General features: G+C 38.1%; 55 protein-coding genes and 1 other annotated feature (1 of these 56 only partly in view). Of the genes, 10 read left to right on the forward strand and 45 right to left on the reverse strand.

Translation table 11 applies throughout. The features are described 5' to 3' along the window. From rlmB to ABS917_RS08930, 7 genes are all read right to left on the reverse strand, one after another. Nucleotides 1–128: the beginning of a 23S rRNA (guanosine(2251)-2'-O)-methyltransferase RlmB gene (rlmB, locus tag ABS917_RS08900; protein ID WP_350478644.1), read on the reverse strand. 736 nt of this gene lie to the left of the window's left edge; 128 of the gene's 864 nt are visible here — the first part of the coding sequence; its start codon is at nucleotides 126–128; the stop codon falls past the left edge of the window. A 2-nt stretch (nucleotides 129–130) separates the two neighbouring features. After that, nucleotides 131–544, reverse strand: coding sequence for a Mini-ribonuclease 3 (locus ABS917_RS08905; RefSeq protein ID WP_014822403.1), 414 nt, complete (start codon nucleotides 542–544; stop codon nucleotides 131–133). Beyond that, on the reverse strand, nucleotides 545–1,948 hold the full coding sequence (gene cysS / locus ABS917_RS08910; protein ID WP_350478645.1) for a cysteine--tRNA ligase: 1,404 nt from the start codon (nucleotides 1,946–1,948) through the stop codon (nucleotides 545–547). It abuts the gene before it with no gap. An 86-nt stretch (nucleotides 1,949–2,034) separates the two neighbouring features. Beyond that, nucleotides 2,035–2,256: a binding site (T-box leader), on the reverse strand. Nucleotides 2,257–2,356: 100 nt separating this feature from the next. Continuing rightward, entirely contained in the window at nucleotides 2,357–3,817 is a 1,461-nt protein-coding gene (gene gltX / locus ABS917_RS08915) for a glutamate--tRNA ligase (RefSeq protein WP_350478646.1), read from the reverse strand. Between the two features lie 205 nt (nucleotides 3,818–4,022). Beyond that, a complete protein-coding gene (ispF, locus tag ABS917_RS08920) occupies nucleotides 4,023–4,499 on the reverse strand; it encodes a 2-C-methyl-D-erythritol 2,4-cyclodiphosphate synthase (RefSeq protein WP_350478647.1) in 477 nt (158 codons plus the stop codon). A 121-nt stretch (nucleotides 4,500–4,620) separates the two neighbouring features. Then, nucleotides 4,621–5,301: a 2-C-methyl-D-erythritol 4-phosphate cytidylyltransferase gene (gene ispD, locus ABS917_RS08925; RefSeq protein WP_350478648.1), complete on the reverse strand. Its 681-nt coding sequence runs from the start codon at nucleotides 5,299–5,301 to the stop codon at nucleotides 4,621–4,623. Nucleotides 5,302–5,314: 13 nt separating this feature from the next. Further along, nucleotides 5,315–6,388, reverse strand: a complete 1,074-nt coding sequence (locus ABS917_RS08930) for a PIN/TRAM domain-containing protein (protein WP_350478649.1) — start codon at nucleotides 6,386–6,388, stop codon at nucleotides 5,315–5,317. A gap of 285 nt (nucleotides 6,389–6,673) precedes the next feature. Here ABS917_RS08930 and ABS917_RS08935 point away from each other — a divergent pair, with 285 nt between their 5' ends. Continuing rightward, nucleotides 6,674–7,321 carry an acetate uptake transporter gene (locus tag ABS917_RS08935; protein ID WP_350478650.1) on the forward strand — a complete coding sequence of 216 codons (648 nt, stop codon included), beginning with the start codon at nucleotides 6,674–6,676 and terminating at the stop codon, nucleotides 7,319–7,321. A 69-nt stretch (nucleotides 7,322–7,390) separates the two neighbouring features. Here the strand turns inward: ABS917_RS08935 and radA are convergent, their stop codons facing one another. The 9 genes from radA to ABS917_RS08980 all read right to left on the reverse strand — a co-directional run bounded on the left by radA (nucleotide 7,391) and on the right by ABS917_RS08980 (nucleotide 16,286). Next, a complete protein-coding gene (radA, locus tag ABS917_RS08940; protein ID WP_350478651.1) occupies nucleotides 7,391–8,764 on the reverse strand; it encodes a DNA repair protein RadA in 1,374 nt (457 codons plus the stop codon). A gap of 108 nt (nucleotides 8,765–8,872) precedes the next feature. Beyond that, nucleotides 8,873–9,154, reverse strand: coding sequence for an S-layer homology domain-containing protein (locus ABS917_RS08945; RefSeq protein WP_350478733.1), 282 nt, complete (start codon nucleotides 9,152–9,154; stop codon nucleotides 8,873–8,875). Continuing rightward, nucleotides 9,111–10,745 carry a leucine-rich repeat domain-containing protein gene (locus tag ABS917_RS08950; RefSeq protein WP_350478652.1) on the reverse strand — a complete coding sequence of 545 codons (1,635 nt, stop codon included), beginning with the start codon at nucleotides 10,743–10,745 and terminating at the stop codon, nucleotides 9,111–9,113. The genes ABS917_RS08945 and ABS917_RS08950 overlap by 44 nt, the downstream gene beginning before the upstream one ends. Before the next feature lie 126 nt (nucleotides 10,746–10,871). Continuing rightward, the gene (locus ABS917_RS08955) at nucleotides 10,872–13,316 is read right to left on the reverse strand and encodes an ATP-dependent Clp protease ATP-binding subunit (RefSeq protein ID WP_079523514.1); all 2,445 of its coding nucleotides are present in this window, start codon (nucleotides 13,314–13,316) and stop codon (nucleotides 10,872–10,874) included. Beyond that, the gene (gene mcsB / locus ABS917_RS08960) at nucleotides 13,313–14,410 is read right to left on the reverse strand and encodes a protein-arginine kinase McsB (RefSeq protein WP_350478653.1); all 1,098 of its coding nucleotides are present in this window, start codon (nucleotides 14,408–14,410) and stop codon (nucleotides 13,313–13,315) included. Before mcsB ends, ABS917_RS08955 begins: the two co-directional genes overlap by 4 nt. Continuing rightward, on the reverse strand, nucleotides 14,407–14,949 hold the full coding sequence (locus ABS917_RS08965) for a UvrB/UvrC motif-containing protein (RefSeq protein ID WP_350478654.1): 543 nt from the start codon (nucleotides 14,947–14,949) through the stop codon (nucleotides 14,407–14,409). The genes mcsB and ABS917_RS08965 overlap by 4 nt, the downstream gene beginning before the upstream one ends. A 12-nt stretch (nucleotides 14,950–14,961) precedes the next feature. Further along, nucleotides 14,962–15,426: a CtsR family transcriptional regulator gene (locus ABS917_RS08970; RefSeq protein ID WP_251690919.1), complete on the reverse strand. Its 465-nt coding sequence runs from the start codon at nucleotides 15,424–15,426 to the stop codon at nucleotides 14,962–14,964. Nucleotides 15,427–15,628: 202 nt separating this feature from the next. Further along, nucleotides 15,629–15,934 carry a DUF4870 domain-containing protein gene (locus ABS917_RS08975; RefSeq protein ID WP_079523518.1) on the reverse strand — a complete coding sequence of 102 codons (306 nt, stop codon included), beginning with the start codon at nucleotides 15,932–15,934 and terminating at the stop codon, nucleotides 15,629–15,631. Nucleotides 15,935–16,055: 121 nt separating this feature from the next. Continuing rightward, nucleotides 16,056–16,286 carry an acyltransferase gene (locus tag ABS917_RS08980; RefSeq protein WP_251690922.1) on the reverse strand — a complete coding sequence of 77 codons (231 nt, stop codon included), beginning with the start codon at nucleotides 16,284–16,286 and terminating at the stop codon, nucleotides 16,056–16,058. A 143-nt stretch (nucleotides 16,287–16,429) separates the two neighbouring features. Between ABS917_RS08980 and ABS917_RS08985 the strand changes: the two genes are divergently transcribed. Continuing rightward, nucleotides 16,430–17,743 (forward strand): protoglobin domain-containing protein, encoded by a 1,314-nt coding sequence (locus ABS917_RS08985; protein WP_350478655.1) that lies wholly within the window; start codon nucleotides 16,430–16,432, stop codon nucleotides 17,741–17,743. A 56-nt stretch (nucleotides 17,744–17,799) separates the two neighbouring features. Here the strand turns inward: ABS917_RS08985 and ABS917_RS08990 are convergent, their stop codons facing one another. The 5 genes from ABS917_RS08990 to adh form a co-directional block, all read right to left on the reverse strand. Then, nucleotides 17,800–18,288: an acyl-CoA thioesterase gene (locus ABS917_RS08990; protein ID WP_008407032.1), complete on the reverse strand. Its 489-nt coding sequence runs from the start codon at nucleotides 18,286–18,288 to the stop codon at nucleotides 17,800–17,802. 64 nt (nucleotides 18,289–18,352) lie between these two features. Then, nucleotides 18,353–19,783, reverse strand: a complete 1,431-nt coding sequence (locus ABS917_RS08995; protein ID WP_350478657.1) for an aldehyde dehydrogenase family protein — start codon at nucleotides 19,781–19,783, stop codon at nucleotides 18,353–18,355. 31 nt (nucleotides 19,784–19,814) lie between these two features. Next, the gene (locus ABS917_RS09000; protein ID WP_350478658.1) at nucleotides 19,815–20,789 is read right to left on the reverse strand and encodes a DUF4003 family protein; all 975 of its coding nucleotides are present in this window, start codon (nucleotides 20,787–20,789) and stop codon (nucleotides 19,815–19,817) included. Nucleotides 20,790–20,905: 116 nt separating this feature from the next. Next, nucleotides 20,906–21,262: a DUF779 domain-containing protein gene (locus ABS917_RS09005; protein WP_350478659.1), complete on the reverse strand. Its 357-nt coding sequence runs from the start codon at nucleotides 21,260–21,262 to the stop codon at nucleotides 20,906–20,908. A 17-nt stretch (nucleotides 21,263–21,279) separates the two neighbouring features. Further along, entirely contained in the window at nucleotides 21,280–22,806 is a 1,527-nt protein-coding gene (gene adh / locus ABS917_RS09010; RefSeq protein WP_350478660.1) for an aldehyde dehydrogenase, read from the reverse strand. A 354-nt stretch (nucleotides 22,807–23,160) separates the two neighbouring features. On the opposite strand from adh, the gene rluF reads away from it, so the two are divergent. Both rluF and ABS917_RS09020 read left to right on the forward strand, forming a co-directional pair. Next, a complete protein-coding gene (rluF, locus tag ABS917_RS09015; protein ID WP_079523525.1) occupies nucleotides 23,161–23,865 on the forward strand; it encodes a 23S rRNA pseudouridine(2604) synthase RluF in 705 nt (234 codons plus the stop codon). A 50-nt stretch (nucleotides 23,866–23,915) separates the two neighbouring features. Continuing rightward, the gene (locus tag ABS917_RS09020) at nucleotides 23,916–24,641 is read left to right on the forward strand and encodes a DUF6904 family protein (protein ID WP_350478661.1); all 726 of its coding nucleotides are present in this window, start codon (nucleotides 23,916–23,918) and stop codon (nucleotides 24,639–24,641) included. Nucleotides 24,642–24,709: 68 nt separating this feature from the next. On the opposite strand, the gene ABS917_RS09025 is transcribed toward ABS917_RS09020, so the two are convergent. The 8 genes from ABS917_RS09025 to mqo form a co-directional block, all read right to left on the reverse strand. Beyond that, nucleotides 24,710–25,417 carry an ABC transporter ATP-binding protein gene (locus ABS917_RS09025; RefSeq protein WP_350478662.1) on the reverse strand — a complete coding sequence of 236 codons (708 nt, stop codon included), beginning with the start codon at nucleotides 25,415–25,417 and terminating at the stop codon, nucleotides 24,710–24,712. A gap of 1 nt (nucleotide 25,418) precedes the next feature. Continuing rightward, nucleotides 25,419–26,195 (reverse strand): ABC transporter ATP-binding protein, encoded by a 777-nt coding sequence (locus ABS917_RS09030; protein WP_350478663.1) that lies wholly within the window; start codon nucleotides 26,193–26,195, stop codon nucleotides 25,419–25,421. Beyond that, on the reverse strand, nucleotides 26,192–27,130 hold the full coding sequence (locus ABS917_RS09035; protein ID WP_350478664.1) for a branched-chain amino acid ABC transporter permease: 939 nt from the start codon (nucleotides 27,128–27,130) through the stop codon (nucleotides 26,192–26,194). Before ABS917_RS09035 ends, ABS917_RS09030 begins: the two co-directional genes overlap by 4 nt. 9 nt (nucleotides 27,131–27,139) lie before the next feature. Beyond that, nucleotides 27,140–28,015: a branched-chain amino acid ABC transporter permease gene (locus ABS917_RS09040; protein WP_350478665.1), complete on the reverse strand. Its 876-nt coding sequence runs from the start codon at nucleotides 28,013–28,015 to the stop codon at nucleotides 27,140–27,142. A gap of 77 nt (nucleotides 28,016–28,092) precedes the next feature. Next, complete coding sequence (locus tag ABS917_RS09045; RefSeq protein WP_350478666.1) at nucleotides 28,093–29,304, reverse strand: ABC transporter substrate-binding protein; 1,212 nt, start codon at nucleotides 29,302–29,304, stop codon at nucleotides 28,093–28,095. 244 nt (nucleotides 29,305–29,548) lie between these two features. Further along, nucleotides 29,549–30,154, reverse strand: a complete 606-nt coding sequence (locus ABS917_RS09050; protein WP_350478667.1) for a methyltransferase domain-containing protein — start codon at nucleotides 30,152–30,154, stop codon at nucleotides 29,549–29,551. A gap of 45 nt (nucleotides 30,155–30,199) precedes the next feature. After that, nucleotides 30,200–30,679: a methylated-DNA--[protein]-cysteine S-methyltransferase gene (locus ABS917_RS09055; protein WP_350478668.1), complete on the reverse strand. Its 480-nt coding sequence runs from the start codon at nucleotides 30,677–30,679 to the stop codon at nucleotides 30,200–30,202. A 102-nt stretch (nucleotides 30,680–30,781) separates the two neighbouring features. Next, nucleotides 30,782–32,266: a malate dehydrogenase (quinone) gene (mqo, locus tag ABS917_RS09060; protein ID WP_350478669.1), complete on the reverse strand. Its 1,485-nt coding sequence runs from the start codon at nucleotides 32,264–32,266 to the stop codon at nucleotides 30,782–30,784. 523 nt (nucleotides 32,267–32,789) lie between these two features. Here mqo and ABS917_RS09065 point away from each other — a divergent pair. Then, on the forward strand, nucleotides 32,790–33,638 hold the full coding sequence (locus tag ABS917_RS09065; RefSeq protein ID WP_350478670.1) for a DegV family protein: 849 nt from the start codon (nucleotides 32,790–32,792) through the stop codon (nucleotides 33,636–33,638). Between the two features lie 40 nt (nucleotides 33,639–33,678). On the opposite strand, the gene ABS917_RS09070 is transcribed toward ABS917_RS09065, so the two are convergent. Then, nucleotides 33,679–33,936, reverse strand: coding sequence for a hypothetical protein (locus tag ABS917_RS09070; RefSeq protein ID WP_350478671.1), 258 nt, complete (start codon nucleotides 33,934–33,936; stop codon nucleotides 33,679–33,681). Between the two features lie 100 nt (nucleotides 33,937–34,036). Between ABS917_RS09070 and ABS917_RS09075 the strand changes: the two genes are divergently transcribed. After that, nucleotides 34,037–34,789 carry a DUF2268 domain-containing putative Zn-dependent protease gene (locus tag ABS917_RS09075; protein WP_350478672.1) on the forward strand — a complete coding sequence of 251 codons (753 nt, stop codon included), beginning with the start codon at nucleotides 34,037–34,039 and terminating at the stop codon, nucleotides 34,787–34,789. Between the two features lie 25 nt (nucleotides 34,790–34,814). Here the strand turns inward: ABS917_RS09075 and ABS917_RS09080 are convergent, their stop codons facing one another. The 8 genes from ABS917_RS09080 to ABS917_RS09115 form a co-directional block, all read right to left on the reverse strand. Continuing rightward, nucleotides 34,815–35,456, reverse strand: a complete 642-nt coding sequence (locus ABS917_RS09080; protein ID WP_350478673.1) for a peptidylprolyl isomerase — start codon at nucleotides 35,454–35,456, stop codon at nucleotides 34,815–34,817. A gap of 166 nt (nucleotides 35,457–35,622) precedes the next feature. Next, on the reverse strand, nucleotides 35,623–36,762 hold the full coding sequence (locus ABS917_RS09085) for a zinc-dependent alcohol dehydrogenase (RefSeq protein ID WP_008407061.1): 1,140 nt from the start codon (nucleotides 36,760–36,762) through the stop codon (nucleotides 35,623–35,625). A gap of 162 nt (nucleotides 36,763–36,924) precedes the next feature. Continuing rightward, the gene (locus ABS917_RS09090; RefSeq protein WP_483316055.1) at nucleotides 36,925–37,467 is read right to left on the reverse strand and encodes an isoprenylcysteine carboxyl methyltransferase family protein; all 543 of its coding nucleotides are present in this window, start codon (nucleotides 37,465–37,467) and stop codon (nucleotides 36,925–36,927) included. A gap of 1 nt (nucleotide 37,468) precedes the next feature. Next, a complete protein-coding gene (locus ABS917_RS09095; RefSeq protein ID WP_483316056.1) occupies nucleotides 37,469–38,551 on the reverse strand; it encodes a type III polyketide synthase in 1,083 nt (360 codons plus the stop codon). 173 nt (nucleotides 38,552–38,724) lie between these two features. Continuing rightward, nucleotides 38,725–39,063 carry a CotD family spore coat protein gene (locus ABS917_RS09100; protein WP_483316054.1) on the reverse strand — a complete coding sequence of 113 codons (339 nt, stop codon included), beginning with the start codon at nucleotides 39,061–39,063 and terminating at the stop codon, nucleotides 38,725–38,727. Between the two features lie 163 nt (nucleotides 39,064–39,226). Beyond that, nucleotides 39,227–39,970, reverse strand: coding sequence for an HAD-IIB family hydrolase (locus tag ABS917_RS09105; protein WP_350478676.1), 744 nt, complete (start codon nucleotides 39,968–39,970; stop codon nucleotides 39,227–39,229). Next, complete coding sequence (locus ABS917_RS09110) at nucleotides 39,936–41,144, reverse strand: glycosyltransferase (protein ID WP_350478677.1); 1,209 nt, start codon at nucleotides 41,142–41,144, stop codon at nucleotides 39,936–39,938. Before ABS917_RS09110 ends, ABS917_RS09105 begins: the two co-directional genes overlap by 35 nt. A gap of 399 nt (nucleotides 41,145–41,543) precedes the next feature. Continuing rightward, nucleotides 41,544–41,966 carry an organic hydroperoxide resistance protein gene (locus ABS917_RS09115; protein WP_350478678.1) on the reverse strand — a complete coding sequence of 141 codons (423 nt, stop codon included), beginning with the start codon at nucleotides 41,964–41,966 and terminating at the stop codon, nucleotides 41,544–41,546. Between the two features lie 355 nt (nucleotides 41,967–42,321). Between ABS917_RS09115 and ABS917_RS09120 the strand changes: the two genes are divergently transcribed. Next, nucleotides 42,322–42,903 (forward strand): hypothetical protein, encoded by a 582-nt coding sequence (locus tag ABS917_RS09120; RefSeq protein ID WP_350478679.1) that lies wholly within the window; start codon nucleotides 42,322–42,324, stop codon nucleotides 42,901–42,903. Between the two features lie 148 nt (nucleotides 42,904–43,051). Here ABS917_RS09120 and ABS917_RS09125 read toward each other — a convergent pair whose 3' ends face one another. Beyond that, nucleotides 43,052–43,276, reverse strand: coding sequence for a hypothetical protein (locus tag ABS917_RS09125; protein ID WP_350478680.1), 225 nt, complete (start codon nucleotides 43,274–43,276; stop codon nucleotides 43,052–43,054). 348 nt (nucleotides 43,277–43,624) lie between these two features. Here ABS917_RS09125 and ABS917_RS09130 point away from each other — a divergent pair, with 348 nt between their 5' ends. Next, nucleotides 43,625–47,413 (forward strand): S8 family serine peptidase, encoded by a 3,789-nt coding sequence (locus tag ABS917_RS09130; protein WP_350478681.1) that lies wholly within the window; start codon nucleotides 43,625–43,627, stop codon nucleotides 47,411–47,413. Nucleotides 47,414–47,528: 115 nt separating this feature from the next. On the opposite strand, the gene ABS917_RS09135 is transcribed toward ABS917_RS09130, so the two are convergent. Both ABS917_RS09135 and ABS917_RS09140 read right to left on the reverse strand, forming a co-directional pair. Then, complete coding sequence (locus tag ABS917_RS09135; protein ID WP_350478682.1) at nucleotides 47,529–48,797, reverse strand: OFA family MFS transporter; 1,269 nt, start codon at nucleotides 48,795–48,797, stop codon at nucleotides 47,529–47,531. A 329-nt stretch (nucleotides 48,798–49,126) separates the two neighbouring features. Next, nucleotides 49,127–49,870, reverse strand: a complete 744-nt coding sequence (locus ABS917_RS09140; protein ID WP_350478683.1) for a DUF4230 domain-containing protein — start codon at nucleotides 49,868–49,870, stop codon at nucleotides 49,127–49,129. Between the two features lie 229 nt (nucleotides 49,871–50,099). Between ABS917_RS09140 and ABS917_RS09145 the strand changes: the two genes are divergently transcribed. After that, nucleotides 50,100–50,753, forward strand: a complete 654-nt coding sequence (locus ABS917_RS09145; RefSeq protein WP_350478684.1) for a TVP38/TMEM64 family protein — start codon at nucleotides 50,100–50,102, stop codon at nucleotides 50,751–50,753. Nucleotides 50,754–50,800: 47 nt separating this feature from the next. On the opposite strand, the gene ABS917_RS09150 is transcribed toward ABS917_RS09145, so the two are convergent. Then, complete coding sequence (locus ABS917_RS09150) at nucleotides 50,801–51,391, reverse strand: TetR/AcrR family transcriptional regulator (RefSeq protein ID WP_350478685.1); 591 nt, start codon at nucleotides 51,389–51,391, stop codon at nucleotides 50,801–50,803. A gap of 130 nt (nucleotides 51,392–51,521) precedes the next feature. On the opposite strand from ABS917_RS09150, the gene ABS917_RS09155 reads away from it, so the two are divergent. Further along, nucleotides 51,522–52,670 carry a YhgE/Pip domain-containing protein gene (locus ABS917_RS09155; RefSeq protein ID WP_350478686.1) on the forward strand — a complete coding sequence of 383 codons (1,149 nt, stop codon included), beginning with the start codon at nucleotides 51,522–51,524 and terminating at the stop codon, nucleotides 52,668–52,670. Nucleotides 52,671–52,764: 94 nt separating this feature from the next. On the opposite strand, the gene ABS917_RS09160 is transcribed toward ABS917_RS09155, so the two are convergent. From ABS917_RS09160 to ABS917_RS09170, 3 genes are all read right to left on the reverse strand, one after another. Further along, nucleotides 52,765–54,432, reverse strand: a complete 1,668-nt coding sequence (locus tag ABS917_RS09160) for a sodium:solute symporter family protein (protein ID WP_350478687.1) — start codon at nucleotides 54,430–54,432, stop codon at nucleotides 52,765–52,767. A gap of 16 nt (nucleotides 54,433–54,448) precedes the next feature. Further along, nucleotides 54,449–54,751 carry a DUF4212 domain-containing protein gene (locus ABS917_RS09165; RefSeq protein WP_350478688.1) on the reverse strand — a complete coding sequence of 101 codons (303 nt, stop codon included), beginning with the start codon at nucleotides 54,749–54,751 and terminating at the stop codon, nucleotides 54,449–54,451. Nucleotides 54,752–55,405: 654 nt separating this feature from the next. Continuing rightward, nucleotides 55,406–57,008, reverse strand: a 1,603-nt coding sequence (locus tag ABS917_RS09170) for an ATP-binding protein (protein ID WP_350478689.1), incomplete at its 5' end; no start/stop codon positions are given.

Below are 57,008 nucleotides of genomic sequence, written 5' to 3' on the forward strand. Positions count from 1 at the left end.
GATAATTCTTCCTGGGCAGATTGCGGTTTTTCTTGTTGCTTTTTCTCATGAGTTTTAAAAGTATCTGCTTTTTTATCGCGTCCTTTAAAATCTCTTGCTTTACGATTTTGCTGTCTTTTCTCTGCCATAGTTACACTCCTTTTGCCTGTTCAACAATTTCGATTGCGTAATCGATTATTTCATTTGCGCGATGATGTTCTTTACTAAGGAATAGGAAGCCTAAAACTGCTTCAAATCCAGAGCTATTACGATATGTGCGGACATCTGTATTTTTCGGAACAGATCCTGATTTGGCATTGCGTCCTCTACGGAAAACAGCTTGCTCTTCTTCTGTCAAATAATTCTCTTCAATCATTCGATGCACAATATTGGACTGGGACTTGGCCGAAACGTATTTCGTCGCTTCTTTATGCAATGTGTTGGGCTTTGCACGGCCCGACAATATTAAATGTTCCCGAATTCTTTGTTCAAGCACGGCGTCGCCCATATAAGCGAGCGCCAGTGCATTTAGCTGTATGACATCATGTGGTGTTAAATTTTGCATTTACTGTCCTCGTTTCCAGCGTGTACCTTGACGAGTATCCTCAAGAACAATATCCATGCCCAGCAGTTGGTCACGGATTTCATCTGAACGAGCGAAATCGCGATTTTTACGGGCTTGGTTACGTTCTTCGATTAATGCCTCGATTTCTTCATCGAGTAAGCCTGCTTCTACTTTTATATTAATCCCTAGTACATTTCCAATTGTATCAAACATCGTTAAAATTGCCTGTAATACTTCTTTATCTGTATTCGCTTCGTTTAAATACACATTGGCAATATGGGAAAGTTCAAATAATGCTGAAACCGCATTTGCTGTATTAAAGTCATCATTCATCGCATTTTCGAATTCAATTTTAATCTGACCGACTTTTTCAAGCCATTGCTCGCTGTTATCCCCTAAACTTGCCGAAGATGTAAGACGGTGCTCGACATTCGTATAGGATGTACGAATACGGTCCAAACCGCTTTTCGCTGCTTCCACTAAATCCTGAGCAAAGTTGATCGGGTTACGGTAATGAACAGACAGCATAAAGAAACGCAACACTTGCGGGTCGATTTGCTTGCGGATATCATTCACTAATATAAAGTTACCCAGTGATTTCGACATTTTCTCATTATCAATATTAATATAGCCGTTATGCATCCAATAACGCGCAAATGTTTTATCATTATGCGCTTCGGATTGGGCAATTTCGTTTTCGTGGTGAGGGAATGTTAAATCCTGTCCTCCTGCGTGAATATCGATTGTATCGCCTAAGTGCTCACGCGCCATTACAGAACATTCAATATGCCACCCCGGACGTCCTTCTCCCCATGGTGATGCCCACTTAATTTCTCCTGCTTTTGCAGCTTTCCATAATGCGAAATCCAACGGGTCTTCTTTTTTCTCGCCAGCTTCAATACGTGCTCCCACTTTTAAATCATCAATCGATTGGTGACTTAACTTTCCGTAGCCATTAAATTTACGTGTACGGTAATAAACATCACCTTGGGATTCATATGCATAGCCTTTGTCGATCAGCACTTTAATAAACGCGATAATATCATCCATATGCTCTGTTACACGAGGATGAGCATCCGCCTTTTGGCATCCCAGTGCCGTAATATCTTCAAAATAAGCGGCAATAAAACGATTTGTTAATACAGAAGTTTCTTCGCCTAACTCATTCGCGGCTTTAATAATTTTGTCATCCACATCGGTAAAATTTGAAACGAATTTCACTTCATAACCTGCATATTGTAAATAGCGGCGTACTGTATCATAGACGATTACCGGGCGGGAATTTCCAATATGGATGTAATTGTATACAGTTGGTCCGCATACGTACATTTTTACTTTACCTTCCTCCAGGGGAATAAATGGTTCTTTTTGTCTTGTCAACGAATTGAAAATTTGAATCGTCATATTGCCTCTCCTTTTTCATTGTACTCTTTAAATATCTATTGGGTTAATTTGTCAAATAAAAAACGCCTCCATCACCTCAAGAAGGTGACAGAGACGCTAGATGCGCGGTTCCACTCTGATTGAAAAAGTATCAGTACTTTTTCCGCTTGAAGTCCTGTAACGTGGACAAATCGATTTAACCTACTTCAAGTTCAGTTAAATACTCAAAGGTGCATTTCAGCATTGCCTTAACCTGGATCACTTTCAGCCGGTGGTGATCCTCTCTAATAAGGGGTGCGCAGCGTACTTCTCCTTCTCAACGTGCTCTCACTTATGGAATTTACATTCATTTTACATATATTTTCTGAAAAATCAATCATTTTATTCATTCAAAGAATTCGGTAGTTAGTTCCAAATATTAAAAATGGATTACTCTGCAAACTTTTCAACACGAGCAATTGTTTTTTCCTTGCCGATCAAAGCAATGGCATTCGGCAATTCCGGACCATGTGTTTGACCAGTTGTCACAACACGGATTGGCATAAACAGATTCTTACCTTTTACGCCCGTTTCTTTTTGTACAGCTTTAATAGCTGCTTTAATTGAAGCGGCATCAAAAGATTCTAAAGCTTCTAATTGAGTTTTAAATGAAGCCATAACAGCCGGCACAGTTTCACCAGCTAACACTTCGTTTGCTTCTTCATCATATGCAATTTCTTCTGTGAAAAATAGGCTCGATAATTCTACGATTTCTGCACCGAAGCTCATTTGCTCATGGTAAAGAGCGATTAAATCAGACGCCCATACTTGTTGCTCTTCCGATAGCTCTTCTGGAAGTAAGCCTGCTTTTTGCAAGTGTGGCAATGCTAAAGCAACTACCTCTTCATGAGACATTTTTTTAATATATTGGTTGTTCATCCATGTTAGCTTTGTTTTATCGAACATTGATGGTGATTTTGACAAGCGCTTTTCATCAAACAGCTTTACAAATTCGTCATGTGAGAAGATTTCTTCCTCTCCCTCAGGTGACCAGCCAAGTAATGCAAAGAAGTTAAACATCGCTTCCGGTAAGTAGCCTAGGTCCTTGTATTGTGTAACGAACTGGATGATCGACTCATCACGTTTTGATAATTTTTTGCGCTCTTCATTTACGATTAATGTCATATGACCATATTGCGGATATTCCCATCCGAATGCGTCAAAGATCATCATTTGTTTTGGTGTGTTCGATAAATGCTCTTCTCCACGGAATACATGTGTAATTTCCATGAAGTGATCATCCAGCACTACAGCATAATTGTAGGTTGGGATACCGTTTGCTTTTACAAGTACCCAGTCGCCGATATCTTTTGATTCGAAAGATACTTCACCGCGAACTAAGTCAGTGAACTGATACGTAACATTTTCAGGAACACGCATACGAATTGTGTGCGGGATACCAGCAGCTTCTTTTTCAGCAACTTCCTCGGCTGTTAAATGACGGCATTTTCCGTCATATGCAGGTGCAGCAACACCTTGTGCTTTTTGTTTTTCGCGTGATGCTTCAAGCTCTTCTGAAGTACAGAAACATTTATAAGCTTGTCCGTTTTCCAGCATTTTTTCTGCATGCTCTTTATAAATATCAAGACGCTCCATTTGACGGTAAGGTGCATATGGGCCGCCGATATCAATCGATTCATCCGGCGTAATGCCTAACCAGCGTAAGTTATCAAGTTGAGACGCTTCCCCGCCCTCTACATTACGCTCAATATCTGTATCTTCAATACGTACTACAAAAGTACCGTTATGATGTTTTGCATATAAATAATTGAATAAAGCTGTACGTGCGCCACCGATATGTAAAAATCCTGTTGGCGATGGTGCATAACGAACGCGAACTGTTTTCGTCATAAATATTGCCTCCTAATTTTAGCGTCAAAACGCTCGACCTTTTTAGCATATAAAAATTTACTTTTATATGTATATGAATGGACATCTATTGTCCAATATCGGCACAATAGATGTCTTTTAAACTTTAACCATTCTACCACTGTAAGTTATTAAATTAAAGTAGCGTGTGCCGATTTTTGACACACGCCCTCAATTTTATCCCACTTTATGCTTTAACTAATAGAATCGTTGCCATTGCTGCAATTCCTTCTTCACGGCCAACAAAACCTAACTTCTCTGTTGTTGTCGCTTTTACATTTACTTGTGAAGGCTCCGCATTCATTAATTGTGCGATACGGTTTTGCATTTGTGAGATATATGGTGCCATTTTCGGACGCTGTGCCATTATCGTACAATCCACATTGCCTAATTTATATCCGCGCTCTTCAACCATCTTCCAAATGTATTCAAGTAACTTAGCTGAATCTGCATCTTTCCACTCCGGATCTGTATCAGGGAAGTGACGGCCTATATCCCCTTCACCAATTGCACCTAATGCCGCGTCTGTTACTGTATGTAAAAGTACATCGGCATCTGAATGACCTACTAAGCCGCGCTCATGTGGAATTGTAATACCACCTAAAATTAATGGACGTCCTTCTGCAAATTCGTGAACGTCAAATCCTTGTCCAATTCGAAACATATCGTTGCTAGCCTACAAAGTAAACTAGCCTTCACCTTCTTTCTGCTAATCTCATTATCATTAGTATAATCAACTTATCCGGAAAAAGCCTCGCAAATCTATTTCCTTTTCAAGGTATCTTCTATTTTCGTTGTTTTATAATAGCTTCCCCAAAAATCAGATCTTCCTGCGTTGTCATTTTTACATTTTCATAACTGCATTCCACGATATGAATATCATGACCTAAACGTTCCACAAGCATCGCTTCATCCGTTCCTAAAAAACCGACCTTTTCCGCTACGTCTTCAGCTTCTGCCAGTAAATCGTAACGGAATGCTTGCGGTGTTTGAACCATCCATAACGACTCGCGGTCAACAGTTTCTTTTATTAGGCCGTTATGAACGACCTTCATCGTATCCTTTGCACGAACCCCTGCAATCGCTGCCCCTTTTTCATAAGCGACTTTTGCAAGTTCGGCTATCTTTGGAATCGTAATAAAAGGTCTTGCAGCATCATGAACAAGGACAACATCCACTGCATTCATTTCTTTTATGCATGAATGCACTGAGTATTGGCGTTCTTCACCACCTGTAGGCATACCTTTTACTTTTGTAATATTATATTCTTCCATGAGCGACTGGATAAATGGACGTTCCTCATCTTTTACGGCAAGCCAAATACCCGTACAGTTTTCATCTTGTTCAAAAACAAGAAGTGTATGAACTAGAATTGGTTTATCCGCCAAGTTTAAAAATAATTTATTTTGACCGGCGCCCATGCGCTTTCCACTTCCTGCTGCCGGTAAAACAACTTCATAACGCAAAATGCTTCACTTCCTAATCCTCTTTTGGCTTGGCAAAAATCATTCGCCCAGCGGATGTTTGAAGTACGCTCGTCACCGTAACTGTAATCGCCTGGCCAATATAGCTTCGGCCGCCTTCTACTACAATCATTGTTCCGTCATCTAAATAGGCAACACCTTGATTGTGTTCTTTCCCGTCTTTAATGACAACGACTTGCATATCTTCACCCGGAATAACGACCGGTTTCACCGCGTTTGCCAAATCATTAATATTCAATACTTGCACACGGTGCAGTTCACAAACTTTATTTAAGTTGAAATCATTCGTCAATATTTGAGCACTCATGTTTTTTGCTAAGCGAACCAGCTTCAAGTCCACTTCAGACACATCTTCAAAATCCACTTCCGTAATAAGTACCTTCGAAGCACGTTCGTCCTGAAGACGTTTTAAAATATCGAGACCTCTGCGACCACGCGTACGCTTCAATGTATCGGATGAATCCGCAATATGCTGGAGTTCTGTTAATACAAACTGAGGCACGACTAAAACCCCTTCCACAAAGCCTGTTGCTGAAATATCGGCAATACGCCCATCAATGATGACACTCGTATCAAGTAATTTGTACTGTTCCTGACCTTCCTTGACAGAACCGTCACTTTGACGCTTTTTCGTGGATTTCCCGGAAAATATCTGCAATAGCTCATCCCGTTTACTAAAACCTAACCGGAAGCCGAGATAGCCCAGAACAATAGATAAAATAGCAGGAACAACAGCAGTAATTACGGGAATGTTCATTTGATTGATTGCGACACCGACCAATGTTGCTACACATAGTCCTACGATTAAACCGAGTGTACCAAACAGTAAATCCGCTGCAGGCAATTTGAATAGTACTTCCTCTAACCAAGTAATTAATTTTACAAAGTAATCAGACAACGCAAACGATAAAACGAATAATAAAGCAGCACCTATCGCAACACTGAAGTATGGATTATTAAGCCAAGGATTGGATGATAAGTTCATGAATGCATATAAGGGCGGTAAGAAAATGAGGCCTAATGCTCCACCGATAAATAAAAATGCTACTTGAATTATTTTCTTCAACATTTGTTTCACCTCCAGTTAATAATTATACATCTAAAATTTCATTCATGCGAAGCCCAGGTACCAAAAGCAAGGGCAAATAATCAATAAACTGCAATCATATTCCAATATTAGGATTTTACCCATTTTTTAAGATTATTCCCTATTTTTTTTAGTTGAATTTACGCGATATTAATTCAAAAATGACGTACTTCATTCTAAATTCCCACTACCAGTAGTTTAATCAAATTAATGCATATATTATTTTAATATAATAGTAAATTTCAACTTAGAAGAGGAGAATACATTTTGAATACTGCAAAAGAAGTAAAAATTTCTGCTGCTGACCCGTCTGCTATCGGTTTGTTCGGTTTGGCAATCGTAACATTTGTTGCTTCCACCCAAAAGTTAGGCTGGACAGAAGGCTTAGGTTTGGTTATTCCTTGGGCAATATTTTTAGGAGGTATTGCACAATTTTATGCATCTGTATTAGATTCAAGGCATAATAATACATTTGGTACGACGGCATTCGGCGCTTATGGTTTGTTCTGGATGGGTGTCGGTATGAGCTGGTTCGTTCAAGCCGGTGTATTTGGTGCAACATTACAGGCATCTGCTGATACAACTCAGCTCGGTGTTGTGTATTTAGGTTATTTAATCTTTACCCTATTTATGACGATTGGTGCAGCTGAAACAAATAAAGTTCTATTCGCAATCTTCGTAATGATCGACTTCTTATTTATCGGCCTGACATTAAGCTCATTTGGAATTATGGAGCACGGCATGCATTTACTTGCAGCCTACTCTGAGTTAATCATTGCACTTTTATCACTTTACGGTGCGGGTGCTAATGTATTGAACAAGCATTTCGGCTTTAATTTCCTGCCGATTGGAAAGCCTTTTGGTATTTTCACAAGAGAAGCATTTTTAAAGAAGGAAAAAACGGTAAAGGCATAATTTAAAGAGGCATGGAAATTTTCAACTTCCCATGCCTCTTTCTTGTGCGAATTATTATGAATCCGTTCACTATAAATTTTGAAAAGATTCCCGCAGTGCATCACTGATTGTTTCGACACCGACGACTTGAATGTCCGGCGGGAACTCCCAGCCACCAATATTAGAAGCTGGAATAAAAGCGCGTTTAAATCCTAGCTTTGCCGCTTCCTGAACACGTTGTTCAATTCTCGAAACGCGGCGTACTTCTCCAGTTAACCCGACTTCCCCGATAAAGCAGTCTGTCGGACGTACTGTCTGATCTTTAAAGCTGGAAACAATACTTGTTAATACAGCTAAATCAATCGCTGGCTCATCCAGCTTCACGCCACCCGCAACTTTAATATACGCATCCTGTGCCTGAAGCATCATGCCCATGCGTTTTTCCAATACCGCCATTAAAAGCTGGACACGGTTTTGATCCACCCCTGTTGCCATTCGTTTCGGATAATTGAAACTCGTTGGGGTAACAAGAGATTGGATTTCTACCAAAATCGGGCGTGTCCCTTCCATAGATGCAACAATCGTTGAACCGGGGGCACCTTGCGAACGCTCCTGTAAAAATAACTCAGACGGGTTCAATACTTCCTTTAATCCTCCATGGAGCATTTCAAAAATCGCAATTTCATTTGTAGAACCAAAACGGTTTTTCTGACTGCGTAAAATCCGGTGATTATGATGGCGTTCCCCTTCAAAGTAAAGCACCGTGTCTACCATATGTTCTAAAATACGCGGTCCGGCAATCTGACCTTCTTTTGTAACGTGACCAACAAGGAAAATAGCAATATTTTTTGTTTTTGCAATACGCATCAGTTCCGCTGTACATTCACGTACTTGCGACACACTGCCTGGTGCGCTTGTTACTTCCGGATGGTGTACCGTTTGAATCGAATCGACAATGACAAATTTCGGTTGTACTTCATCAATAGTTTGATTTAAAAATTCCAGATTCGTTTCCGAGTAAATATAAAGCTCCGGCGTATGTACACCTAAACGTTCGGCACGAAGCTTCGTCTGACGAACAGATTCTTCACCGGAAATATATAAAACACGTTTTCCCTGATTGGAAAGAAGCGCCGATACTTGAAGTAATAAAGTCGATTTCCCGATACCCGGATCACCGCCTATCAATACAAGTGAACCTGGTACAATACCGCCTCCAAGTACACGGTTGAACTCATTCATTTCTGTAGCGATACGTGTTTCTTCCTGTACCTCCACATGAATAATAGGTGTTGCCTTTGTAGCTGTTGTAGAATGCTGGAACGCACCACGCGGTCCTTTTGTGATGACTTCGACTTCTTCATTCATCGTATTCCATTGACCACAGCCAGGACAGCGCCCCATCCATTTTGCCGCTTCATAGCCACAGCTGCTGCACATAAATTTAGATTTCTTTTTTGCCATTTTGCTAGCTCCTTCGAATGTTTGTTCCTATAATTGTACACGAAACAAATTCGAATACCCACTAATCTGCCGCAAACTTCTTTTTCGGTTAGCGTTTCGCACGAAAAATTATTGGTGTAAAGCCCGTTTCAGCATTGCTACAAATTGTGCACGAGTGACAGGAGCGTTAGGCTTGTAATTGCCTCGATCCCCACCAACGATGTTACAATCAGCCAACGCACTAATATAACCCGCTGCCCAATAATCTGATTTAACATCCTGGAATGTAGCAGAACCCTTTGCTTCTATTCCCATAGTTAAACTTAAAATTTTTGCAAATTGACCACGTGTTAAAGTACCTTCCGGATTAAAATAGCCATCTGATCCGTGAATTACATTCGCACGCTGCAGTTTGTACTTCTGGTTGTTCTGGTGTTGGTTCGGTCGGTTTTTCTCCGTTTTTAGTGAAGTAAATTTTAAACGGCTGTTTATTGACATTTCCCCAGTTTGTAAAGGGCTTTCTCAATTCATAATCAGCATATGCAATCAATTCCGATTGTTCCGGATGCGATTGCCGGCCTAAAAATACATTCTCTCCTCTTACATCAATCATATTCAGTTCGTTAAACGAAAAGGCATTTTCCTCAATATGTGCATTATTCGCAAACAGTGTAATACCGCCTATCTTGTTACCGTAAAAAGCACGAGCTCCAACTTTTGTCACTGTATCTTCCAGAACTAAATTTTCAAGAAGGTTTAATGAAAAAGCGTTATCTTCAATTGTTTGCAAGCGTTTCGGTAAGGATAATTCACTAATACGATTTTCCGAAAAGGCATAGCTTGGAATCACTTTAATATCACCTTTAATATGCACGGTATTCAGTCGATTTTTATTAAAGGTATACTCCCCCAGCTCTTTAACCGTTGAAGGAATCGTCAATTCATACAGCTGATTGTTAGCAAACGCATATGGTTCAATTGCTGTTACTGATTTTGGAATCATTAATGCCTTTATTTCATTTTCAAAAAAAGCTTTTTCCGAAATTTTTGTTAAGCTTTCCGGGATGGATACAGTAGAGATTCTATTTAACATAAATGCCCCTTCACCAATTGTCTTCAATGAATCCGGTAAAGTTAATGTTCCTTTTATACTGTTATAAAAAAATGCATATTTCCCGATGCTTTGAAGAGACGAAGGTAACTTTAATTCGATACCGTTCTCCCTGCCGGTAAAAGTATAAAACGCATAGTCATCAATTTTTCTTATGGAGTCCGGTAATATGACTGTACGGACTGGAGAAACCATACCCGTCGTATTGAACCGGTTCTCCTCTGTAAATGCCGCAAAGCCTATTTCAGTTACAGGTAAACCATCAATTTTAGCAGGAACGGTTAACGTTGTCTTCGATGTTTGACGTTTGTAGTCTGTAATACGTACTTCAAATTTTCCGTTATTTTTGAATACTTCATAATAAAAATCTCCTGATGTTTTTGCTATTTGATCTGAAAACTGAGGCGGAAATACAACTTTTTTAAATTGACCGATACGAAGCTCAATTTTTTCAACGGATTTGGGAATAGTCAATGTTGTATTTGCTAATTGTTCATTTTCACTAAATGCATGATGTCCAATTTCCTTTAATCCTTCAGGTAAAATCACTTGTTGTAAATCCTGCCAGTAAAACGCCCGCTGACCAATTCGCTTTAAACTTTTCGGTAACTTGACCTGCTTTATATAAGTTGGTTTTATGTCTGTATCTGCATAATCTGTACGCTGAATATAAAATGCCTCATCCGCAATTTCTGTTACAGGCAGCCCTTCGATTGTCTCTGGAATATTCAATATTTCAGGACAGTCGCTTTTACATCCTAAAATATGTATTTCCTTATTTGCAACAACTTCATACCTCAACTGATCTGTAATAATAGCCTCAATGCTTATTGGTACAACGAAACTGGTAATCAACGCAACCGCTAAGAATAATCCTACTATTTTTTTCATTTCAACCACCCTTCCTTATTTAGAAAAATTTGAATTCCTGTACTGACGGATTTTTTTAAATAAAGTTTCATTTTCCAAAAGAATTAAAAAAAGACGAAGCAGGAAATATCCTACCTCGTCTGTTTTTTAATTCGTTGCTACTTTTTCTTGTGTACGTACGACAAACTCATCATCTGCATAGTCAAGTACGACTGTTTGTGTCTTATCCAATGTACCTTTTAAAAGCTCTTCGGATAAGCGGTCTTCCACATGTTTTTGTAATGCACGGCGTAATGGACGCGCACCATATTGTGGATCATAGCCTTCTTCAGAAATCTTTTCAAGTGCTGCATCTGTAAGCTGCAGTTCGATATCCTGTTCTTTCAGACGATTCGTTAAAGAGTTCGCCATTAATGATACGATTTCTTTTAAGTGATCCTTTTCTAATGAATGGAACACAATCATTTCATCAATACGGTTTAAGAACTCTGGACGGAATGCCTTTTTCAGTTCTTCCAGCATTGTGTTCTTCATGTCTTTGTCTTTCGATGCATTTACACCGGCACCGAATCCTACATGTTTGCGGTATTTCAGAGCATCTGCCCCAACATTCGATGTCATAATGACTACTGTATTGCGGAAATCAACAACACGGCCTTTTGAGTCGGTTAAGCGGCCGTCTTCCAACACTTGTAATAGGATGTTGAATACATCCGGATGCGCTTTTTCGATTTCATCCAACAGTACAACCGAATATGGCTTGCGGCGGACTTTTTCTGTTAATTGACCACCATCGTCAAATCCTACATAGCCTGGAGGTGAACCGACTAAACGAGAAGTCGAATGTTTCTCCATGTACTCTGACATATCTACACGGATCATTGCATCTTCATCACCGAACATTACTTCAGCAAGTGCTCGTGCCAGTTCCGTTTTACCTACACCTGTAGGACCAAGGAAGATAAATGAACCGATTGGACGTTTCGGGTCTTTTAAGCCTGCACGTGCACGGCGGATTGCACGGGAAATTGCCTCTACTGCTTCACCTTGACCAACTACGCGTTTGTGTAATTCTTCTTCAAGGTTTAATAACTTCGCAGATTCTGCCTGGGCGATTTTAGAAACAGGAATTCCCGTCCACATCGCTACCACTTGCGCGATGTCGTCTACATATACTGTAGACTCTTCTTTGCCTTGTTTTTCTTTCCACTCTTTTTTCAGTTGTTCAAGCTCTTGTTTCAGCTTCTGCTCTGTATCGCGCAAAGCAGCTGCTTTTTCAAATTCCTGTCCTGAAACAGCGGCATTCTTTTCAGACTTGATGCCTTCCAATTTATCTTCCAACTCTTTTAAATTAGGTGGAACAGTATAAGAGCGTAAGCGCACTTTCGAACCAGCTTCATCAATCAAGTCAATTGCCTTATCCGGTAAGAAACGATCTGAAATGTAGCGATCAGATAATTTTGCAGCTGCTTCTACCGCTTCATCCGAAATTTTCACACGGTGATGTGCTTCATAGCGGTCACGTAAACCATTAATAATTTGGATTGTTTCTTCAACAGATGGCTCATCAACTTGAATCGGTTGGAAACGACGCTCTAATGCCGCGTCTTTTTCGATATATTTGCGGTACTCATCCAATGTTGTGGCACCGATACATTGCAGTTCGCCACGTGCCAATGATGGTTTCAAAATATTCGAGGCATCAATTGCACCTTCCGCGCCACCTGCACCGATCAATGTATGAAGCTCATCGATGAATAAAATAATATTGCCAGCCTGGCGAATTTCATCCATCACTTTTTTCAGACGGTCTTCAAATTCCCCACGATATTTCGTACCTGCAACAACTGTACCCATATCAAGCGTCATAACACGTTTATCGCGCAGTGTTTCCGGTACTTCATTATTGATAATTTGCTGTGCCAAGCCTTCTGCAATAGCCGTTTTACCGACACCTGGTTCCCCGATTAGTACAGGGTTGTTTTTTGTACGGCGTGACAGTACTTCTACAACACGTGTAATTTCTTTTGAGCGGCCGATAACCGGGTCAAGTGAACCTTCACGCGCTACCGCTGTTAAATCACGGGCTAAACTATCAAGTGTTGGTGTATTTACTGTTTGCGTCATGCTGGAGTTACCGCTATTGTTTGAATCATTATTGCCTAATAACAGTAAAACTTGCTGGCGTGCTTTATTGATGCTTACACCTGTATTCGCCAATACGCGGGCAGCAACGCCTTCACCTTCACGAATTAAAGCTAATAAAATATGCTCTGTTCCGACATATGCATGCCCTAATTTACGTGATTCATCCAATGAAAGTTCGATTACCTTTTTAGCACGTGGTGTGTAATGTACGATTGGGCCTACATCTTCAGTACCTTTTCCAACGAGTTCCTCGATGCCAGTTTCAATCATTTGAGGGCTAATATTAATTGCTTCTAAAGCTTTAGCGGCAATTCCGCCACCTTCACGAATTAAGCCAAGTAAAATATGTTCAGTTCCGATTTCTTTATGCTTAAGACGAATTGCCTCTTCTTGAGCAAGTTGTAATACCTTCTGAGCACGTTGTGTGAATCGATTAAACATCATAGAAAATCCTCTCCTTTTTCCCCATTGTTTGTAGCTTCATCTTGCTCGTTTAACTTTTCTTGCAACAGCTTCGCACGATACATGTCGCGCTCTGCCGGTTGTAACGTAGTACCAATATATTGCTGAATGAGTCCAGGTTGCATAATAAGCATGCACTCATTTAGTTTACGCTGTGAAATTGCTTCTAATAATCCTAAACTTACCCCAAGACGCACATTTGATAAACAGCTAGCAGCTTCTTCACTTGTTAAAATTTTTGCGTACTTCAATGTACCAAGTGAACGGCTTAAGCGATCTTCCAACATCGAAGGGGCACGCATTAGCAAATTTTTGCGGGCAAGTTCTTCTTTTTTGATCACTTGCTCTACAACATCCTGAAGCTCCTGCAAAATCATTTCTTCTGATTTACCTAATGTGATCTGGTTTGATATTTGATAAATATTCCCTAAATTTTCACTGCCTTCCCCATATATACCCCGCACAACCATTCCTAATCGTGTCATCATCTGAATTAATGGATTCATCTGTTTCATCATTGTAAGTGCTGGTAAATGGAGCATGACAGAAGCTCGAAGTCCTGTTCCGACATTTGTTGGGCAACTTGTCAAATAACCATAGCGGTCTTCATATGCATAAGCGATTGACTTACTTAAGTAGCGGTCAATATTACGAGCCTTATCAAATGCTTCTTTTAAATTCATCCCTTGCATAAGACTCTGTATGCGAATATGATCCTCTTCATTTACTAATATGCTAATGGATTCATCTTTTGTTAAAAAAAATGATCCAATTTTTTTTCTTCTTGCCAAATTTGGGCTGATTAAATGCTTCTCCACTAAAATTTGGCGTTGTAAAACCGGCATATCTTTTATTTGGAAATAGGAAAACTGATATGGGTTGTTATCCGAAGATAATAATGACTTCATCATTTTTTCTTCGATTATTTGTGCTTCCTGTTCTGTAAAACTTATCGGAAATCGAGTATTGGCAATATTACGAGCAAGCCGAATGCGCGTGCTTATGACGATATCGGAATCGCTTTCGTGTTGCATCCAGCTGGGACTGGCATTCGTTAAAAAATGCTCGATGTTCATGCGTTCCCCTCACCTTCCTGTTTTATTTTACTTTCCAATTCCCTTACTTCATCACGTATGGAAGCTGCATCTTCAAAACGCTCTTCCTCAATGGCTTGCTGCAGTGATGAACGGAGCTCTTGAATCTGTTGTTCTACTTTTTCTTTTGAAGGTCCTTCTTCCACATACCCAACATGCTGAGTACCTGCCTGAAGGCGTTCAAGTAGCTGTGGTAATTGCTCACTAAATGTTTCGTAACATTGACCGCATCCAAATTTGCCTTGCTTTAAAAACTGTCGGTACGTAAACCCACAGGAAGGACAGGATTTTGGGCTGTTTGTATTAGTTGTCGTACTTTCTTTCTTTGCATTCACAGGTACAAAATTGAACCAATTTGAAATAAGCTGCTGAAGAGATGCAGGCTCTTCATTTACGTCAAATTGAAATGGATGAAATTGAGTGGCACATACTTCACAGTAGTGACGCTCGACTTTTTGACCATTGTGAACTTGAGTAACGGTAACATTTGCATGACGCTGTTTACAATGCTCACATATCATAATAATCCACCTCTACTTTTCAAAAGAAATCGTTTGTAGCATTGCATGCATAATACGTGCTCTTAGCTGATCACGCAGCGGTAAAGCTACCTGTAATGTGACCCGATCTAAAGCGGCTTTCATAATGCTTGCTTCTCGCTCTGTAATAATGTCCTCATCCAATAACCTAAAAATAATACGTTCAGCATTAGTCTGAGCAATGGCGTTACCTATTTGTGTTTCCATTTCGTCCAGTAAATTTTTCTTAGAGTGGATTGTCACACGCAAAATCCGAATATAACCGCCACCACCCCGCTTACTCTCTACATAGTAGCCATGCTCGGTCGTGAAACGCGTATTGATAACGTAATTGATTTGGGAAGGAGCACAGGCAAATTGCTTTGCTAATTCATTTCGCTTTATTTCAATAAGTCCCTGTCCCTCTAATTCAATAACTTCCTTCAAATACCCTTCAATTATGTCAGATATATTCCTCATGCTGTCTCTCACCTCTCATCAACTGACTTTGACTATCTTTGACTTAAATATACAATATTTATTTTTTGAAATGCAACTAATCACTCTTGTTTTAGGTTTCCCTATTTTTACATTAATAAATCCCTATTTATGTAAAAAAGCGATAAGGTGTTTTTTAAACAAACCTTACCGCTTTTATGAACTTTGCCAAATTGAGGATAAATTATACCCAGCGTCCGACAATTGGATAATTCCAGTGCTGGTCAGATAATGCTTTTACAATACCGATGACCGGTGCAATCCAGAAGATGAGTAAAAATACTAATAGGAATGGTAAACCAATTAACAATACAGAAAGAACTCCTGCTATCGCTATTAAAATTCCGAATACAACCTGGAATAGCAATGCTTGGATTGCTGTACGCTTTACTTCATCTTCAGAACTTATCAAGAAAAACAGAATCGGTACTAGGAACGGTGCAAAGAATGCACTGGCATGAATGATGATTTTCGACCATTTAGATTCCATTTGTTATCAACCTCACTTTAGTTTATTAGCTTATTTACGGATAATATTCATAAAAGTTTCATAGAGAGGACAAAAAATCCCGAATTTTTATTTCGAGATTCCTTGTGAAGTCTAAATCTGATCAATATGGGCCTCTATCTTTCGGGTTGTCCCCTTCTTGAGGAAATAAAAAGTAGGAAATAACCGCGGTTAAGATGGTTGCTCCAATAACTATTAAAATCCGGTCACGGTCGCCTACTTCTGCATAATTGTTCACGAGCATAATATACGATGCAATCGCAACCCCAAGCGACAATGGTAAAACAAATTTCAAACGCCCTTTATGGAACTTCATCATTACAACGCCTTTCACTATTTACTGCATCCATTTTAATAGTTATATTACCTCAAATACTAATTACTGTAAATTTTTAATCTATATAGAAATATTACTGATATTATCCGATATAACAGTAAGATAGAATTATTTAATAAATAGATGAAACGAGGAAGAACATGGGTATTCTGTTTTCAAGAGCTACAAAAGTTTCAAACAAGCCTTATTTTAATATTGACGATTATGCACAGCAAGTAAATTTGGATGTTTCAAACTATCCTAACTTACATAAACAGCTACAATTGCTAAAATTAACGAAAGAGGATTTAGCCGTGATTAAACAGCTAGAACCTTTTGCACAGCAAGTTGTTCCAGTTATGGTGGAGAAGTTTTACAGTGCAATCAGCTTAAGTCCTGAACTCGTAGATATTATAGGAAGTTCAGCTCGAATGGAGCGTCTTAAAGGTACATTAACAAAGCATTTAGAAGCGATGTTCAATTGTAATATCGATTCAAATTATATAGAGGAACGACAAACGATTGCGCATGTCCATGTCAAAATCGGACTGCAATCAAAGTGGTATATTGCATCATTTCAATCGCTGATGACAACGTTTATCGACTTTATCAGTAAAGTTGAAATGTCGAATGAAGAAATGGCTAAAGCAATTAATGCTTTTTCAAAACTAATCAACTTCGAGCAGCAGCTTGTGATTGAAGCATATGAAAAAGAAGAGCAGCGCATTCGTACTGAAAGTTTGGAAATGAAATACCGAATTGTAGAGCGAATTCAACATACTGCACAAGAATTAACGCATATTAGTGATCAGACAAATGCCTCATTACAGGAGATTGCGAGTCAATCCGAAGAAATTGCTTCCAACACAACACAGGGATTGAATTTAGTAGCGGAAACAGAAAATAAATCAACGACTGGGACTACATATTTAGTTAACCAGACAGCAATCATGACAAACATTTTAGATCGTGTGGACACACTTGAATCATCAATGGTTAAACTGCGTCAATCTTCTAAAAAAATTGCTGAAATTGTAGGGTTAGTAACAGGAATTGCCGATCAGACAAACTTGCTTGCATTAAATGCATCTATTGAAGCAGCACGTGCAGGTGAACACGGGAAAGGATTTGCCGTAGTAGCTGATGAAGTTCGAAAGCTTGCTGAGGAAACTAAAAATGCGGTACAAAACGTCTCTCATTTAATTAAAGAAACCGAACTTAGTATTTCACAAATGTCTGACTCTGTTTCAAGTGTTGATGAGCAAGTAAAAATGAGCGTCGATACGCAAAAAAACTTGGCGGATTCCTTTACATCGATTACTGAAGCCGTTCATGGCATTAAAACACAATATGAAAACACCAATGAAGACATTCATGCCATTTCATCTGTTATTACCGGTTTAACACATACATCAAATAATGTGTTAACATCATCAGATTCATTGCTCCACATTGTTCAGGAACTGCATGATTAATTTTCCTTAAATACTAAAGGGATATCAAATGGCATTTTGCATTTGATATCCCTTTTTTATGCACGGCGTTTTTTTGATAATGCTCGCTTTTGCTTTCGATGCTCCTGACGAATCGGGCCTGTTTCAAATAAATGGCGTTCGAAGTCCGTCTCCGGCTCAACACCCGGCACTTCTTTCGGCTTGCCGTTTTCGTCAATCGCGACCATCGTTACGAATGATTCTGTCGTTAATTTCTTTGCACCTGTTTTAATATTTCTTGATACAACCCGTACATATACTTCCATCGAAGTACGACCTGTTCCAGATACAACAGCTTCCAACTCAATCATATCACCTGCATAGGCAGAGGATACGAAATCTACTGAGTCAAAAGAAGCAGTAACGACTTCGCCTTGGCAATGTTTCATAGCAGCAATCGCCGCAATTTCATCAATATATGCTAACACTTTTCCTCCGAATATCGATTGATGATGATTTGTATCAGGAGGTAGTACTAATCGTGTTTGGATAGATTTTGAAAAGCTCATCGGCAGAGTATTTTTCATAATCTTCCTCCTTTCTAAACTACACTCCATGTTACTATTCAGAAGATGGAAGTGCTAGTGCAAACTATTCATAATTCAACTTCATTGTAATAAATTTTAAATCGGTCATTTCTTCCACTGCATACTTAATGCCTTCTTTACCGTAGCCGCTCATTTTGACGCCCCCATACGGCATATTATCTACACGGAATGTTGGAATATCGTTAATGATGACCGCCCCTGCTTCAATCTCTTCAGCGGCTTTCATAGCATCTGTTAATACATTTGTGTAAATACCCGCATTTAACGCAAGCTCCGATTTATTTACAAGGGCAATTGCCTCGTCCAGTGTTTCATACGGCACAATGGATACAATCGGCGCAAAAGTCTCCTCACAAACAATTCTCATATCAGGCTTCACATTCGTCATGACCGTTGGAGAGCATGTGCGCTCTGTAAATTCAGCTCCTGCTGCAACCGTTGCACCTTGCTGTTTCGCCTCTTCAATCCATTTTTTTATACGGCTAACTTCATCAGGATGAATCATTGCACTCACATCCGTTTTTTCATCATGCGGATCTCCGACAACTAGTTTCTTTGTTTCTTCAACAAATAATTTTGTAAATGTTTCATAAACTGAAGTATGAACATAAATACGTTGCAATGAAATACATACTTGTCCTGCAAATCCAAATGCACCGCCTACACCACGCTTCATTATTTTTTCAAGCGGTGTTGAAGGTTCAACAATGAGTGCCGCATTTGAACCAAGCTCTAATGTAATTTTTCGCAAGCCGATTTTTTCTTTAATTTTTAGGCCAACCGCGCCACTTCCTGTAAATGTCACTTTTTTTACAAGTGGATGTGTTACAAGTGTTTCGCTCAACTCCCCGCCGCTGCCTGTTACAATTTGCAAAGCGCCATCCGGTAAACCTGCTTCTTTGAAGATTTCAGCCATTGCAAGTGCACTTAACGGGGTTTGGGATGCAGGCTTTAATACAACTGTATTTCCTACTGCAAAGGCTGGGCCTAATTTATGGGCTACGAGATTAAATGGAAAATTAAACGGTGTAATCGCAGAAACTACGCCCAATGGAACTCGCTTCGTATAACCGATTCTGTCTTTTACGCCTGGTGCTGCATCCATCGGGATCGTTTCACCTGTACTTTGTTTTGCCGCTTCTGCAGCAAACTGGTAGGTCGCAATCGTACGGTCTATTTCGGCAATACCTGCTGAAATCGGTTTTGCCGCTTCATCCGCCAATATTTTTGCAAGTTCTTGTCTACGTTCCCTCATGATCGTTACGACTTTGTATAAAATTTCGGCCCGTTCATACGCAGTCGTTTTTTTGAATGACTGGAATGTTTGATGTGCACCTTCAACTGCACGCTCTACGTCCGCTGCCGTTGCTTTTGCTACATTTGCAAGTACTTCTCCCGTATAAGGTGCTGTTAACTCAGTCGTTTCATTCGTACTTTCCCATTGGCCATTAATCCATAATTTTGTCTGTTTCATTTAATTCACTCCTTACTATTGTTTACCCAAATTAAAAAAATATATCGAGAATATCGAATGCTAATAAAAATGGGATATCGCCTATATAATCGCTCATTGCAAGAGCCTGCATAAATAATAAACTATCGTTGAAATCCGATAACATATTGTTTTCCATCAAACTTTTCAGCACATACTGGGCAGCGGTCATTAAAGCATACGCTTGCATATCCACAAACATCGGAAGTTTGACGAGTCTCTGTTCCATTTCTACAATTTCATCGACAACTTCCGTTTCAGCTCCTGCTAAAGCAAGCAAAGCTAAATATGGATAAAACCTTTTCTTTACTTTCACGCCCCTATTAATAAATGACTGCTTCATCGCAACTACATAATCAACCAATACAGGCTGAAACTCTCCATCATACAATGGCAATAGCTGTGTCATTGCCTGCAGGGCATCCCCTTTTTTAAATCCATTACCGTGTAATGCATCATAGTATTTCCGCATTGTTCCGGCGAGCTTAACCGGATTATTTTGCTTTTTTGTCAGCAAAACTGCATATGGGATATCATCTTTGCCCGTCAGGAAGAAATGATACTTCTTCATTTCGTCATGTAAGATTTTCGCTTTTTTCGCATGTGCTTCGTCTATTAAAAAAAGAGCTGCAATACGTTGATACCCGCTGCTTTTAAACCCTGCATTCAACAACGCCTTTTCATTTAAACTTACTCGATAAAGCTCCTGTTCAGGCTGCGGATGCAATAAGAAATGGGTTAACATTTTATACGTTAAAACCGATTTATTTGATGGCGTAGAGAAAAACTCGACGAATGATTGCTTTGACTTTTGACTATGTATATCTTTTACATTTCCCTCAAATAAAGGACCATTAAATGTTTCACGTGAAAATGTAAATTGTACCGCTAACGGTATCCGGGCATTGCTTTGAACACCCGCTCCGAAAAATAGCTCCATCCGCTCATTATTGTTTTTAAGTAATTGTATAAAGGCTGTTTGATCCATCAGTTCACACTCCTCCTTATGATTATACGCCTAAATTTTTAAAGTGAAAAAATTTTGCTTTTTTCCACAACAAAAAGAGAACGCTGGTTTTCGGACCAGCATTCCCTTTTACAACGCTATACTTTAAGCTCATCAAGCTCTTCTTTTGTGAAAGCCCGTGATCTTGATAAAAAGCGCTTTCCTTCGACGCCTTCTAAAGAAAACATACCACCACGTCCATCGACGACATCGATAATAATCTGTGTATGCTTCCAATAATCATATTGGTTTTTGTGCATATAAAATGGACTTCCGCCAATATAACCAAGCAATATATCCTGGTTGCCGATAATTAAATCGCCATCCGGATAACACATTGGGGACGAACCATCACAGCAGCCTCCGGATTGATGGAACATAACCGGCCCGTGGCGTTCTTTCAACTTCTCGATCAATTGCAGTGCTGTATCGGTTGCTATAACGCGTTCAACCAAATTTTGCACCCCCTCTCTTAGAAGAAGCCTAAGCGGTTTTCATCATAGCTTACTAAAAGGTTTTTCGTTTGTTGATAGTGGCTTAACATCATTTTATGATTTTCGCGTCCAACACCACTCATTTTGTAGCCGCCAAACGCCGCATGTGCCGGATATGCATGGTAGCAGTTCGTCCATACACGTCCTGCCTGAATACCTCGGCCAAAACGGTAAGCGGTATTCATATCACGTGTCCAGACGCCTGAACCCAGTCCATATAACGTATCATTTGCGATTTCCAAAGCTTCTTCTTTCGTTTTAAATGTTGTTACAGCAACAACCGGGCCGAAAATTTCCTCTTGGAAAATACGCATTTTATTATGACCTTTAAATACAGTCGGTTTAATATAATAGCCGTCTGCAAAATCGCCGCCTAAATCGTTTTTCTCGCCGCCGATTAAGCACTCCGCACCTTCTTCTTTACCGATTTGTAAATAAGATTGGATTTTCTCCATTTGTTCTGATGATGCTTGAGCACCCATCATTGTATCTGTATCTAAAGGGTTTCCTGTTTTAATTGCTTCTACGCGCTTTAATACGCGCTCCATAAATTTCTCGTAAATCGATTCCTGAATAAGTGCACGAGAAGGACATGTACATACTTCACCTTGGTTTAAAGCGAATAATACAAAGCCTTCCACCGCTTTATCCAAAAATGCATCGTCTGCATCCATAATATCTTCAAAGAAAATGTTCGGTGATTTACCGCCCAATTCAAGAGTAACAGGAATTAGATTTTGTGATGCATATTGCATAATAAGGCGACCTGTCGTCGTCTCACCGGTAAATGCTATTTTACCAATGCGCGGATTCGAAGCTAACGGTTTTCCTGCTTCTAAACCGAAGCCATTTACAACATTCAGCACACCTGGCGGAAGTAAATCTTCAATCAGCTCAACAAGCACTAAAATGGATACCGGTGTTTGCTCAGCCGGCTTTAATACGACACAGTTTCCTGCAGCTAAAGCAGGTGCCAATTTCCAGACAGCCATCAATAACGGGAAGTTCCATGGAATAATTTGTCCAACTACCCCAATTGGCTCATGGAAGTGATATGCCACTGTGTTTTCATCAATCTGACTAAGAGACCCTTCCTGTGCGCGTAAAGCACCCGCAAAGTAGCGGAAGTGATCAATGCCCAAAGGTAAATCTGCATTCAATGTTTCACGTACTGCCTTACCGTTATCCCATGTTTCTGCAACGGCCAGCATTTCTAAATTTTGTTCCATACGATCTGCAATTTTAAGTAAAATATTCGAGCGCTCAGTTGCTGATGTCTTACCCCAGGCATCCTTTGCTGCATGTGCTGCATCTAAAGCAAGCTCGATATCTTCTTCCGTAGAGCGTGCCACTTGGGTAAATTCTTTACCAGTTACAGGGGTAATATTGTCGAAGTACTCCCCTTTTACTGGCGGTGTCCATTTACCACCGATAAAGTTGTCGTAACGCTCCTTGAAATTTACTAATGCGCCATCCGTGTTTGGATTTTGATACACTGCTGCCATTGAAATCTCTCCCCTTTGCACAAATTATGGTGACCATACATTCTCATAAAAAGGCAGTGCTGAAATTCATGCTGTAAAGCTCACTTTTCTGTGAGAGGTATCTTCATCTATTATATTGTCAGAAAAGTTGAATCATTTCAAATATTAAACTACAGTTTTCTGATTATTTTATTATTCTTCACTCTGTTATACTGAAATTGAAGAGAATACTATAATAAAAATGTATAAAATGGGTAAATTCCAGTAAGGATAGTTTTGTTCATTATTTAATCAAGCGTCATTTTGAACGAAGTATTACAAAATTACAGATAAACTCATGTATACTGAAGATATTCTATTAGTAGGTGAAAAATTATGAGAATTAATAAATTTTTAGCAGAAACAGGCATCGTGTCCCGTCGCGGTGCAGATAAATGGGTGGAAGACGGCCGTGTAAAAATCAATGGGGTTGTTGCGACAAACGGTAGCCAAGTTGAAACAGGCGATGAAGTATTAGTTGATGGCAAGCCTGTAAAAAGACAGGAAGAATTAGTCTACATTGTACTGAACAAGCCTGTTGGAATTACGAGTACAACGGAAAAGCATATCGAAGGAAATGTTGTCGATTTTGTAAACCACCCGCTCCGTATTTTCCATATCGGACGTCTGGATAAAGATTCAGAAGGATTACTGCTTCTCACAAATGATGGGGATATTGTAAACGAAATTTTACGGGCAGAAAACCACCATGAAAAGGAATATGTTGTACAGGTGGACAAGCCGATTACCGATCAATTTATTCGTGACATGAGCTCGGGCGTGGAAATTTTAGATACAACGACATTGCCTTGCCGAGTAGAAAAGGTTTCCTCAAAAGTATTTAAAATTATTTTAGAACAAGGATTAAATCGTCAAATTCGCCGTATGTGTTCTGCTCTTGGCTATTCTGTTCAGCGATTACAGCGTATTCGTATTATGAATATTCATATCGGCAATTTAAAAGTCGGACAGTGGCGTGACCTTACAGATAAAGAAAGAAATGAACTGTTCCAATTACTGAACTACACACCAAAGCAATAAAGACTGTTCTCATATTGTGAGCATTCCTTTATGGGCAAGGGGGTATCATCATGCTGACAATTAAACCAACTGAAAACTTAACAGGATTGACGGTAAGTGGAGATTATTGGGATTTAGATGATATTATTCATGCAATTTATGAAGTGATCGGGGAAGAAAAGCGCTACTTTCATTATGAGGGAGTAAGGCAGCGCTTATTATTATTTTGTTTAAAAATGCGCCAGGCTTCCAAAGGGGAACACCATATGGATTTCGTACAAAATGGTATGAATAAAGAGACGAGAAAGAAAATGAATGCCATTATACCAGAGCGAAATATTTATTACGGTGACAATTTTTTATTACCTGAGCTTGTTTTTGCAGCACTGGCATTAAATGATTTCGTTTCTCTTTATAAAAAGACTATAAATAATTCGGAGTGGAGCATCGCTGTTACTTCGGTTCGTAAATTCCAAGCACTTGTTGCTGACGCGATCGCCTCTTTCATGACAAAGGAGCATTACGTAGCGTTTTTAACGAGGCTTCATACAAAATCACCTTTGTTTCATCAGTATGCAACGCAGTATGTTGATATTTTAAATTTGGAGTATTTATCATTAACTAAAGAGGAACGTGCAGCACATATTACATCGTTTGCTTTTCGCCTTTTAACAGAGGATGAGACTTATAAAGTGCTCATTCAGCAGCTTTTAGGGGTGACAAGCATTTCAAAGCAATCATTCCACGAAGTGGAGCTCACATTCAAATATCCAGAAGAGGATACCATCGTTTGGTAGGCTTTGTAGGAATCTTAATAATAAAAGTCCGCTATTTTCAATTTGAAAGTAGCGGACTTGTTTTCATTCTATAATCCACCTAAATAAGCGGCTCTTACTTCATCGCTTTCCTGCAGTTCTTTTGCTGAGCCTGTCAGGACGATTTTGCCTGTTTCCAAAACATAGGCACGATGGGCAACGGATAATGCCATATGGGCGTTTTGCTCTACAAGCAGTACCGTCACGCCTTCTTTGTTGACCATTTCGATAATGTTGAAGATATTTTTTACCATGAGCGGAGCAAGACCCATTGATGGCTCATCCATGATAATCAGCTTCGGCTTAGCCATTAGAGCCCGGCCCATCGCAAGCATTTGCTGTTCACCGCCTGATAATGTCCCTGAAAGCTGCTTGCGTCGTTCTAACAGACGAGGGAATAACTCAAATACATGATTCAAATCCTTTTTTATCGCTTCTCTGTCATTTCGTAAATAGGCACCCAATTCCAGATTTTCTTCCACTGTCATATTCGAGAATACACGACGGCCTTCCGGTACATGGGAGATTCCTGCCTTTACAATCGATTGTGCCGGCTTTCCATCAATTGCAGTACCTAAATATTCAATCGAGCCGCGCTTTGGTTTCAGTAAACCTGAAATTGTTTTTAGCAATGTGCTTTTCCCTGCTCCATTGGCACCAATCAGTGTAACAATTTCACCTTCTTTTACTTCGAGGGAGATTCCTTTCAATGCTTGGATATTACCATAGAAAACATCGATATCATTGATTATTAGCATATTATTCTGTAACCTCCTCACCTAAGTACGCTTCAATTACTTTCGGATTTGAACGTATTTCATCAGGTGTTCCATCAGCAATTAATTGTCCGTGATCAAGCACGTAGATCCGTTCGCAAATCCCCATAACTAAGCTCATATCATGTTCGATTAATAATATCGTTAAATCAAATTCCTTACGAATGAAGGCAATAAGCTCCATTAAATCATGCGTTTCCTTTGCATTCATCCCTGCTGCCGGTTCATCCAGCAATAATAGCTTTGGTGCAGCAGCCAATGCCCGGGCAATTTCCAGGCGACGCTGCATTCCGTACGGCAAGTTTTTAGCAAGCTCATCCCGGTATACATCAAGCCCGAAAATTTTCAAAAATGCCAATGACTCCTGTTCCATTTTCTCTTCGCCTTTAAAGTGACTAGGTAAACGGAAAATGCTCGAAACTAAATTATGTTTTGCCAAACCATGGTTTGCGACCTTTACATTGTCCAGTACAGATAACTCTTTAAACAGGCGGATATTTTGGAACGTCCGGCTAATTCCCTGGCGTGTCACTTTATAAGGATCCAAGCCGCCAATTGATTTTCCGTTGAATAGAATTGTGCCTTCCGTTGGTGCATATACACCTGTCAGCATATTAAATGTTGTTGTTTTCCCTGCCCCATTCGGACCGATTAAACCTATCAACTCTCCTTGATTCATATGCATTTGTACATTTTGAACAGCTTTTAAACCACCAAACTGAATACCTAGGTTCTCTACTTTTAGAAGTGCACTGCTCATACGCGAGTACCTCCTTTTTTACCAAACTTGAAGTATGCTGTAATCTCTTTTGAGCCTAATAAACCTGTAGGGCGATAAAGCATAACTAATATTAAAATCAGTGAGTAAATAATCATCCGCGTTTCCGGGAAGTCCTGTAAATACGTAGAAACGAATGTTAGTAACACTGCAGCAATAACTGAACCAGATAAACTGCCCAAACCACCCAATACGACGAATATTAATATATCAAATGATTTTAAAAAACCGAACGCAGTCGGCTGAATAATATAGTAATTATGGGCATAGATTGCACCTGCCACTCCAGCGAAGAACGAACCGATTGCAAATGCGACAACCTTGTAATACGTTGTGTTAATCCCCATTGCGTCAGCTGCAATTTCATCTTCCCGTATCGAAATACACGCACGACCGTGACGCGAATTCGTAAAGTTGGAGATGACGAGAATTGTAACGAAAGTCGCGAAAAAGGCATATGTCCATGTAGACTGATGGGCAACTTGCAAGCCTGCTGCACCACCTACATAATCGGTATTCACAAATACAATTCGAATGATTTCAGCAAACCCGAGCGTCGCAATCGCCAAGTAGTCGCCTTTTAAACGAAGTGATGGAATACCTACAAGTAATCCGGCAAGTGCTGCAACAATAGCACCAATTAAAATGGCTGTAATAAATGGCATGCCAAATTTCATTGTACAAATAGCCGATATGTAAGCTCCGACGGCCAGGAAACCTGCATGCCCTATCGAAAACTGGCCTGTAACTCCGATAATAACGTGTAAACTTACCGCCAAAATAATATTGATACACATTGCGATGAACATATTTTGATAGTAGAACTGGACAACGCCGTTGGAAATCAATAATTGAACAACTGCATAAATCACAAGTGCTAGGACGGCATAACCCCAAAAGATTTTCGATTTTTTCATGCTGTTCACCTATACTTTCTCGCGTGTATTTTTACCGAAAATACCCGCTGGACGTAATATTAGAATTAAAATCAGGATGACAAATGCGGCTGCATCTCGCCATAATGAATATCCGAGTGCCGAAACAACTGTTTCAACAACCCCTAGTACAAGACCGCCTACCATTGCTCCAGGAATAATGCCAATACCACCTAAAACAGCTGCAATGAAAGCTTTAATACCAGGCATAATCCCCATTAACGGATCGATACGTGTATAGTAAATACCAAAAATTACGCCCGCAGCTCCTGCCAAGGCAGAACCAATTGCGAATGTGGCTGAAATTGTATTATCTACGTTGATGCCCATTAAGCGAGCTGCATCTGCATCATGCGATACGGCGCGCATCGCTTTACCGATTTTTGTTTTATGAACAATGAATTGTAATAAGATCATTAAGAAAATCGAAACAGATAAAATAAAAATCGCCAACGTACTGATCTGTGCACCGAAAATTTCAATATTCTTCGCTGTAAATACTGTCGGATACGCCTCAGGAGAAGGACCTCTAAAGAAAATTACCGTATACTCGATTAACAAGGAGACACCAATTGCCGTAATAAGAGCTGCAATACGGGTTGCATTACGCAGTCGTTTATAAGCGACACGCTCTATAATGACTCCAATGACAGCACATAATATCATCGCGATTATAAGGGCTAAAAAGATATTCATTTCCCAGCGTGCAATGGCATAAAAGCCGATAAAAGCACCAAGCATGAAGACGTCACCGTGAGCAAAATTGATGAGCTTAATAATTCCGTATACCATCGTATAGCCTAGTGCGATCAGTGCATAAATACTACCTAGCGAAATACCATTCACTAATTGTTGGATCCATTCCATACAGTTCACTCCTTTTTTCTCTATTAATGTATGAAAAAAAAAGGGAGGCTAGTTCCGCCCCCCTTACTCGTAAAAAATTAAGGATTAACTTTAGAGTTGAACTGTTGTTTGCCGTCTACGAATTCTAGAACTGTTGCTGATTTTACTGGGTTGTGGTTTTCGTCAACTGTGAAAGTACCTGTTACTAAGCTTAAATCCTTCGTTGCTGCAAGCTGCTTCTGAATTGCCTCACCTGTAATGTCTCCATCTACACGCTTGATTGCGTCTACGATAAAGTAAATAGAATCATAGCCTAATGCATGGAAAGCGTTCGGTGATTTGCTGTACTCATCATTAAATGCTTTAACGAAGTCCTGAATTTTTGAATCCGGATCTTCAGACGAGTAGTGGTTAGTAATAAACGTATTATTTAACGCATCAGCACCTGCTAATTCAATTAGGTCCGGCGAATCCCAACCATCAGCACCCATTAACGGTACGGTAATACCTAATTCACGGGCTTGTTTTACAATGATACCTACTTCTTCATAGTAACCAGGGATGAAAATGAAATCAGGATTTTTCCCTTTAATGTTTGTTAATTGAGATTTAAAGTCTACATCCTTTGCAACATATGCCTCTTCAGCGACTACTGTGCCACCGTTTGCCGATACTGTTTCCTTGAATGATGCCGCTAAACCTTTTGCATAATCTGAAGCATTATCCGCAAAAATTGCCACATTTTTAGCTTGTAGTTCATTTGTCGCAAAGTTTGCTGCTACCGTCCCTTGGAATGGGTCGATGAAACATGTACGGAATGCATATTCATTTATTGAGCCGTCATCGTTTACCGTTACATTTGGCGCAGTACCTGAGCCTGTAACCATAGGAACTTTATGCTGAGCTGCAATTTGGACCGTGGCCACTGAGTTACCTGAAGTAGCCGGCGCTAACATTGCCACCACCTTTTCCTGTTCTGCCAATTTCATCGCGGCAGAAGTTGCTTCAGCTGTTTCTGATTTATTGTCGACTGGAATATACTCCAGCTGTTTGCCATCAATACCACCTGCTGCATTAATTTCTTCAATCGCCAATTTTGCACCATCATTGATTGATGATCCGTAAGAAGCAACAGCACCAGATAATTCTAAGTTTGCTCCGATTTTAATTGTGTCGCCAGCTGCATTGCTGCTGCCGCCTGATCCAGAAGAACTAGAGGTATCATCACCGCATCCAGCTAACACCCCTGTTAATAATGCTGTTGCCATGAATAATGAACCATACTTTTTTGTCTTTTTGTGATTTGTCATCATCATTTCCCCCTTAGTCATACTACAAATGTTAGATATTTCTGATAATTATAACCAATACCCCACACTCATACAATCTAAATTTTAAATATTCTGAATAAAATTTACGAGAATAATATAAACAATTATTCCAACTTCTGTATTGTAAACGAATAATAATTATTAGTCTAGTACGATTATTCTGTTAATTTTATGTATTCTAAATTTACAATCTAATACTTTCTATTAATAAAAAAATCGCCGTTTATTTTTCCGGAATCCGAAAAACGACGATACGTTCATTTTCATTTTTTTCATGGCGTAATTTTATATCTAAATAGCAATGTAGTGACTGATCTTGTTGTAAATAATCCATATATTCAGGGGATGGATAATATAAAATAATATCTACCATTCGAGGGTATAACATGATGGAATCCATAACACGCTTCATAAACTCACGAAATACATGTATTGAGAAGGGATTAAAGAAGAAAAAGACATTATCGTGCTTTGTAATTTCATATGTTTCAGCAATGATATTCAAAAATTGAATGGGTGCTTGTTTCTTTTTTACTTTTTTTAAATACTGCTCTGCATTATGCTCGGCTTCCGTAAAAAACTTCTGATCCATTTCAATACCTATTACGGGAATATGGAAGCGATGATATATATAAATAGGAACTCGCCCTTTCCCGCAGCCAATATCTAGAAAACGTGGATTAGCTGGCAGTTCGTAGCATTCGAATAATTGTTCCAAACCACTGTAAGGTGTTGGTTCATAGCGATGGTACTTTGCTAATTTGGGAAAACCGTATTGATAACCGGTCGTTTGGATGTTAAGCATATGATCATATTGCTGTTCGTTCATTCGTTCACCTCACAAATTAGTTAAAAATTTTATGTTACTATAACGTTAATCTAAATTGAAGCTATATCTAAGCTCATGTTCAAGTAACCACTGTTTTCTCCATAAACCGCCTGCATATCCTGTAAGTTTTCCATTCTGGCCGATAATCCGGTGGCATGGTACGATGATACTTATGACATTTTTGCTATTTGTCATCCCAACTGCGCGGACCGCCTTTTCATTTGCAATTTGTTGGGCAATTTCTTTATAGGAAGCGGTTTTCCCGTAAGGAACAGTTGTTAATGCTTGCCATACCGATGTTTGAAACATTGTTCCTTCTAATTTATAAAGTACCGAAAAAGTTTTGCGTTTGCCTTTAAAATATTCATCCAGTTCTATGCAGCAGTCTAATAAAAGCTGAGGGGTATCATTAGATGGGTAGTTTAGAATCTCTTCTCGCTCTGCAAATAATACCGATGCTATAAAATGTTCGGTTCCTGCAATTTCAATAACGCCTATTGGCGAAGCATAATCTAATTTATACATTGTACTACTCCTTCCCTTCTCAAAATTTACTATAACGTAATTTCTTTATTAAAAAAAGAACCTTTAATCCGACAAAGATTAAAGGTTCTTTCTATATAACAATTATGCTTTGTTTAAACCTAAAGCTTTCGTTGTTGTTTCATGCACTTCTTTAAGAAGTTCAGTATTTTCAACTAAGTTTTCACCGTAAGATGGAATCATTTCCTTAATCTTCGGCTCCCAAGCTTTCATTTCTTCTGGGAAGCATTGGTTGATTACTTTTAACATAACAGATACTGCTGTAGAAGCACCTGGAGATGCACCAAGTAATGCTGCAATAGAACCGTCGTGTGCAGTTACAACTTCAGTACCGAATTGTAATGTACCTTTACCAGCGTCTGTGTCTTTAATAACTTGAACACGTTGACCTGCAACACTGATTTCCCAGTCATCTGACTTAGCAGTAGGAATGAATTGACGTAATTCCTCCATACGTGCTTCTTTTGAAAGAACTAATTGAGAAACTAAATATTTGCTCAACGACATTTCTTTCACACCACAAGCAAGTAGTGTCAATAAGTTATGTGGTTTAATTGAAGCAAATAAATCCATATTTGACCCAGTTTTTAAGAACTTCGGAGAGAAGCCTGCAAATGGTCCGAATAATAATGATTTTTTACCATCGATATAACGAGTATCTAAGTGCGGTACTGACATCGGTGGCGCACCAACCGCTGCTTTACCATATACTTTCGCATGGTGTTGGTTAACTACTTCTTCATTGTTACAAACTAAGAATAAACCAGAGATCGGGAATCCACCGATATGTTTTGATTCAGGGATACCAGATTTTTGTAGTAACTCGAGGCTACCACCACCGGCTCCAAGGAATACAAATTTCGCAATGTGGTATTCGACTTTACCGTTTTCTTTGTTGTGAACTTTTACTTCCCAAGAACCATCTTTTAAACGTTTTACATCTAAAACATTATGGTTGTAGTTTACATCTACATCTTGCTTTTGTAAGTTCGAGATTAACGTACGAGTTAACGCCCCAAAGTTAACATCCGTACCAGAATCGATTTTTGTTGCAGCAATTGGTTCACTTGATGTACGTTCATTCATAATTAAAGGAATCCATTGTTTTAGTGTTTCAGGATCATCTGAGAATTCCATTCCTTCGAATAAAGGATTTGCTGTCATTGCTGCATGACGCTTTTTAAGATACTCAACATTGCCAGCACCTTGTACCATACTCATATGTGGAAGAGGCATAATGAATTCTTCCGGTTTTTCGATTTGCTTTGTGTTAACTAAGTGTGTCCAAAATTGTAGTGAATCTTGGAATTGTGTGTTAACGTTAATCGCTTTAGTAATATCGATTGTTCCGTCTTTCTTCTCGCTTGTGTAGTTAAGCTCACATAAAGCGGCATGCCCAGTTCCGGCATTGTTTAATTCGTGAGAGCTTTCTTCACCAGCTTTAGCTAAGTTCTCAAATACTTTGATTTTCCAATCCGGTGCTAATTCTTTAAGCATTGTACCTAAAGTAGCACTCATAATTCCGGCACCAATTAAGATAACGTCTGATTTGATATGCTTGTTACTCATTTTTACCTTCCCTTACATATATATTAAGATTTTTAGAATAATGTAAGCGCTCTATTTTACTATCGACAACCCTATATAGGAGACGATTCCATTGATTCTATATCATTTATTACCTTATTGTAGTGTAACACAATTGTGAAAAGATTAAAATATATACAAACTGCGCCACCGCAAGCAAGTGAAAAGGTTGCCTTTTGCGAGAAAAGACGAAACATTTGTGAGCATATTTTGTAGAAGCTTAAATTCATTTATTTATTTTTTCTTTATTTTCTAACAACTTTTTTCTAACTATTTTGTCTATTTTAAGTTATGCTACAATGATAAGCCTATACTTTTCATTAAATGGAATTTCTATTAAGATCGACTTGAAATATCGACAATATTTTGTAAGAATAGTAGGCATCGCTCTTTGCATAAATTATATAATAAGTACAGTTATCATAAGAAATACATGACAAATGTAAATAGTTCATAATTTAAATTAAAACTAAAATCAAATCTGAGTGAGATAAGGGGGATGTTTATGAAAATTTATACGGATAGTGGTTCTGACTTACCCAAATCATTTTTTGATAAGGAAGAAGTACATCTTTTTCCGTTACGCGTATTAGTGAAAGGTGTTGAATATGATGACATTATTGGCATCACAACTGACCAGGTATACGCGGCAATTGCTGAAGGTGAGCAACTTAAAACATCACAAGTTTCATTAGAAGTATTTATTAACGCTTTTGAAGAATTAGCAAAATCCGATGAAGAAGGAGTTTATATTGCCTTTTCATCAGAACTGTCTGGTACATGCCAAACAGCAATTTTGGCAAAAAATCAAGTATTGGAAAGCTATCCGAACTTGAAATTAGAAATTATTGATACGAAATGTGCTTCTTATGGTCAAGGATTAGTAGTAAAAGAAGCCGTACGTTTAAATAACTTTGGTATTGAGTTTAATGAAGCCGTTGAAAAACTAACATCAATGGCCGATTCAATGGAACATCTATTTACAGTTGGCGATTTAAACCACTTAGCAAAAGGCGGTCGTGTTTCAAAAGCGAGTGCATTTATGGGTGGATTACTTAATATTAAACCTATTTTAAATATGGATGATGGAAAGCTTGTACCAATTGAAAAAACACGCGGATTCAAAAAAGCGATTAATCGTATGACTGATATTATGAAAGAGCGTGGAGGTGACTTCACGAATAAGATTGTTGGTATTTCTCATAGTAACGATGAGGAATTAATGCATGAAGTGAAAGTTGCTATTGAAGAAAAGATTCAGCCTCAAGCAATTGAAACAACAACAATCGGTGCGGTAATCGGTGCACATGTCGGTCGAGGAACAATCGCTATTTTCTTTACAAATGATAAATAAAATAAAGGCTGGCACATTTTTTGTGACAGCCTTTTTATTATTACCAGAAAAAAATTGATGCTAGTGCAATACCTGTAATTGCACCTAATGCAATACCGTAGCCAAAACCTGGTGCTCCATATCCTCCACCAAATCCCCAGAAACCAATTCCATAACCCGCCCTATCAGGCATAATCCAAACCATACGATTGTCTACTTTTGTAATTCTTCCAACATGGACATTTCCTTTATTATCATTTATTCTGACACGTTTCCCTTGATGTTTGCAGCACAAATCATACGCCTCTTGGTGATTCATAAGTTCTCCTCCTTTCTGTAAGTTTTTCTACTATATGTTCAAGCTTTTTGCACATACATGCGCATCGTCTAGTTCATACACTAAGAAAAAGGAGAAAATTATGCCCATTCTTGATACAAAATTATTGTTTGAAAAAACGGAACACCGTGAACTGGCAGCGTATCCAATCATCCAATCCATTTTCCCTCGATTTCCACCTGAGGCCGTTCAATTTGAACTTTTACAACAAGGTTTGCTTCAACATGAGGAACTTCGCTTAACATTGGATGTTTGGCAAATATCAAAAAGACTATTAGAGGAATTAATACGTTTATGGGACGGACCTGATATACCTGTTGCCATTTTGCCGATAAAAAACGGATTTGTAAAGAATGGTGTTGCCTACCCTAATGGCATTTGTTTGTATGTATCCCCTCGCGTAACAATAAAAGAACTCCATGCGCTGTTTACCCATGAATATCATCATATTTGCAGGCGCCGGTATTTAATAGAACCTCCTACATTACTTGATTCATTGCTTATGGAAGGGCTGGCCGAACATGCGGTGGAAAGCTTATATGGAGAGTATGCATTAAGTTCTTGGACAAAACGGTATTCCTTGGAGGAGGTATTGAGCTATTGGGATACGCATTTCACCCAAGCATTGCATGTTCCAGGTTTACATGAACATCAAGCGTTTTTATTCGGGGACTCGGCATTAAATTTACCTCCTTGGATTGGGTATTGTACCGGGTATCGATTGGTTGAAGCTTTTTTACAAAAGAAAGGCCCTTATGATGTAAAACAACTGCTGGCGATGCCATCACTTTATTTATTAGAAGGTGCCGGATGGAAAAAGGGAGTAACCGAATAATTAGTTACGGTTACTCCCTTACATATTATTTTTGAACGACTGGCTCCGGATAATCAAAATCTTTCGTGTCTACTTCAACTGATTTAATCTTTTGATCTTCCAGCGGTTTATCACCTTTCCCGCGTTCAGCAGCAACAATTTCATCGACTGTTTCCATTCCTTCAGTTACCTTGCCGAATGCTGCATAGTCTCCATCCAAATGCGTTGCCTGCTCCGTCATTATAAAGAATTGAGAGCCTGCCGAATCCGGATCTTGTGAACGGGCCATCGAAATTACACCGCGCTCATGTGTTAATGTATTTTCAAATCCGTTTGATGTAAATTCTCCTTTAATTGCATAATCAGGTCCGCCCATACCTGTACCATCCGGGTCTCCACCTTGTATCATGAAACCGGGAATAACACGGTGGAAAATTAGTCCATCATAAAAACCATCTTCCACAAGTGAGATAAAATTGGCCACTGTATTAGGGGCTGTTTTTGGCTCTAGCTCAATAACGATCTTTTCATCATTTTCCATTGTAATCGTAACAATTGGATTTTCCGTTACTTCCTCAGCATAATTTACAGTACTCCCCTGCTCTTCGTTTTCCGCCTTCTCCTTACCACATGCAGCTAAAATGACGATTAGCACTGTAAATAAAATGATTTGATAAAACTTTTTCACACAAATTCATCTCCTTTTCCAACATAATTCCATCATACTACGGAAGTTTAAATAAGAGCATCAATTGGAAGCAGTGTTTTCAATAAAAAACACCTAATCATTGCAGATGCAACGTTTTAGGTGCTGTAATGAACGTTATTATTTGTTTTCCATAGGTAAGGAAATACTATGGTTTTAAAATAAATTTAATACTTTGATCCTCATGATCATGGAATTTCTTATATGCTTCACTCGCCTCAGATAGTGGCACTTTATGGGTAATGATTTCTGTTGGATCAATCTTCCCTTCAGCAACCATTTCATAAAGCATTGGACTGTAATGAATCGCTGGTGCTTGTCCCGTTTTCACGGTTACATTACGCTCGAAAATATTGCCTAACGGGAACATATTGTATTTTGAACCATATACACCCGTCAGCTGGATTGTACCAAATTTCCGGACTGCCTTAATTCCAACATCAATGGCACTCAGTGTTCCGCCCTGAAGTTTCAGCTTTTGCTGTGCTTTTTCTACAAGAGACATTTTCCCGTCCATACCCACACAGTCAATAACTACATCAGCTCCTCCATGTGTAAGCTCATGAAGATGATTTCCTACATCGTCAAAATCATCAAAGTTAAATATTTCAACATTGTTTGTACGTTTCGCATGCTCTAAACGATAGTTTAAAGGATCTACTACCATTACACGCTTCGCACCTTTCATCCACGCGAATTTCTGTACCATTAATCCTATTGGACCTGAACCTAGTACAATAACCGTATCGCCCTTTTTAACACCCGAATGTTCTACACTCCAATAGGCTGTCGGCAATACATCAGATATAAACAGTAATGCCTCATCTTCTAGTTCACAGTTGTCAGGTACTTTAAATGGTATGAAGTTTCCGTACGGTACACGCAAATATTCAGCCTGTCCACCCGGGAAGTTACCGTAGCGCTCTGTATATCCAAAATATGCACCTGAATCAATTGCCGGATTTTCGTTGGCATTGTCACATTGGCTTTCCAACTGATTTTGACAGTAGAAGCATTCGCCGCAAGCGACATTAAAAGGAATAACAACTCGATCCCCTTTTTTAACTTTCGTTACATCAGGTCCGACTTCTTCCACAATTCCCATTGGCTCATGTCCAATTACAAAATCCTCTCGTGCCGGAACAGCTCCACGATAAATATGGAGATCTGACCCGCAAATAGCCGTTGAGGTAATACGAACAATAATGTCATCTGGCTTTTCAATTTTTGCATCCGGAACTTCTTTTACTTCTACTTTTTTGGCACCTTGATACGTTACTGCTTTCAAAAAGACCCCTCCTGTTGGATAAAGTATTAGAATTAAACTTCGGTGAAGTCATTCTGTAAGTTCTATACCCTCCATCAAAAAAAATATACATAAAATCAACCATTGCTTAGTCATGGACGGACATAAAAAAACACTAACCCTCTATAGGATTAGTGCTTTCTATTATGGCTGTTTAATATTATTTCGTTCCAAATAAGCTATATAGTCTGTCCCTTCTTTTAGTGCTTTTTCCTCCATCGGAATGCGAATAGACAGGATAATGAAATTTAAAATGGTGAAACAAATAGCTGTAAAATATGCCTGAAACATAAGAGGCAATACAGCAATTTCCAAACATACAACTAAATAGTTTGGGTGACGGATAAAAGAATACGGTCCCTTCGCTACTACATTTGCTCCAGGTAAAATAATAATCTTCGTATTCCAGAAAGATCCTAATGAAACTAGACACCATACCCTTAACATCTGCAGCAATAAAAATAAAACCAGCCATATATAATGCGGTGTAAATTGTTCACTGAAAAATACTACTTCAATAAGAAGACTTACAAAAAAGCCCGTATGCAGTAATATCATGAATGGATAATGAGAAGCACCTACTTCATATGCTCCTTTAGCAAGCATTAATTTTTCATTTCTTTTTGCTACAACCAGCTCTACTAATCTTTGAATAATTACAAAAGCTAGTACAATATAAAAAATCAGCTTACTCCCTCCATTCCAATAATACTACTTCTCCGCTAAAACCAGGCCCTAAAGCAACCAATAATCCTAAAGTATCCGCTTTTTTTTCATTTAACATAAATTGTTCCAAAACATAAAGAACTGTCGGAGAAGACATATTTCCATTTTTTTGTAATATTTCACGTGAAACATCTGTATGTTCCGTTGTTAAATTCAATGTTTCTTCATAAGCATGTAACACCTTTTTCCCACCTGGGTGTGCTACAAAATTCTCAATTTGCTCAGGTGAAACATCGTGCTTATTTAAAAATTCATGAATAAACGGCCCAAGCCATTTTGAAATAATGACGGGAATGCTCTTTGAAAACACAACATGCAAACCGCTATTCTTTACATCCCAGCCCATAACATCTTCAGAATCGGGCATCCATTTTGAGCCGCATCCCTTAATATACGGTATAGGTACATTTTGCTCTAGTTCAACATCATCGCCGCATACAAGGGCACAAGCCGCTCCATCAGCAAATAATGAAGTACCTACAAGATTACTTTTAGAATAATCATCTTTTTGGAATGTAAGACTGCATAGTTCAACACAAACGACAAGAACCTTTGCGTTTGGGTGTGCTTTGCAATAGTCATGCGCCCTGCTAATACCTGCCGCTCCACCTGCACAGCCTAGCCCCCATATCGGGATTCTAACTAGTTCATTGGAAAAGGGAAGAATATTCATAACGCGGGCATCAATACTTGGCGTTGAAATGCCTGTACTGCTAATAAATATAATAGCATCTATATCTTCGGTAGATAGATCCTGTTGTAAAAAGGAACGGTTTGTTAAACATTTTTTTATGACTTCAACACTATATTCGGTAGCCAATTTTATATAGAGTTCATTGCGTTCTTCAAATGTATGGTCTTCACGATACCAGTCAGGTGAAACACATAAATTCCTTGTCTTTATTTCACCATTCTCAAAAACTTTTAATAACCGTTCTAACTTTGGAATTTTATGTTGGAAAAGCTCTTTCGTCAATTGCTCAATGTTCGTCTGAGCTAATGTGAAAGGCGGTGTATGAGTACTTACTGAAGCGATTTTTGGAATAGTAATTTCTCCTTATATGAATTATTTTCTTACAATGTATTGATAAAATCATAAAAATATACAGAAATAGATGGAAATTTTGAGGTCTTGTCCATGAATAATAGCACTATCCATTTACTGGACGGTGCTATTATCTTCTTTATTAACTTCAGCCATCACGATTGAAGAACGGTTTACCAGCCTCTTCGTTTTGAACAACCACAGCCGCCATTCGGTCTAAACGGTGTTCCACACATCGTATTAGTTTCGAAGCACTCATTCACAACTGATTGTGTATGAGGGAAATAGTGTTGGTTGTTAATATAATGTTGGTTGACCGTCGTTAAATGTGATGGATGTACATGTGGCACCACCGTGTTTGATACATTTCTTTGAACATATTGTCTCGTTGGCGAAATTTGCGGTGATGCATATTGAGCTGGTCCTGTTTGTGTTGGCAATTGCTGTGCATTATTGAAAAAAGATTGACCTCTTTCGTCATTAAATGAATTAAACCAGTTTCTATTAACCAATTTTATCCTCCTTCCTTCATCTTGATGTATCTCTACTAATTTATGAAGGAAATTCGGAACAACCTATTTACTTGCCTATTGTTATGAAACAAATTTTAAAGAATATGCAGCTATCTATAAAAATAGTGAAGTAAAGTCAGGAAAGTAATTGTCTAGTAAAAACTTATTGAATCTTTTGAGATAGTGGTGTGTAAAGTTTTTCCCATATTTCTTTTACACCTGCTGATGCATGTCCTTTTGCATAATGGATATGCTCATTTTCCGATAATGCTAATATGGCGTCACATGCATTTCCAACTGCAATTGCAGGATAACCAAGATTGAAAAGACTGAGATCATTTTCGGAATCTCCTGCTACAACAACCTTCCCATCATAATGACACTTATTAAGTACATATTTCAGAGCAGCACCTTTATTAATATTTGCAGGCAGAATATCTACATCTCTTTCACTGCTGAAAATAAGATCAACTGCTAAATTATGTTGCTTGATCGCTTGCTTAAGTATATGAACTTGCATTTCACTCGCAAAATAGGCCAATCGCCAAGGTGTATCTATTGGCTGTCTGGCAATGTCAATGGATTTTGCTATTGTTTTAACCTGTTCAAAGTCTTCCTGCCTAATGTTGCCTGCCCATTCCTGGTCAAGCTCATATGAGGGACCAAGGTAAATCGAAGCTCCAACATCACATATTAAAATATCCGGTTTCGGCAGTTGTTCGCGTTCGATTAAATCAATCGCGGACTGTCTATATCTTCCTGTAATATATATAAGAGATGTGTTTTCAAGTGCAAGTGTTTCCCATAATTCAGTATGTGGAACTTTATCACTAACAATTGTATTATCTAAATCTGTTGCTAAGACACGAGGTTTAAGGTAAGGAAATGTAAGCATTTTTTCGTTCATACAGCTCCTTTACTTTGCGGGAAATAAGAGACCAGTTAAATTCTTTTATCGCATATTGTTTTGCATCACGACGCATTTTTAATAGTTTAGGCGAGCTCTTTAAGAAATACGCCATGCTATCGCTTAGTTTTTGCACGTTTGCTTTAGGTATATGAAGACCTGTCACTCCGGATTTAACGACATCTTTTAGTCCACCTACATGTGTCGCAATTACAGGACAACCACAAGCCTGCGCTTCTGCAGCTACCATACCAAACGATTCATAATGTGAAGGCATAATAGTTGCTAATGCACCTGAATAAAGGCTCTTTAACTGTTTTTCATTTTTGGGGCCAAGGAATAATACTCGATCTTCCATTCCTTTGATTGCTTCCTTTAGCGGCTCGCTTTTCGGGCAATAGTTCTTTACATCAACTGATTCCGGACATCCCCCTGCAATAAGCAGCTTCACGTTATCAGGGACTTCATGCATTTCCAGCATATATCTGAATCCTTTTAAAAGATCAAAAATCCCTTTTGATGTTTCTAAACGGCCGGCATAAAAATAGTACGGAAATGCAAACTGTTCCTCTTCTTCAGAAGACGCCAGATACAATGGGGAAACACCTACCGGCACAACGGATACAGCACTTTTTTTCTTTGTAAAAACTTCAATCTGCTGCTTCTCATTTGGAGTAGTAGCAATAACTACATCCGCTTGTTCCATAATCAGTTTTTCAAAGTGCTTACGCTTATTTTCTATAAATCCTGTACCTTGCTCTTTTGCAATTGCAAGGGAGTGATTTGTGTGGCACCAGTAAAATGAATATTCTTTCTGTAGATTATATGCGAGTACTCCTGATAACCAGTAATGTGTATGAACAACATCATAGCTGCTAATATCCAGGGCTTCTGTCATTTCTTCGTATAATCGTGGAAGTAAAGTAAACATCTGGCGCTTATCAACAAAGCCTTTTTGACCACCTGCAAAGCGGTATACTTTACTACGCTCACCCAACTGTTCAACAGCCGGCTTTTGTTCATTACTCCAATGTGTAACAATATCAACGCTGTAACCAAGTCCGTCAAGCTGCAGGGCTAAATGTTTTACATAGTTGTTTTGTCCACCTGCTTGTTTACTTCCAAGTGGAATTAAAGGGTCGCCATGATCAGAAATAAATAATATCTTTCTCAAATGAAATCTCATCCTTTCGTTCTTAAGCAGCGAATCATAGCTGTAAAACTTTACTGCTGTCTTGCTGATTTTTAATGAAATGATGGTAACCTTTCCATAAATTACTCTTCATTAACTAGGTAGAATTTATAACTTCTTAAGTTATCCTTTTATTCTTGATAGATTCAAACACCCTCAAACTACCTAGCAAGTAATAGAAGAAAGATTAAGGGCATTGAATTTTACGGTCTAATAAAAAATAATAATTTTTTAGCTCGATTGATACGTTCCCGTACTGGGCCTTAATTAAACAAAATATTCAAAAAAGTAGTATAAATGAAACTTTCCTATTATACTAAATAATTAAAGATAGTAAATAGTGACTATATTTTATATTCATCTTAAGTCGGTACATCTTATTTAAATAACTTCAAGCGTAACTTCAATATTGCCTCTTGTTGCTTTTGAATAAGGACATACTTCATGCGCTTTATGCACCAGTTCTTCCAACTGTTCACGCTCTATATCTGACCCTTTCACCTGAAGCACAACACCAAGCTTAAACCCTTGATCTTGTTCATCTTTTAATAGGCTCACATTAGCTGTTACTTCAGATGTGAATTTAACACGGGCTTTACTTGCTGTTAATTGAAGGGCACTATCAAAACAAGCAGCATACCCTGCAGCAAATAATTGTTCTGGATTTGTTGCATTTTCAATTTCTTTCGCTCGCGGTGTACCTGGCATTGCTGTTTCAAATTGAATTACCCCATTATCCGAGTGTACTTTCCCTTCACGTCCTCCCGAAGCAGTTGCAATAGCAGTAAATAATTTTTCAGACATTCCACTTCCACACCTTTCATTTTTAGATACAACTAATCCTTACCCGTTTTTTCCTTTTTTCAAAAGTATTTTATGTTAATTAATTGTTAATTTCATTATTAGAGAGCAATAAATTATTCAATTAAAAGTGTTTATAGGTCGATATATTCGGCTGGAATAGTTAAGTGAATGCTGGGGCTGACAGGCTGAAGTAGTACCATTAGCGTCTTCCATTTACTATTTTTATATATTATTTTTTCGTAACAAAATCTGTGGTGGAAGCAATGTAAATGTAGATAATAGAGCGTTTGCTTATGTTTTGAATTGTTGATGAGGGGTATCAACTTACAAGTATTCGTTGGGAGGGGATAGTAATATGTTTGGCATATCCGATCTCATTTCATTAATCATTTCTGCATTTATTATCTTGCCTGCTGTCGTATTTCTTAGGGAGATGGGGTACGTAATTGTCAGCCGGCTGTTCGGAGTAATTGAACCAAGAGTAACTATCGGATCAGGACGTAGAGTATTTAAGTTTGGTATGTTCGATGTCCGCAGATACTATCATTTTTACAGCTGGTTTTCGTATGACAAATTAAAGCATGAAAATAAATTTGCCTATATTAGTATTTATTCCGGACCAATTTTAATCAATCTTGTATTCGGTCTTACGATCAACTTTCTAATTGCCAACGGGGTAATTGAAGAATATAAAACATTTTGGGATCGCTTTGTTTTTTATGCATTTTATTATGTATTATTCGATGCAGTTCCGATGACCACATTTAGTGGAAAACCGAATAACGGGATGATAATTTATAAAATGATTCGCTATGGACAACGAATCGATTCATCAAAGGAACACATCCTCCCCTCAACATCAGATGTGGAGAAAGAATATCAGGAATACATTAAAGAAATTGAAGAAAACGAAAAGAAGTTGAAAGAAAAATCATGACTAAACCAGTAGCTGCTTAATGGTCGAACCAACTATTAAATGATATAAACGTTCTATTTGCACTTTGTAAAGTACCATTTAATAAAAAAGAACCAAGGCCTAAGCCTTAGTTCTGTTCTCAATGTGCTGAATAGATGTCAAATATAAATTAGTTCCAGGCAGTTCGTTCACTTTCAGGCTCGTTCATGCCTGTTTTACTTCTTTTGGCGGGAACATTGTTTTCTTTTGCTGGAGCTGCATTAAAAATAAAATCAAGTTCTGATACAAACTCTTCTTGCTGGGAGTTTTTACGATTGTGATTTACTTCTAGCTTATTCGCACTTTGCCCGCCTCTTACTTTTGCATTGTTGCGCTTAAAATTCATATTTGACATAGCCATCCTCCATTGATTATTTATTTGAAAAGTATAAAAGTCTTTTCACTTTCATACTTTCCATTTAAAAGTTTAACCACTCTTCCTTCCTTTTATTAAAGATGTACAATCTCATTTCTCCTATTAGTGATTTAGGTCCCTTATTTTTTATTTCTCATAAGAAAGTTCTACTATTTTACCAAAATACTAGGAAGATAGATTTAACATAAATATACCAAACTGATACTATTTATCAATCTTTTGGAAATAATAGAAATTTCGATATTCGGATAAATTCTATTGTGATAAATTGGTAATACCGCATTAAACAGAATAGTGCGAAAATTTAACCAAAAGGGGAAATGAGAATTGAAGAAGTTTAAGTTTACGAGATTCTTTAGCAGTATTCTAGCTTTTGTTATGGTGCTTTCTTTATTAGTTCCATTCTCGAATGCAAGCGCTGAAGAATCAAAACCATTCAAGCAGGGTGGACAAAATGAGAGTATTCTCCAGCTAAAAGCAGCAATCGCTGAACAGCTTAGTTTATCCAAAGATGGTCCAATCCTTCATGAAAGCCTGCAAAATATTTCAGGCAATCAAGAGGTTGCAGTCATCGTTCATTTATCAGAAAAACCGGTAGCATTAGAGCAAGGAATCAGCCAAGTTAAAGGCAAAAAATTTTCTAATGCCCGTGCAAACGAAGTACGTTCAAATGTAAAAGCACAACAGGCAAAAGTAAAAAAAGAATTAACTGCCAAACAGGTGCAAATGACACAAGGATACACTTTTGATACGGTACTAAACGGGTTTGCAGCAACAATTAAAGCGAATGACATTCCAAAACTACTTTCAGTAGAGGGAATTACTTTAATTGAACCGGATGCAACGGTATACGCATCAGAAGAGATTACAACAAAATCATCAGAACTTATTAAAGATGAGCAATTGGAAGCACAAATGAATACAAGTATTTCTTTCCTTGGTATTGAAAAGCTTTGGAATGAAGGAATTGAAGGACAAGGGGTAAAAGTGGCAGTACTTGATACAGGTATTGATGCTGATCACCCTGAATTTGCTGACATTTATAAAGGCGGGAAGAACTTTATTCCTAACTCATCAACTTACACTAAACCTCGTGCAGATGACGATGCATCGGAAACATTACCTTCAGAGCGTCCATCAGGAACACCTGAATTTAATGCAAACGGAAGCTCGTTCTACACTTCTCATGGTACGCATGTTGCCGGGACAATTGCGGCAATTGGCGCTAACGAATTCGGTATTAAAGGGATTGCTCCAAAAGTAGACCTTTATGCTTACCGTGTTTTGGGGGCATACGGAAGCGGTGCGACATCAGGTATTGTTAAAGCAATTGAAACAGCTGTTTTAGAAGAAATGGATGTTATTAACCTTTCACTTGGCGGTGGTGCTAACACTGAAACGGATGCAGGATCATTCGCTATCAATAACGCAATGATGGCTGGAACAATCGGAGTTGTTGCAACAGGTAACTCAGGTCCAAACCGTGGAACAATGGGCACACCTGCAACTGCCCGCTTAGGAATTGCAGTCGGTAACACAACAAATCCGGAAACAATGTATAACGGAGAAGTGAACATTACAGTAGGCGACTATAACTTTACAAAACAGCTTCCTTTAATGGGAACAACTTTTGGTAAAAACTTAGCTACACAGCTTCAAGGTGAGTTCGATTTAGTTGCGATTCCTGGAAATGGGGAAATGAAAGATTTTGAAGGAATTGATGTTGAAGGTAAAGTGGCATTAATTTCACGCGGAAGTATCGCTTTTGTTGATAAAATTGCAAATGCAAAAGCAAATGGTGCAGTAGCTACAATTATCCATAACTTTGCCGGTGGATCGAATGCACCGAACATTTCAGGCACATTCCTTGGTGATTCATTTGAGTTCCTGCCAACATTTGATATGTCTGTAACGGACGGTGCTGCAATTCGTGCTGCATTGGCTGGTGGAACTGGAAAAGTAAGCTTTGGTAAATTTGCTTCAACTACAACAACTGGAGATGATGTAAACTCTTCCAGTTCACGTGGACCTTCAACACCAAACTTTGATATTAAACCGGACGTAACAGCGCCTGGAACAAATATTATGTCAACGATTCCTATGTATAAATCGGACTTCCCTGATGCAGTTTACGATGAAGCATATGCTCGTAAAACAGGAACATCTATGGCAACACCGCATATTGCTGGTATCGTAGCATTAATAAAACAGGCAAATCCTGATTGGGATGCGTTCGATGTAAAAGTGGCACTTTCAAATACAGCAAAAGTATTGGATACAGTTAAATATGATGTGTTCTCTCAAGGTGCTGGACGCGTAAATGCTTATGCGGCAGCTCACCCTGATATTCTTGCATATGCACTTGATACAGCAGTTTTAGACGGCAATGGTGAAATTGTAGAAAACAAAAAAGGGACGGTTACTTTTGGTCCTCAATCATTGAAAGACGGAAATATTTCTGTAACGAAACAAGTATTAGTAAAGGACATTAAAGGAAACGGCGGCAATTACAACGTATCCGTTGATGTGACAAAAACATTTGGTGATGCAACGGTTACTGTTGATCAGCCAACATTCACTTTAGCTGGTGAGCAGGTGTTGAACATTACATTAACTGCTTCGCAAGCTGTGGCACCAAACGGCTCTGAATTTTTAGGTTTTATTCATATTAATGGTGGATCTACAGAAGCTTCATTGCCATTCGCCGCTGATTTCGGCAGCGCAGCAGTAACTGAAATTAAAGATTTAAAAATTACGGAAACAGACCTGTCATTTAACGGTGACGGTATTAACGACTCTAGTGTACTTTCATTCACATTAACTGGTGATGTAACAACGAACTATATTGAGCTTTGGGATATTATGAACCCTGAAGGCGGAGAATATGGGGACGGGTACATCGGTTATCTGCATTCAGGTACTTCACTTGGAAAAGGATCTTATACGCTGAATATTGGCGGGCAATATAAACCATGGGGCAGTGCACCTGCAACTACGATTCCGGATGGTCTATATACAATTGACTTTACTGGTCTTGCAGCTACAGGAGTAGTTTCGGATTATGTAGGACCGATTGTTGTAAAAACGACAAAACCGGAAATTACAGGTTCAGAGGCTGAAGGTGTTGTTTCAGGACAAGTAACAGATAAGTATATTGACTACAATGAAGAACTGTATTTATACGGTTTGGAATACAATTTAAATGATAAATTAAAAGCTTCATATGTTGCCACTGTAAACGGCGAAGTACAAGCACCGGTTACATTCGACTTAAATCAGGATGGCAGCTTCACATTCCCAGTAACAGCAGAAACAAATGCTGTAACAGTAGTGATTACAGACGCTGCTGGTAATGTAGGCGAAGCAATTATTTTTGAAAATGAAGTAGTAAAACCTGTTGTAACTCTTTCTGTAAATCCGAATGAGCTAGACCTGACAGCTGGAGAAACTGCACAGCTTGCGGTAACAGAAACAACAACACCTGCTGAAGGTGATGCAGCAGAAGAAGATGTAACTTCAAAAGCTACGTATGTTGTGGCAGATGAAAATGTTGCTACAGTTGTAAATGGTTTAGTAACTGCAGTAGCAGAAGGCACAACGGCAATTACTGTTAAACATGGCGAAAATGAAGCAACAGTAACCGTTACAGTTAAAGCACCTGTAGCGGAGGAGCCAGTTGTAACTCTTGAAATCGACCAAGCTCAAGTTGAGACAGGCATTGGGAAAGAAGTTAAGGTTAAAATTACTGAAGTAACAACTTTAAACGGTGAAACAACAGAGAAAGATGTTACAAACCTTGCAAATTACCAAGTAGAAAACAATAAGATTGCCACTGTTAAAGCAGGCACTGTAAAAGGGAAAGGCCAAGGTACTACTTCTGTTACAGTAACATATGGTGAGCATACCCTTACGTTTGACGTCAATGTTGTAAAGCCTGGTAACGGCAATGGCAATGGCAACGGTAACGGCAACGGTAACGGTAACGGCAACGGCAACGGCAACGGCAACGGCAACGGTAACGGCAACGGCAACGGCAACGGCAACGGCAACGGCAACGGCAACGGCAATGGTAAAGGACCTAAAAATAATAATGAAGTTACAGAATATGAAATTTAATTAATCTTATGGCTAGTATCGCTAAGTTTAAGACTTCATCCCCTATGGAGCTTAAACTTAGCTTTTTTTCCCTAAGAAAAAGGATGCCCTATGATCCAAAGCATCCTTTCATAATTTATCCGATTACTATTTCTTTTTTCTTATTAAACTCTTCATTTTCCAAGTTCACTTTTTCAGGTTTAACAACGAATATACTAATTAAAGTTGCAATTGTAAACAAAGCTGCAATTACGTATAATACCATGTCATAAGATTGTGTCTTTTCAAGAATTATTGCACTTAGCTGATTGCCTGTCAAACCTGCAAATGCCCAGGCAGATAAAGCTAAACCATGCACAGTTGAAATACTATCAATACCAAATCGGTCTGATAATAGCGGCGGTAAAGATGAGAATCCTCCACCGTAACCTGCATTCACAATACAAAGTAAAGCAATGATAAGAATTGCTATAGAGTTATTTATTCCATCAAATACAACGGTACATAAAATAATGCTAATAGAAGAAATAAAAATAATTTTATAAATGGAGTTACGGTCTTTTAAACGATCCCCCCATGCAGAAAATGCAATTCGTCCACCTGCATTGAAAATGGCTGTTAGCGAACTAACTAAACCAATCGCTCCAAATCCAATGAAAGCTAAAATGCCTTTTTCTTGTGAGATTAATGCTAAGCCACATGTAATATTAATATAGAACATTAGCCAAATACCGATAAACGTCTTATTCGTCAATACTTTTCTATAACTGAAGCTATTCATTTCAATACTTTCTTCTTCATGTCCAGCCGGTTTCTTTAGAATCAAGTGTCCTACAATCATCATTACTAAATAGATCGCTGCTAAAATATAAAACATTGTATAGATATTTGTAGGGTTTACTAAAATCCCTTCACTATTTCGATTACCGAGTAACTTTTCCATTAATGGACTTGCAATAACTTTTGCTAAGCCGAAGCCGGCAACAGCAAGACCCGTTGCCAATCCCTTTTGTTCTTTAAACCAAAGCATCAATGTTTTTACAGGCGTTAAATAGCCGATTCCAAGGCCTATCCCCATAATAACTCCATAAGAAATATAAATACCGATCAATGATTTTTGATAAATAAAGAAACCTGTTGCTGCCATCCCTACTATAAAAAATATTGCCGCAAGCAAGGATGACTTATGAATATCCTTTTCAACAAATTTCCCGCCAAAAGCCGCAGACATACCAAGAACAAAAATAGCTATACTGAATGCCCATTCCACTTCACTGACAGGTTTTCCGATATAAGAGGCAATATCCCCCTTAAACAACGACCAGCAATAAACCGTACCAATACTACAGTGAATCAATAAAGCTGGAATGACCGCACGCATCCACTTGTTTTCAAACTTCCCCACTTTAAAACTCCTCATTATTCATTCAACCTAAAAACACGAACATTAATTAAATAAAAATAAATATAGTTCGTACATAAACCATATAATTAATAATAATAAGTATTTTATAGATTAAATATTTTATTTTTACGAACATTAACAAAGTGATTATATAATAATATTCATGATAAATGAATAATAATTTCAATATAATTTTTAAATTGTTGGAAATGCTACATAAATCATTCAAATTATTCTGTAATTAAGCAAATAAAAAACAGCCTAATTTAGTAATTAGACTGTTTTGAAGCAGCAAAATATCATCTTATTTAAAAGGATATAATTAAGTTCTATTTAAATGTTATTTTCACAGTATAGCCTAGATTTCTGAAAAATTCTGCTAGAACTTTCTCGGCACTTTTTTCTGCTGATTCCAACAAACCTATTTCAATGGCTTCATCTTTGATTTTTTTCTGCGCTTCCGCCGCCAGGTCAAATCCTTCATCCCATTTTACTTCCCCACGAAATAGCCCTTCATCTGTGAAAGTTTTGACGTCCTCCACCTGAATAGCAGGATCCTGTATAAGTGTTGCTCGGGGCAGAGCGATCTCTAACTTCTTGTCATCCTCATTGATTTTAATATCATTCGAAGTTACTTCTTTAAGATTAACGCCTGCAATGACTGTAGCAGGGACTATTAATAATAGCTCTCTTTTCGTACCTGGTAAATTAACCGAAATATCATTTCCAAACAGTTTATTATCCTCTTGCTCAATGATTACTTTCATATGGGCTTCAGCCGTTGCAAGCGTTGATAATTCCTGGACCTGTTCTACAAAAACTGTACTTTCTTTTTTTAATGTATTACCGAAAAGAAACCAAGTACCCCCGAATGTGATAAGGATAAGAAGCAATGCAATTAATAAAATCTTAACTCCCCAAAATTTAAATATAACCTTAAATATTGCTCCGGAAATATTGGCGTTTCCACTACGATGACCTATAACTGCAGTGGCCGCACTTTCTTCCTCACCCTTTTTCAATTCCTTTAATACTTGTTCAATTTGTGTTAATGCTTCATCTTTTTTACTCATAGCGTCTCCCCCTCCCTTTATATTGTTGAGGAAAATTATAATACAATTCCCATATTTATACTTGAATATCATATCAAATTATATATCATTATTAGAATTAAAAAAGGTGACTACGAGAGATATCGGAGAAAGTATAATCCTTTTTCATATTTCTCAAATCTTGTTAATAGCAATTTTCATTAAATACATTTAAACTATCGAATGGAATTAATTTGAAAGAGGTTTCAAAATGATAAAACAATCGTTATTTATACGAGGGACTCTATTTGCAGCAATTTTAACAGGTTTATTCTTTGCACTTTACAAAAGTGGTATTTCTGTTTCCGATCTGTCACCCCAGCTTATTTTAGAGCTTGCCCATAACAATCTAACTATCGTTATTTTAATAATGATGTTATTAATGTTCCTGCAAAACTTATTTACATTTATCCCGTTAATTTTAGTCATTACGATTAATATTGCATTGTTTGGGTTTTGGCGTGGTTATATTTTTAGTACATTCAGCAGTGTTATTGGAAGTACATCAATTTTTCTTTCCATTCGCTATTTTTTCGCAAATTTATTTACTTCGGAAAAATTAAAAAAATATGAGCAGCAAATTAATCAAAACGGCTTTCTGTTTGTTTTGTCAGGGCGTATTTTGCCATTCCTTCCTACGAATTTAATCAACATCGTATCAGGCTTAAGCAAAATGAAAATATCGTATTTCATCTCAGCTACTACAATTGGTAATATGATTTATGGACTTGCATTAGCCTCTGTTTCTTACGGGATTTTCTCTGTCTCACAGCAATATAGACATCTTTTTTATGTAATTATTGCAATTGCCGCCATTATCGTTGTGTTCCGATTCATTAAAAAGCAGCGTACAAGCAGTATTTAAAAAAGAAGGTATTATACCTTCTTTTTTTGCGCTAATGGGGCAATAGTCTAATTATTTTTCCTTTGAATAAAGGAAATAATATCAATATATAATACTGTCATCTCTTCAGAGGTCTTGTCTAAATTATTTTGAACCCATTGTTCAATTAATCCTAAAAAAGCAGATGTGATAAAAGCTAAAAAGTATTCCATCGGGACATTCAAATTTGCATTGAAGCTTTCATTCCCCTCCAGGTTTACACGTACTTTTTCTGAAAAGGCTGCTCTAAACCGAAGATGAAAACCTGCTCTTCCATGTTCACTTAAAAAGATTTTTAAAAGTGGTGCCTGCATTTTTATTGAATTAAATAATGCGGCAGCTAATTGTTCCTGTCCTTTTTCAAACGAATGTGTAGATGAATAGTTCGATTGCAATTGATCAATATGATCCCCTAGCTCTTCAAATAGTTGTAATTCAATCTGATCCAGTAAATCAAACTTATCGATAAAGTGTAAATAAAATGTTCCACGATTAATCTTGGCTGTTTTCGCAATATCCCCTACTGTAATTGAATCAAAAGTTTTCTTTTCCAGCATCTCCATAAATGATTTTTGAATAAGCTCTTTTGTTCTTCGATTTTTTTCCGTATAAACGCTCAAAAATGCACCCTCTTTCATCAAAATTGAACAATCTGTTTATTTTGTTGATTGCTTTGATTTCCACTTAAATTATAAAATGAACGAGTAATAATAAACAACATGTTGAAATTTGAGAAAGGATGAAATTCATTTGAGTTTATTTAAAGAGAAATTAGCATGGGCTGCTCCTATTGCTGTTATATTAATTATCGCACTATTTTCGTTAAACTTATTCGCACAAGGAAATCCGCAGGTAAAAAATCTGCCAGTTGCTCTTATTGTTAACGATGAGGGGCAACACGTCAAAACTGTTCTCGAGGCTGTTGAACAAGTGAGTAAAGGTATAGACGGTGCAGAACCGGTTATAGCATTTACAACTGTGAAAGAAGAAAATATCGATTCACTTTTTGCAGATAAAAAGTATTATGCAGCACTTGTCATTCCTGAAGGCTACAATGACACACTACAAAATGCACTAACTAATAATCATGCTGCCAAACTGCAAATATATATTAACCAAGGCTTTAATATGACTGGCGCAAACTTTGCGAAAACTGCTTTAAACGGCGTTGTATCTGGAGTGAGTGACCTGTATTCTGCCAACTACCTATCACAGCTTGGTACTGAGAAAATTGATGCAACGCAAGCCTCTGTTTTAGTAAATCCAATTGTTGCTGAAGAAAAAATATATAATCCTATTACAGCTTCTACTGCAAACGGTAGTGCACCAACTTTATTGGCAGTGCCTGCATGGGTAGGTGCGTTAATCGGCGGGTTCATTGTATTTTTAGCAACGTCAGGCATTTTTAAGAAAGAGTTGTTAACACGTAAACAAACATTAGGCCTCATCGGCGGACAAGTTTTATTCGGAATTATTATCGCCCTGTTCTCAGGCTTCACTGTTGCAACACTTGCACTGATTGCAGGTATTAATATGCCAAGCTACTTCCTAGTTGCTTTCTTTGTATCATTTGCAGCATTCTGTTTCTATTTATTAGTATCAGCAATTACCGCATGGATTGGCAAACCGGCTATCACATTATTCATGATTGTCATGCTTTTAGGTATGGGTGTTCTAATGACGCCACAGGAAATGCTTCCAAGTTTCTTCGTAAACTTCATTCGTCCTTGGGTACCGATTCGTTTTGCTTCTGAAGGTTTACGAGAAATTTTCTACTTCGGTAGCGGATTCTACACAGGTGCTTCCTTCAATACAATTTTAGGAATTGGTATTGCAGGCTTAGTTATTTTCTTACTGTCAATTTTCAAACCTGTAAAAATTAAAGTACAACAGAACTGACATATTAAAAAACGTTATTTTGCATTTAAGGCAAAATAACGTTTTTTTATTTATTATTTAATTTCTTTGTACATTGAACTGCGCTCTGGATTCTTTATTCTTTCGATGATCCGTCATTTAAATAAACTTCACCGTCTTTATAAACCATTTGTTCTGGATAACGCAGGTTTAAAACTGCATCTTGAAGTTCTTGTGAAGGAGCCCGTGTTGAAAGCGAAACAATAATATTAGTAGCGAATGCAGCAATTGCCCCGAAAATACCAGCACCAGTATCAATAATGCCTAATACCGTAAAGCCACCGTACTTTGCACTAAAGATATAAATAAGTGTAACGGCTAAACCGACAAGCATTCCAGCTATGGTTCCCTTTGCATTAGCTCGCTTCCACCAGACACCTAAAACGAGTGCAGGGAAGAAGGTACCCGTTGCAAGCGCAAATGCCCATGCAACAATTTGAGTAATGGCACCAGGCGGGTTTAATGCAATAATCCCTGCCAATAGTGTTGCAACAACAATTGAAATACGTCCTATTAACAGGCGTTTTTGTTCCGATGCTTGTGGATTGATGATGCGATAATAAATATCGTGTGCAAATGATGATGAAATAGAAATCATTAAACCACCAGCTGTAGATAAGGCAGCTGCCATTGCTCCTGCTGCCACGAGTCCAATAACAAATACACCTAGATTTGCAATTTCAGGTGTAGCCATTACGACAATATCATTGGCTATTTTCAGTTCAAGCCATTGAAGAATACCGTCACCATTCGTATCGGCTATCCCTAATTTACCTGTATCAATCCAAGATTGAGTCCAAGCCGGTAGTTCAGCAATTTTTTTACCAGCCACTTCCGTCATTAAAATAAAGCGAGCAAAAGCTGCATAAGCTGGTGCACTAAAATATAAAAGCCCGATAAACACTAATGCCCATGCACCTGACCAACGAGCTGCCTTCATCGTACCGACTGTATAAAAACGTACAATTACATGCGGAAGTCCGGCTGTACCACACATCAACGTAAACATAAGAGCTAAAAACTGCCACTTAGTTCCATTTGTAAAAGGTGCAAAGTACTCCGAAATTCCGAGTTCCCGGTCGAGTTCACCCATTTTCGTTAAAATTTCACCATAGGAAATCCATGGTAAAGGATTACTAGTCAAATGGAATGACATAAAAATAACAGGTACTAAATAGGCGATTATTAAAATCACGTATTGGGCTACTTGAGTCCAAGTAATACCCTTCATACCACCAAATGCAGCATAAAATGCAATGAGCACAACGCCGATCATTGTTCCTATTTTCGCATCAATTTCAAATAGACGTCCGATTACTACACCAGAACCCGATAGCTGCCCGATTGAATACGTGAAGCTTATAATAATTGTACATATAGCTGCTATTATTAGTGCTGCTTTACTATTAAAACGGTCTCCGATAAATTCAGGCACGGTATAGCGACCAAATTTACGTAGCTGCGGTGCTAGTAATATCGTTAAAAACAAATATCCGCCAGTCCATCCCATAATATAAGCCAATCCATCATAGCCAAGTAACATGATCGTACCAGCCATCCCGATAAAGGATGCTGCACTCATCCAGTCTGCCCCAATTGCCATTCCATTGAAAATTGGGGGCACTCCACGACCAGCTACATAGAAATCAGATGTTTGTTTAGCAGTATTATAAACTGCAATCCAAATGTATAAAGCAAATGTAGCCAATATAATCAACATTGACACTATAAATTGAGTATCCATAAATAACCCCCCTCCATTAGTGATTAATCATATTGTTAGCGCCAATTTCTTCATTTCGCGCTTCACTAATCCCATACTTTTTATCAATTTTGTCCCCAACAATCGCATTTACAAAAAGCAAAATAATGAAAGTAAACAAAGCTCCAATTGCCCCCATAAAGTAGTGGAACGGGAATCCCAAAAACTGAACATCGGTTAATGAGTCTGCAAGCGCTACCATAACAAAAGACACTAAAAACCAAATAACAAAATAAATAGCCATGTACGTATTTTTCTCACGGAAATAGGCATCAGCAACTTTTTTGTCGATTTTTTTCATCTAGACCTTCTTTCTTCAAATTTTTATCGTAAATCAAAAATAAAAAGAATTGTTTCCTTTAAAGGAAGCGGTACTAAAATCACCTTAATAACCATTAAAATAATAAGTCCTATTATAGGAAAGGTGAGAGCGATGAAACGTTTTTTGATTAGTCCATAAGCAAGACAGCAAACGGAGAAAAGAATAATGAATAGAAGCAACTAATTCCCCCTAAGTCTCCAAGTTTTTTTAATGTATGTTGAAAATGTCCAGGATAAAACGACTATAGAATAAAAAAATCAGTTAAGTAGTGATTACTAAAACAGACAAGCATCTAAAATTAAAACCACCTAGTACATTGATAAATCAACGTTCTAGGTGGTATTTATTAAAACTGCCCAACTTATGATATGGTTTATTTACTCTTTTATCGAATATGGTTTCTCTTATAAACCTAAACACAGAATACATAATTATTAAAGATTCGAAGGTTTACTATGTTATATTGGAATAGTAGTAAGCGACCATATATTTTTGACATCGAAAATGTTAATTTAAGATTGTTAAATCAGCATTATTGGGTGCCAAACCCATTAGAGTTCTTCAGGAACAAAGAATTCTACCGCAGCATCTCCAAGTGAGATGCTGCCTTTTTTATTGCGGAACCGCATCTATTTAAGATTGCGGCAACCAAATTGTAAAGGTTGTCCCTTTTCCCTTCTCACTTTTTACATTTATTCTTCCTCTATGCAATTCAATAATGTGATAACTCATCGATAATCCGAGTCCCAATCCATTTTTTTTTGTTGAATGAAAAGGAGTGGTTAGTTTTTCCAACGTATCTTTATCCATTCCAGATCCATCATCTCTTATTATAACTTCAACTTCATTATCAGAATGACCTTGATCGATAGCAATTGATATATTGCCGTCAAAGTCAATGGCATCGAAGGAATTTTGTAGAATGTTTAGAAATACCTGCTTGATTTTATCCTTATCTATATAAACCTTATCCTTAAAAGAAGCCTGATAAAGGACCTTTATATTTCTAATTCTAAATTCATTTTCCATTAACATCAAAATATCTTCCATAAGTTCATGTATACTCACTCTGGATTTAGAGACTTCTTTGTCATCCGGTTTAGCCATCATCACAAATTGCTGAACAAGATTTTTTATTCTTTCTAATTCACTGAAGATAATTCTAAAATATTCTCTTTGCTTGTCATTATCAGTTTTTAAATTTTCCTTAAAGACTTCTAATAAACCTATGATTGAAGTAAGAGGATTTCTAATCTCATGAGCAAGTCCGGCACTTATCTTTCCTATTGCTGACAATTTCTCACTTAGCATAAGTTGTCTTTCTAATGCGAGTCTTTCTGTAATATCTCTAAACTGGCCAAATACTCCATTTATTTGGCTAGATTCATTATAAATTGGAAATGTGTCAAATAAATATGTTTTATTGGAAATGGATACCTCAATATCTTCGTACTTTTTACTCCCTCTCAAAACATTTTCCATGTATCCGCCGATTACTGCAATTTCTGTAATTGAGCGATTGCATATTTCTTCTTTACTGCAAGATAATACTTTCTCAGCAAAAGGATTTATTTCAACTATTTTCCCTTCCTCATTGGCCATAATAACCCCGTTTCGACTGTTTTCCATTAGCACTTGATTTAAGACTAATAATTTCTTATTCTGCTGCTTTACTCTGACCTCACGTTCTATCGAATCTACAGCAGATTTAAGTAATCCTGAATGGAAGGAACTTGCATGATGAGCGGCCATCATCACTGAAATAGTCCCGCCTATCTTACCTGAAGAATTAAAAGGTACAGAGAAACAAGCACTTTCATGTAAACAATGGAAGAAATGGTCTAATCCAATAAGCTGGACAGATTCCCCCATTTTTAATGCCATTTCAATGGAATTCGTTCCGACCTCCTCTTCTATTAATCTAATTCCCGGAGTTAACCCTAACGACTCAATTTGCCACTTAATCATTTCATCTCCGTACAATTCTATAATGTATCCTTCATGATCAGTGATAACGATTAAAACAGCTGTCCCATCTAGTTCGGCTATTAACTTCGTCATAAATTTCCTTGCTACGGAAATGGTATCATCAAGGCTCCTCTTCTTTTGTACCAACACACTTTTTGACAATTCCCCTCCAGGAATCGGAAGTTCATAAGGATTCATATTTCTATTAAGACATCTTTGATGCGAATTATATATATATGTATTTCTAGTTTCCATTTTATTAAGTCCA

Origin of the sequence: Solibacillus sp. (assembly GCF_040273735.1) — a bacterium.
Lineage (GTDB): Bacteria > Bacillota > Bacilli > Bacillales_A > Planococcaceae > Solibacillus.

What these genes read in the sequence shown, in the direction of transcription:
- ABS917_RS08905 (WP_014822403.1), bottom strand. Translation starts at nt 544, where the DNA reads ATGCAAAATTTAACACCACATGATGTCATACAGCTAAATGCACTGGCG.
- cysS (WP_350478645.1), bottom strand. Translation starts at nt 1,948, where the DNA reads ATGACGATTCAAATTTTCAATTCGTTGACAAGACAAAAAGAACCATTT.
- gltX (WP_350478646.1), bottom strand. Translation starts at nt 3,817, where the DNA reads ATGACGAAAACAGTTCGCGTTCGTTATGCACCATCGCCAACAGGATTT.
- ispF (WP_350478647.1), bottom strand. Translation starts at nt 4,499, where the DNA reads ATGTTTCGAATTGGACAAGGATTTGACGTTCACGAATTTGCAGAAGGA.
- ABS917_RS08930 (WP_350478649.1), bottom strand. Translation starts at nt 6,388, where the DNA reads ATGTTGAAGAAAATAATTCAAGTAGCATTTTTATTTATCGGTGGAGCA.
- radA (WP_350478651.1), bottom strand. Translation starts at nt 8,764, where the DNA reads ATGGCAAAAAAGAAATCTAAATTTATGTGCAGCAGCTGTGGCTATGAA.
- ABS917_RS08950 (WP_350478652.1), bottom strand. Translation starts at nt 10,745, where the DNA reads ATGAAAAAAATAGTAGGATTATTCTTAGCGGTTGCGTTGATTACCAGT.
- ABS917_RS08955 (WP_079523514.1), bottom strand. Translation starts at nt 13,316, where the DNA reads ATGATGTTTAATCGATTCACACAACGTGCTCAGAAGGTATTACAACTT.
- mcsB (WP_350478653.1), bottom strand. Translation starts at nt 14,410, where the DNA reads ATGAACATCGAGCATTTTTTAACGAATGCCAGTCCCAGCTGGATGCAA.
- ABS917_RS08965 (WP_350478654.1), bottom strand. Translation starts at nt 14,949, where the DNA reads ATGATATGTGAGCATTGTAAACAGCGTCATGCAAATGTTACCGTTACT.
- ABS917_RS08970 (WP_251690919.1), bottom strand. Translation starts at nt 15,426, where the DNA reads ATGAGGAATATATCTGACATAATTGAAGGGTATTTGAAGGAAGTTATT.
- ABS917_RS08975 (WP_079523518.1), bottom strand. Translation starts at nt 15,934, where the DNA reads ATGGAATCTAAATGGTCGAAAATCATCATTCATGCCAGTGCATTCTTT.
- ABS917_RS08985 (WP_350478655.1), top strand. Translation starts at nt 16,430, where the DNA reads ATGGGTATTCTGTTTTCAAGAGCTACAAAAGTTTCAAACAAGCCTTAT.
- ABS917_RS08990 (WP_008407032.1), bottom strand. Translation starts at nt 18,288, where the DNA reads ATGAAAAATACTCTGCCGATGAGCTTTTCAAAATCTATCCAAACACGA.
- ABS917_RS08995 (WP_350478657.1), bottom strand. Translation starts at nt 19,783, where the DNA reads ATGAAACAGACAAAATTATGGATTAATGGCCAATGGGAAAGTACGAAT.
- ABS917_RS09000 (WP_350478658.1), bottom strand. Translation starts at nt 20,789, where the DNA reads ATGGATCAAACAGCCTTTATACAATTACTTAAAAACAATAATGAGCGG.
- adh (WP_350478660.1), bottom strand. Translation starts at nt 22,806, where the DNA reads ATGGCAGCAGTGTATCAAAATCCAAACACGGATGGCGCATTAGTAAAT.
- rluF (WP_079523525.1), top strand. Translation starts at nt 23,161, where the DNA reads ATGAGAATTAATAAATTTTTAGCAGAAACAGGCATCGTGTCCCGTCGC.
- ABS917_RS09020 (WP_350478661.1), top strand. Translation starts at nt 23,916, where the DNA reads ATGCTGACAATTAAACCAACTGAAAACTTAACAGGATTGACGGTAAGT.
- ABS917_RS09025 (WP_350478662.1), bottom strand. Translation starts at nt 25,417, where the DNA reads ATGCTAATAATCAATGATATCGATGTTTTCTATGGTAATATCCAAGCA.
- ABS917_RS09030 (WP_350478663.1), bottom strand. Translation starts at nt 26,195, where the DNA reads ATGAGCAGTGCACTTCTAAAAGTAGAGAACCTAGGTATTCAGTTTGGT.
- ABS917_RS09035 (WP_350478664.1), bottom strand. Translation starts at nt 27,130, where the DNA reads ATGAAAAAATCGAAAATCTTTTGGGGTTATGCCGTCCTAGCACTTGTG.
- ABS917_RS09040 (WP_350478665.1), bottom strand. Translation starts at nt 28,015, where the DNA reads ATGGAATGGATCCAACAATTAGTGAATGGTATTTCGCTAGGTAGTATT.
- ABS917_RS09045 (WP_350478666.1), bottom strand. Translation starts at nt 29,304, where the DNA reads ATGACAAATCACAAAAAGACAAAAAAGTATGGTTCATTATTCATGGCA.
- ABS917_RS09050 (WP_350478667.1), bottom strand. Translation starts at nt 30,154, where the DNA reads ATGAACGAACAGCAATATGATCATATGCTTAACATCCAAACGACCGGT.
- ABS917_RS09055 (WP_350478668.1), bottom strand. Translation starts at nt 30,679, where the DNA reads ATGTATAAATTAGATTATGCTTCGCCAATAGGCGTTATTGAAATTGCA.
- mqo (WP_350478669.1), bottom strand. Translation starts at nt 32,266, where the DNA reads ATGAGTAACAAGCATATCAAATCAGACGTTATCTTAATTGGTGCCGGA.
- ABS917_RS09065 (WP_350478670.1), top strand. Translation starts at nt 32,790, where the DNA reads ATGAAAATTTATACGGATAGTGGTTCTGACTTACCCAAATCATTTTTT.
- ABS917_RS09070 (WP_350478671.1), bottom strand. Translation starts at nt 33,936, where the DNA reads ATGAATCACCAAGAGGCGTATGATTTGTGCTGCAAACATCAAGGGAAA.
- ABS917_RS09075 (WP_350478672.1), top strand. Translation starts at nt 34,037, where the DNA reads ATGCCCATTCTTGATACAAAATTATTGTTTGAAAAAACGGAACACCGT.
- ABS917_RS09105 (WP_350478676.1), bottom strand. Translation starts at nt 39,970, where the DNA reads ATGAACGAAAAAATGCTTACATTTCCTTACCTTAAACCTCGTGTCTTA.
- ABS917_RS09115 (WP_350478678.1), bottom strand. Translation starts at nt 41,966, where the DNA reads ATGTCTGAAAAATTATTTACTGCTATTGCAACTGCTTCGGGAGGACGT.
- ABS917_RS09120 (WP_350478679.1), top strand. Translation starts at nt 42,322, where the DNA reads ATGTTTGGCATATCCGATCTCATTTCATTAATCATTTCTGCATTTATT.
- ABS917_RS09125 (WP_350478680.1), bottom strand. Translation starts at nt 43,276, where the DNA reads ATGTCAAATATGAATTTTAAGCGCAACAATGCAAAAGTAAGAGGCGGG.
- ABS917_RS09140 (WP_350478683.1), bottom strand. Translation starts at nt 49,870, where the DNA reads ATGAGTAAAAAAGATGAAGCATTAACACAAATTGAACAAGTATTAAAG.
- ABS917_RS09145 (WP_350478684.1), top strand. Translation starts at nt 50,100, where the DNA reads ATGATAAAACAATCGTTATTTATACGAGGGACTCTATTTGCAGCAATT.
- ABS917_RS09160 (WP_350478687.1), bottom strand. Translation starts at nt 54,432, where the DNA reads ATGGATACTCAATTTATAGTGTCAATGTTGATTATATTGGCTACATTT.
- ABS917_RS09165 (WP_350478688.1), bottom strand. Translation starts at nt 54,751, where the DNA reads ATGAAAAAAATCGACAAAAAAGTTGCTGATGCCTATTTCCGTGAGAAA.